Annotated in this window: 57 protein-coding genes and 1 pseudogene (1 of these 58 running past the window's edge); 28 read left to right on the forward strand and 30 right to left on the reverse strand. The window is 74.1% G+C overall.

The window, feature by feature from the left end; genetic code table 11:
* The coding region (locus ABT084_RS24410) for a GntR family transcriptional regulator (protein ID WP_502969097.1) at positions 1–383 on the reverse strand (383 nt) is incomplete at its 3' end.
* 28 nt (positions 384–411) lie between these two features.
* On the opposite strand from ABT084_RS24410, the gene ABT084_RS24415 reads away from it, so the two are divergent.
* The 6 genes from ABT084_RS24415 to ABT084_RS24440 all read left to right on the forward strand — a co-directional run bounded on the left by ABT084_RS24415 (position 412) and on the right by ABT084_RS24440 (position 6,972).
* Positions 412–1,431, forward strand: a complete 1,020-nt coding sequence (locus ABT084_RS24415; RefSeq protein ID WP_351047646.1) for an EamA family transporter — start codon at positions 412–414, stop codon at positions 1,429–1,431.
* 63 nt (positions 1,432–1,494) lie between these two features.
* A complete protein-coding gene (locus ABT084_RS24420) occupies positions 1,495–2,310 on the forward strand; it encodes a crotonase/enoyl-CoA hydratase family protein (protein WP_351047817.1) in 816 nt (271 codons plus the stop codon).
* A gap of 123 nt (positions 2,311–2,433) precedes the next feature.
* Positions 2,434–3,693: an LLM class flavin-dependent oxidoreductase gene (locus tag ABT084_RS24425; protein ID WP_351047649.1), complete on the forward strand. Its 1,260-nt coding sequence runs from the start codon at positions 2,434–2,436 to the stop codon at positions 3,691–3,693.
* Positions 3,694–3,797: 104 nt separating this feature from the next.
* Positions 3,798–5,195, forward strand: coding sequence for an NtaA/DmoA family FMN-dependent monooxygenase (locus tag ABT084_RS24430; protein ID WP_351047819.1), 1,398 nt, complete (start codon positions 3,798–3,800; stop codon positions 5,193–5,195).
* Positions 5,196–5,197: 2 nt separating this feature from the next.
* Entirely contained in the window at positions 5,198–6,364 is a 1,167-nt protein-coding gene (locus ABT084_RS24435) for an LLM class flavin-dependent oxidoreductase (protein ID WP_351047651.1), read from the forward strand.
* Complete coding sequence (locus ABT084_RS24440; RefSeq protein WP_351047654.1) at positions 6,361–6,972, forward strand: rhodanese-like domain-containing protein; 612 nt, start codon at positions 6,361–6,363, stop codon at positions 6,970–6,972. Before ABT084_RS24435 ends, ABT084_RS24440 begins: the two co-directional genes overlap by 4 nt.
* Positions 6,973–7,022: 50 nt before the next feature.
* Here the strand turns inward: ABT084_RS24440 and ABT084_RS24445 are convergent, their stop codons facing one another.
* The 7 genes from ABT084_RS24445 to ABT084_RS24475 form a co-directional block, all read right to left on the reverse strand.
* The gene (locus ABT084_RS24445; protein WP_351047656.1) at positions 7,023–7,628 is read right to left on the reverse strand and encodes a response regulator; all 606 of its coding nucleotides are present in this window, start codon (positions 7,626–7,628) and stop codon (positions 7,023–7,025) included.
* 10 nt (positions 7,629–7,638) lie between these two features.
* Positions 7,639–8,769 carry a sensor histidine kinase gene (locus ABT084_RS24450; protein ID WP_351047659.1) on the reverse strand — a complete coding sequence of 377 codons (1,131 nt, stop codon included), beginning with the start codon at positions 8,767–8,769 and terminating at the stop codon, positions 7,639–7,641.
* A 95-nt stretch (positions 8,770–8,864) separates the two neighbouring features.
* Positions 8,865–10,484 (reverse strand): peptide-N4-asparagine amidase, encoded by a 1,620-nt coding sequence (locus tag ABT084_RS24455; protein WP_502969100.1) that lies wholly within the window; start codon positions 10,482–10,484, stop codon positions 8,865–8,867.
* A gap of 72 nt (positions 10,485–10,556) precedes the next feature.
* Entirely contained in the window at positions 10,557–11,042 is a 486-nt protein-coding gene (rraA, locus tag ABT084_RS24460) for a ribonuclease E activity regulator RraA (RefSeq protein WP_351047662.1), read from the reverse strand.
* A 165-nt stretch (positions 11,043–11,207) separates the two neighbouring features.
* On the reverse strand, positions 11,208–12,080 hold the full coding sequence (locus ABT084_RS24465) for a DUF4097 family beta strand repeat-containing protein (RefSeq protein WP_351047665.1): 873 nt from the start codon (positions 12,078–12,080) through the stop codon (positions 11,208–11,210).
* Entirely contained in the window at positions 12,077–12,730 is a 654-nt protein-coding gene (locus tag ABT084_RS24470; RefSeq protein ID WP_351047668.1) for a response regulator, read from the reverse strand. Before ABT084_RS24470 ends, ABT084_RS24465 begins: the two co-directional genes overlap by 4 nt.
* On the reverse strand, positions 12,718–13,965 hold the full coding sequence (locus ABT084_RS24475; protein ID WP_351047671.1) for a sensor histidine kinase: 1,248 nt from the start codon (positions 13,963–13,965) through the stop codon (positions 12,718–12,720). Before ABT084_RS24475 ends, ABT084_RS24470 begins: the two co-directional genes overlap by 13 nt.
* Positions 13,966–14,142: 177 nt before the next feature.
* Here ABT084_RS24475 and ABT084_RS24480 point away from each other — a divergent pair, with 177 nt between their 5' ends.
* Positions 14,143–14,601: a hypothetical protein gene (locus ABT084_RS24480; RefSeq protein ID WP_351047674.1), complete on the forward strand. Its 459-nt coding sequence runs from the start codon at positions 14,143–14,145 to the stop codon at positions 14,599–14,601.
* Positions 14,602–14,648: 47 nt separating this feature from the next.
* Here ABT084_RS24480 and ABT084_RS24485 read toward each other — a convergent pair whose 3' ends face one another.
* On the reverse strand, positions 14,649–15,317 hold the full coding sequence (locus ABT084_RS24485; protein ID WP_351047677.1) for a DUF2278 family protein: 669 nt from the start codon (positions 15,315–15,317) through the stop codon (positions 14,649–14,651).
* A 143-nt stretch (positions 15,318–15,460) separates the two neighbouring features.
* Here ABT084_RS24485 and ABT084_RS24490 point away from each other — a divergent pair, with 143 nt between their 5' ends.
* Both ABT084_RS24490 and ABT084_RS24495 read left to right on the forward strand, forming a co-directional pair.
* Positions 15,461–15,817 carry a YciI family protein gene (locus tag ABT084_RS24490; RefSeq protein ID WP_351047680.1) on the forward strand — a complete coding sequence of 119 codons (357 nt, stop codon included), beginning with the start codon at positions 15,461–15,463 and terminating at the stop codon, positions 15,815–15,817.
* A 100-nt stretch (positions 15,818–15,917) separates the two neighbouring features.
* Positions 15,918–17,267 carry an RNA polymerase sigma factor gene (locus ABT084_RS24495; protein WP_351047682.1) on the forward strand — a complete coding sequence of 450 codons (1,350 nt, stop codon included), beginning with the start codon at positions 15,918–15,920 and terminating at the stop codon, positions 17,265–17,267.
* Here ABT084_RS24495 and ABT084_RS24500 read toward each other — a convergent pair.
* From ABT084_RS24500 to ABT084_RS24525, 6 genes are all read right to left on the reverse strand, one after another.
* Positions 17,239–17,577 carry a thioredoxin family protein gene (locus tag ABT084_RS24500; protein ID WP_351047684.1) on the reverse strand — a complete coding sequence of 113 codons (339 nt, stop codon included), beginning with the start codon at positions 17,575–17,577 and terminating at the stop codon, positions 17,239–17,241. The two genes, ABT084_RS24495 and ABT084_RS24500, sit on opposite strands and share 29 nt — an antisense overlap.
* 82 nt (positions 17,578–17,659) lie before the next feature.
* The gene (locus ABT084_RS24505) at positions 17,660–17,854 is read right to left on the reverse strand and encodes a ferredoxin (protein ID WP_351047824.1); all 195 of its coding nucleotides are present in this window, start codon (positions 17,852–17,854) and stop codon (positions 17,660–17,662) included.
* 14 nt (positions 17,855–17,868) lie between these two features.
* Positions 17,869–19,062, reverse strand: a complete 1,194-nt coding sequence (locus ABT084_RS24510; protein ID WP_351047687.1) for a cytochrome P450 — start codon at positions 19,060–19,062, stop codon at positions 17,869–17,871.
* 113 nt (positions 19,063–19,175) lie between these two features.
* Positions 19,176–20,159 (reverse strand): MASE1 domain-containing protein, encoded by a 984-nt coding sequence (locus ABT084_RS24515; RefSeq protein ID WP_351047689.1) that lies wholly within the window; start codon positions 20,157–20,159, stop codon positions 19,176–19,178.
* Positions 20,160–20,225: 66 nt separating this feature from the next.
* A complete protein-coding gene (locus ABT084_RS24520) occupies positions 20,226–21,119 on the reverse strand; it encodes a PP2C family protein-serine/threonine phosphatase (protein WP_351047691.1) in 894 nt (297 codons plus the stop codon).
* A gap of 101 nt (positions 21,120–21,220) precedes the next feature.
* Positions 21,221–22,186: a pirin family protein gene (locus tag ABT084_RS24525; protein WP_351047693.1), complete on the reverse strand. Its 966-nt coding sequence runs from the start codon at positions 22,184–22,186 to the stop codon at positions 21,221–21,223.
* A gap of 202 nt (positions 22,187–22,388) precedes the next feature.
* Between ABT084_RS24525 and ABT084_RS24530 the strand changes: the two genes are divergently transcribed.
* The 6 genes from ABT084_RS24530 (at position 22,389) to ABT084_RS24555 (ending at position 26,837) form a co-directional block, all read left to right on the forward strand.
* Complete coding sequence (locus ABT084_RS24530) at positions 22,389–22,781, forward strand: tetratricopeptide repeat protein (protein ID WP_351047696.1); 393 nt, start codon at positions 22,389–22,391, stop codon at positions 22,779–22,781.
* A gap of 103 nt (positions 22,782–22,884) precedes the next feature.
* Positions 22,885–24,090 carry a methyltransferase gene (locus ABT084_RS24535; RefSeq protein ID WP_351047698.1) on the forward strand — a complete coding sequence of 402 codons (1,206 nt, stop codon included), beginning with the start codon at positions 22,885–22,887 and terminating at the stop codon, positions 24,088–24,090.
* A 49-nt stretch (positions 24,091–24,139) separates the two neighbouring features.
* Entirely contained in the window at positions 24,140–24,931 is a 792-nt protein-coding gene (locus ABT084_RS24540) for a MerR family transcriptional regulator (RefSeq protein ID WP_351047701.1), read from the forward strand.
* Between the two features lie 198 nt (positions 24,932–25,129).
* Positions 25,130–25,687 carry a DUF6230 family protein gene (locus ABT084_RS24545; RefSeq protein ID WP_351047827.1) on the forward strand — a complete coding sequence of 186 codons (558 nt, stop codon included), beginning with the start codon at positions 25,130–25,132 and terminating at the stop codon, positions 25,685–25,687.
* Positions 25,678–26,178: a DUF6114 domain-containing protein gene (locus ABT084_RS24550; RefSeq protein WP_351047704.1), complete on the forward strand. Its 501-nt coding sequence runs from the start codon at positions 25,678–25,680 to the stop codon at positions 26,176–26,178. Before ABT084_RS24545 ends, ABT084_RS24550 begins: the two co-directional genes overlap by 10 nt.
* Positions 26,175–26,837: a hypothetical protein gene (locus ABT084_RS24555; protein WP_351047706.1), complete on the forward strand. Its 663-nt coding sequence runs from the start codon at positions 26,175–26,177 to the stop codon at positions 26,835–26,837. The genes ABT084_RS24550 and ABT084_RS24555 overlap by 4 nt, the downstream gene beginning before the upstream one ends.
* Before the next feature lie 77 nt (positions 26,838–26,914).
* On the opposite strand, the gene ABT084_RS24560 is transcribed toward ABT084_RS24555, so the two are convergent.
* Positions 26,915–29,671, reverse strand: coding sequence for a penicillin acylase family protein (locus ABT084_RS24560; RefSeq protein WP_351047709.1), 2,757 nt, complete (start codon positions 29,669–29,671; stop codon positions 26,915–26,917).
* Between the two features lie 188 nt (positions 29,672–29,859).
* Between ABT084_RS24560 and ABT084_RS24565 the strand changes: the two genes are divergently transcribed.
* Positions 29,860–30,174 (forward strand): DUF2087 domain-containing protein, encoded by a 315-nt coding sequence (locus ABT084_RS24565; protein WP_351047712.1) that lies wholly within the window; start codon positions 29,860–29,862, stop codon positions 30,172–30,174.
* Here ABT084_RS24565 and ABT084_RS24570 read toward each other — a convergent pair.
* Together ABT084_RS24570 and ABT084_RS24575 are read right to left on the reverse strand one after the other, a co-directional pair.
* Positions 30,147–30,596, reverse strand: a complete 450-nt coding sequence (locus tag ABT084_RS24570) for a nucleoside deaminase (protein ID WP_351047714.1) — start codon at positions 30,594–30,596, stop codon at positions 30,147–30,149. The genes ABT084_RS24565 and ABT084_RS24570 overlap by 28 nt on opposite strands.
* Complete coding sequence (locus ABT084_RS24575) at positions 30,593–31,459, reverse strand: LLM class flavin-dependent oxidoreductase (protein WP_351047716.1); 867 nt, start codon at positions 31,457–31,459, stop codon at positions 30,593–30,595. Before ABT084_RS24575 ends, ABT084_RS24570 begins: the two co-directional genes overlap by 4 nt.
* Positions 31,460–31,553: 94 nt before the next feature.
* On the opposite strand from ABT084_RS24575, the gene ABT084_RS24580 reads away from it, so the two are divergent.
* Entirely contained in the window at positions 31,554–32,012 is a 459-nt protein-coding gene (locus tag ABT084_RS24580; protein WP_351047719.1) for an Lrp/AsnC family transcriptional regulator, read from the forward strand.
* Between the two features lie 132 nt (positions 32,013–32,144).
* Here the strand turns inward: ABT084_RS24580 and ABT084_RS24585 are convergent, their stop codons facing one another.
* The 5 genes from ABT084_RS24585 to ABT084_RS24605 all read right to left on the reverse strand — a co-directional run bounded on the left by ABT084_RS24585 (position 32,145) and on the right by ABT084_RS24605 (position 38,193).
* The gene (locus ABT084_RS24585) at positions 32,145–33,578 is read right to left on the reverse strand and encodes a dihydrolipoyl dehydrogenase family protein (RefSeq protein ID WP_351047722.1); all 1,434 of its coding nucleotides are present in this window, start codon (positions 33,576–33,578) and stop codon (positions 32,145–32,147) included.
* A 105-nt stretch (positions 33,579–33,683) separates the two neighbouring features.
* Positions 33,684–34,091 (reverse strand): thioredoxin, encoded by a 408-nt coding sequence (gene trxA, locus ABT084_RS24590; RefSeq protein ID WP_351047724.1) that lies wholly within the window; start codon positions 34,089–34,091, stop codon positions 33,684–33,686.
* 94 nt (positions 34,092–34,185) lie between these two features.
* Positions 34,186–35,625, reverse strand: coding sequence for an aldehyde dehydrogenase family protein (locus ABT084_RS24595; RefSeq protein ID WP_351047726.1), 1,440 nt, complete (start codon positions 35,623–35,625; stop codon positions 34,186–34,188).
* A gap of 196 nt (positions 35,626–35,821) precedes the next feature.
* Entirely contained in the window at positions 35,822–37,012 is a 1,191-nt protein-coding gene (locus ABT084_RS24600) for a thiolase family protein (RefSeq protein ID WP_351047729.1), read from the reverse strand.
* A 137-nt stretch (positions 37,013–37,149) separates the two neighbouring features.
* Entirely contained in the window at positions 37,150–38,193 is a 1,044-nt protein-coding gene (locus tag ABT084_RS24605; protein WP_351047732.1) for a LacI family DNA-binding transcriptional regulator, read from the reverse strand.
* A gap of 123 nt (positions 38,194–38,316) precedes the next feature.
* Between ABT084_RS24605 and ABT084_RS24610 the strand changes: the two genes are divergently transcribed.
* The 3 genes from ABT084_RS24610 to ABT084_RS24620 all read left to right on the forward strand — a co-directional run bounded on the left by ABT084_RS24610 (position 38,317) and on the right by ABT084_RS24620 (position 41,947).
* On the forward strand, positions 38,317–39,714 hold the full coding sequence (locus tag ABT084_RS24610; RefSeq protein WP_351047736.1) for an MFS transporter: 1,398 nt from the start codon (positions 38,317–38,319) through the stop codon (positions 39,712–39,714).
* Between the two features lie 150 nt (positions 39,715–39,864).
* Positions 39,865–41,403, forward strand: coding sequence for an amidase (locus ABT084_RS24615; protein WP_502969110.1), 1,539 nt, complete (start codon positions 39,865–39,867; stop codon positions 41,401–41,403).
* 82 nt (positions 41,404–41,485) lie between these two features.
* Positions 41,486–41,947: a type II toxin-antitoxin system PemK/MazF family toxin gene (locus ABT084_RS24620; protein WP_351047739.1), complete on the forward strand. Its 462-nt coding sequence runs from the start codon at positions 41,486–41,488 to the stop codon at positions 41,945–41,947.
* 98 nt (positions 41,948–42,045) lie between these two features.
* Here the strand turns inward: ABT084_RS24620 and ABT084_RS24625 are convergent, their stop codons facing one another.
* Complete coding sequence (locus ABT084_RS24625) at positions 42,046–42,858, reverse strand: TIGR02452 family protein (protein WP_351047741.1); 813 nt, start codon at positions 42,856–42,858, stop codon at positions 42,046–42,048.
* A gap of 163 nt (positions 42,859–43,021) precedes the next feature.
* On the opposite strand from ABT084_RS24625, the gene egtA reads away from it, so the two are divergent.
* The 4 genes from egtA to egtD all read left to right on the forward strand — a co-directional run bounded on the left by egtA (position 43,022) and on the right by egtD (position 47,733).
* Positions 43,022–44,497, forward strand: a complete 1,476-nt coding sequence (egtA, locus tag ABT084_RS24630) for an ergothioneine biosynthesis glutamate--cysteine ligase EgtA (protein WP_351047744.1) — start codon at positions 43,022–43,024, stop codon at positions 44,495–44,497.
* A gap of 80 nt (positions 44,498–44,577) precedes the next feature.
* Positions 44,578–45,861 carry an ergothioneine biosynthesis protein EgtB gene (egtB, locus tag ABT084_RS24635; protein ID WP_351047833.1) on the forward strand — a complete coding sequence of 428 codons (1,284 nt, stop codon included), beginning with the start codon at positions 44,578–44,580 and terminating at the stop codon, positions 45,859–45,861.
* The gene (gene egtC / locus ABT084_RS24640; RefSeq protein WP_351047747.1) at positions 45,861–46,664 is read left to right on the forward strand and encodes an ergothioneine biosynthesis protein EgtC; all 804 of its coding nucleotides are present in this window, start codon (positions 45,861–45,863) and stop codon (positions 46,662–46,664) included. Before egtB ends, egtC begins: the two co-directional genes overlap by 1 nt.
* Positions 46,657–47,733 (forward strand): L-histidine N(alpha)-methyltransferase, encoded by a 1,077-nt coding sequence (egtD, locus tag ABT084_RS24645; protein ID WP_351047749.1) that lies wholly within the window; start codon positions 46,657–46,659, stop codon positions 47,731–47,733. Before egtC ends, egtD begins: the two co-directional genes overlap by 8 nt.
* Before the next feature lie 236 nt (positions 47,734–47,969).
* Here egtD and ABT084_RS24650 read toward each other — a convergent pair.
* From ABT084_RS24650 to ABT084_RS24660, 3 genes and pseudogenes are all read right to left on the reverse strand, one after another.
* Positions 47,970–48,500: pseudogene (locus ABT084_RS24650) on the reverse strand (lysophospholipid acyltransferase family protein); the annotation flags it as partial.
* On the reverse strand, positions 48,497–49,327 hold the full coding sequence (locus ABT084_RS24655) for a GNAT family N-acetyltransferase (RefSeq protein ID WP_351047752.1): 831 nt from the start codon (positions 49,325–49,327) through the stop codon (positions 48,497–48,499). The gene ABT084_RS24655 and the pseudogene ABT084_RS24650, both read right to left, overlap by 4 nt.
* A 165-nt stretch (positions 49,328–49,492) precedes the next feature.
* Entirely contained in the window at positions 49,493–50,755 is a 1,263-nt protein-coding gene (locus ABT084_RS24660) for an extracellular solute-binding protein (RefSeq protein WP_502969113.1), read from the reverse strand.
* A 258-nt stretch (positions 50,756–51,013) separates the two neighbouring features.
* Between ABT084_RS24660 and ABT084_RS24665 the strand changes: the two genes are divergently transcribed.
* Positions 51,014–51,229: a dodecin gene (locus ABT084_RS24665; protein WP_351047755.1), complete on the forward strand. Its 216-nt coding sequence runs from the start codon at positions 51,014–51,016 to the stop codon at positions 51,227–51,229.
* Between the two features lie 12 nt (positions 51,230–51,241).
* On the opposite strand, the gene ABT084_RS24670 is transcribed toward ABT084_RS24665, so the two are convergent.
* Positions 51,242–51,736 (reverse strand): phosphatase domain-containing protein, encoded by a 495-nt coding sequence (locus tag ABT084_RS24670; RefSeq protein WP_351047758.1) that lies wholly within the window; start codon positions 51,734–51,736, stop codon positions 51,242–51,244.
* Between the two features lie 481 nt (positions 51,737–52,217).
* Here ABT084_RS24670 and ABT084_RS24675 point away from each other — a divergent pair, with 481 nt between their 5' ends.
* Complete coding sequence (locus ABT084_RS24675) at positions 52,218–52,481, forward strand: hypothetical protein (RefSeq protein WP_351047761.1); 264 nt, start codon at positions 52,218–52,220, stop codon at positions 52,479–52,481.
* Between the two features lie 175 nt (positions 52,482–52,656).
* Entirely contained in the window at positions 52,657–53,442 is a 786-nt protein-coding gene (locus ABT084_RS24680; RefSeq protein ID WP_351047764.1) for an SAM-dependent methyltransferase, read from the forward strand.
* Position 53,443: 1 nt separating this feature from the next.
* Here ABT084_RS24680 and ABT084_RS24685 read toward each other — a convergent pair whose 3' ends face one another.
* Together ABT084_RS24685 and ABT084_RS24690 are read right to left on the reverse strand one after the other, a co-directional pair.
* Entirely contained in the window at positions 53,444–54,418 is a 975-nt protein-coding gene (locus ABT084_RS24685) for a DUF5753 domain-containing protein (RefSeq protein ID WP_351047765.1), read from the reverse strand.
* 89 nt (positions 54,419–54,507) lie between these two features.
* On the reverse strand, positions 54,508–54,750 hold the full coding sequence (locus ABT084_RS24690) for a DUF397 domain-containing protein (protein WP_502969116.1): 243 nt from the start codon (positions 54,748–54,750) through the stop codon (positions 54,508–54,510).
* Positions 54,751–54,917: 167 nt separating this feature from the next.
* Here ABT084_RS24690 and ABT084_RS24695 point away from each other — a divergent pair, with 167 nt between their 5' ends.
* On the forward strand, positions 54,918–55,523 hold the 5' portion of the coding sequence (locus ABT084_RS24695; protein ID WP_351047768.1) for an excinuclease ABC subunit UvrA. It continues 1,800 nt past the right edge of the window; 606 of the gene's 2,406 nt are visible here — the first part of the coding sequence; the start codon lies at positions 54,918–54,920; the stop codon falls past the right edge of the window.

Genomic DNA, 55,523 nt, shown 5'->3' on the forward strand with positions numbered 1-55,523 from the left:
CGCGCAGCGGCGCTACGAGGTGCCGATCGAGCCGCGACGACCGTGGTGCCGAGGCGGCCGCGGCCCGCCACCTGCCCGGCCTCGGCGAGGCGTTGGTAGGCCTCGGTGACCACCCCGCGCGCGACGCGCAGTTCCTCGGCGAGCACCCGGCTCGCGGGGAGGCGGCTGCCCACCGGCAGGCGGCCGTCCGCGATCGCCTCCCGCAGGCGGCCGGCCAGCCATGCGGTGCGGCCGCCCGGGGGTGCCTGGCCGATGTCGAGCTGGAGGAAGTCCGACCCGAGGGACCGGGCGGGAACGGGGGCGGGGGCGGTAACGGGGGCGGAGGCCGGGGTCGGGGCCATGGCTTTGGACCTCGGCACCCGGGCATCTTTGGACCTGCTCATGGGTCCATTCTCCGCACACAGTGGACGTATGGACACCACGCCCCGCTCGCCCGCGTTCCCCCCTCCTCCCCGGCCCCGCTCCACCGCCCGCGCCCTCGGCCCCGGCGTGCTGGGCATGGCGCTGGTCGGCACCAGCGTCACCGTCTCCCGCACCCTCACCGACGCCCCGCTGTTCACCGCCCAGGCCGTCCGGTACGCCGCCGCCGCCCTCCTTCTGCTGGCCCTGGCGCGGGCCGCCGGGGCGCGGCTGGTGTGGCCGCGCGGGCGGGAGTGGCTGTGGCTGGCCGGGCTCGCGGCCAGCGGGCTGGTCCTGTTCAACATCGCGGTCGTGCGGGGGGTCGCGCACGCCGAGCCCGCCGTCATCGCCGTCGCCGTGGCCTGCGTACCCGTACTCCTCGCGGCGATCGGTCCGGTACTCGAGCGACGGCGGCCCAGCCGTCAGGTCCTGCTGGCCGCGCCGGTCGTGGTGGCGGGAGCGGTGCTGGTGGAGGGGACCGGGCGGACCGACGCGACCGGGGTGGCCTGGGCGACGCTCGCGCTGGCCTGTGAGGCCGGGTTCACCCTGCTGGCGGTGCCGGTGCTGCGGCGGCACGGCGCGTGGGGCGTGTCCGTCCACTCGGTGTGGCTGGGCTCGCTGATGTTCCTCGGCCTCGCGGCGGTCACGGAACCGGCGTCCGCCCTGACGGCCCTGGAGCCCCGACAGTGGGCGGCGATCGGGTACTTGACGGTCCTCGTCACCGCCGCGGCCTTCGTGCTCTGGTACTCGACGGTGGCCGCCGTCGGCGCGGGCCGAGCCGGCCTGCTGACCGGTGTGGCCCCGATCTCGGCGGCGGCGGCCGGCGCGGCCGCGGGCGGCGGCGTGCCGGGAGCGGCCGTCTGGGCCGGGCTGGCCGTCGTGGTCGGCGGCCTGGCCCTCGGCCTGCGCCCGCGGCGCCGGCCCGGACACGACGGCCCGGAGCCCGCCCCCGAGCCCGCACCGCAGCCCACCCCCGAGCCCGCACCGGATCGCCCCGCGGACTCGGCACAATGGGCAGCCCACGGCAGCTGACCGGCAGGGGCACAGACGGTGGACGGGGCACACGCGGTGGACGGGGCGGACGGCGTGGACGGGATGGCCGACGTGGACCGGATCGACGGCGGGGACCGAGCCGACGGGAACACGACCGTACGGATCGAGCGCGCCGGGCCGGTCTTCACCGTGATCCTGGCCCGGCCCGGATCCCGCAACGCCGTGGACGGTCCCACGGCCGCCCGACTCGCCGACGCCTTCCGCGCGTTCGAGGCGGACGCGGACGCCTCGGTCGCGGTGCTGTGGGGCGAGGGCGGTACGTTCTGCGCGGGCGCCGACCTCAAGGCCGTCGGCACCGGGCGCGGCAACCGGGTCGAGGCCGAGGGGGACGGGCCGATGGGCCCGACCCGGATGCGGCTGACCAAGCCCGTGATCGCGGCGATCGCCGGGCACGCGGTCGCGGGCGGGCTGGAATTGGCCCTCTGGGCGGATCTGCGGGTCGCCGAGGAGGACGCCGTCTTCGGGGTCTTCTGCCGCCGCTGGGGCGTACCGCTGATCGACGGCGGTACAGTCCGGCTCCCCCGGCTGATCGGCGAGAGCCGGGCCATGGACCTGATCCTCACGGGACGCGCCGTACCAGCCGCCGAGGCGCACGCCATCGGGCTCGTCAACCGCCTGGTGCCGACCGGCCGTTCGCGCGAGGCGGCGGAGGAGCTGGCCCGGGAGATCGCCGCGTTCCCGCAGCTGTGCCTGCGCCACGACCGGCTGTCGGTCCTGGACCAGCACGGCCTGCCCGAACCGGAGGCCCTCGCCGCCGAGCACCGGCACGGCCTGGTCCCGCTGACCGCGGGGGAAACGGCCTCCGGAGCGGCCCGCTTCACCTCGGGCTCGGGCCGCCACGGCTCGTTCACCGACTGACACGCCGGACCATGCACGGGGCATGAAGAACGTGTGACAGGGCGCGGTCGGCTGTTCTCCCCGCACCCGGGCGGGGCGAGAGTGGGGTGGTCGGCAGGAACGCGATCAGGAAGGCGACCCGCCATGTCCGCATCCTCCGGAACACCCGGCCCCGACGGGCCACCCGCCGGTACGTTCCACCTCGCCCTCGCGCTCGACGGCGCCGGGGCCCATCCGGCGGCTTGGCGCGAACCCGGCTCCCGCGCACGGGAGTTGGTGACCGCGGGCTACTGGGCCGGCCTGGTCGCGGAGGCCGAGCGGGGGCTGCTGGACCTCGTCACCCTCGAGGACGGCCTGGGCCCGCGGTCCTCCTCGCCCACCGGCCCGGACGGGCGCACCGACCGGGTGCGCGGGCGGCTCGACGCGGTGCTGACGGCCGCCCGGGTGGCGCCGCTGACCCGGCACATCGGGCTGCTGCCGACCGTGGTCGCGACCCATACCGAGCCGTTCCACGTCTCGAAGGCGATCGCCACCCTGGACTACGTCAGCGGCGGCCGGGCCGGACTGCTGGTCGCCGTGTCGGGCCGCCCGGACGAGGCCCGCCACTTCGGCCGCCGCACCTTCCCGCAAGGGCCCGCCGACAGCCCGGACGGCCTGGGTCCGGTGCTGCGCGCCGAGCTGCTGGAGGAGGCCGCCGACCACGTCGAGGTGGTCCGGCGGCTGTGGGACAGCTGGGAGGACGACGCGGAGATCCGCGACGTCGCGAGCGGCCGCTTCATCGACCGCGACAAGCTGCACCACATCGGCTTCGAGGGGCGGCACTTCAGCGTCAAGGGGCCGTCGATCACCCCGCGTCCGCCGCAGGGGCAGCCGCTGGTCGCCGCCGCGGCCCCGGTGGGCCCGCCGTCCCGGCTGCCGGCCGAGGCCGTCGACCTCGTGTTCCTCACCCCGCGCGACGCGGACGAGGCCCGCGCGCTCACCGACGGCCTGCGCGCCGCGCGGTCGGCCGCCGGGCGAGCGGAGGGGACCGGCCGGGCCTTCGCCGACCTGGTGGTGTTCCTCGACGAGAGCGCCCCGGCCGCCAGGGCCCGGCTGGGGCGCCTCGACGCCCTCGCGGAGCGGCCGTTCGCTCCCGCCGCCCACGTCTTCGCGGGAACGCCGGACGGGCTCGCCGACCTGCTGGCCGTCTGGCACCGCCAGGGCCTCCACGGATTCCGGCTGCACCCCGGCGTGCTCTCCCACGACCTCCCGGCGATCACGCGCGGCCTGGTCCCCGCACTCCAGCGGCGCGACCTGTTCCGGCGCGCGTATCCGGCCCCGGGCGCGGATCCGGCCACCCTGCGCCGCCTGCTGGGGCTCGCCCGCCCGGTCAGCCGGTACGCCGCCCGGTACGCCACCACCTGACCCGGAAGGAGGACAGCACCGTGAACACCCCGCACACCCCGCACACACCGCACACGCCACTCACACCACGCGCACCGCACGCACCGCACCGGCCGCGCAAGCAGATCCACCTCGCGGCGCACTTCCCCGGCGTGAACAACACCACCGTCTGGAGCGATCCGGCCTCGGGAAGCCACATCGAGTTCAGCTCGTTCGCGCACTTCGCGCGCACCGCCGAACGCGCGAAGTTCGACTTCATCTTCCTCGCCGAGGGCCTGCGGCTGCGCGAACAGGGCGGCGAGATCTACGACTTGGACGTCGTCGGCCGACCCGACACCTTCACCGTGCTGGCCGCGCTGGCCGCCGTGACCGAGCGGATCGGTCTGACCGGGACCATCAACTCCACCTTCAACGAGCCCTACGAGGTGGCCCGCCAGTTCGCCTCCCTCGACCACCTCTCGGACGGCCGCGCCGCCTGGAACGTGGTCACCTCCTGGGACGCCTTCACCGGCGAGAACTTCCGGCGCGGCGGCTTCCTCGCCCGCGAGGACCGCTACTCCCGGGCCCGGGAATTCCTGGCGGCCGCGCACGCGCTCTTCGACTCCTGGTCCGGTGACGAGATCCTCGCCGACCGCGCGTCGGGGGCGTTCCTGCGGGACGCGGGGGCCGGGACCTTCGCGCACCGCGGGCGCCACTTCGACATCGCCGGGCAGTTCGACGTACCGCGCAGCCCGCAGGGCCGCCCGGTGATCTTCCAGGCGGGCGATTCGGAGGAGGGCCGGGAGTTCGCCGCCTCCGACGCGGACGTCATCTTCAGCCGGCACGGCACCCTGTCGGCGGGCCGGGAGTTCCACGCCGACGTCAAGGGCCGCCTCGCCCGGTACGGCCGGACCCCCGACCAGCTGCTGATCATGCCCGCCGCCACCTTCGTCCTCGGTGACACCGACGCCGAGGCCCGGGAGCTCGCGCACGAGGTGCGGCTCGGCCAGGTCAGCGGGCAGACCGCGATCAAGTACCTGGAGCACGTGTGGAACCGCGACCTGTCCGGCTACGACCCGGACGGCCCGCTGCCCGACATCGACCCGGAGCCCGGTGAGAACACCATCGCGCTCGGGCGGGCGAGCGTCCGCATGCACCGCGATCCGCTCGCCGTCGCCAAGGAATGGCGGGAGCGGGCGGCCGCGCGGAACCTGTCGATCCGGGAGCTGGTCATCGAGACCACCGGCCGCCAGACCTTCGTCGGCTCCGCCTCGACGGTCGCCGAGTCGATCGACTCGCTGGTGCAACAGGACGCCGCGGACGGGTTCGTCCTCGTCCCGCACATCACGCCGAGCGGTCTCGACGCCTTCGCCGACACCGTCGTGCCGCTGCTCCAGGAACGCGGCGCGTTCCGGACCGAATACACCGGCAGCACCCTGCGCGACCACCTCGGCCTGGCCGCCCCGGCGGCCGTTCCCGCGCCCGCCACCGTCGGTGCGGGCCGTGCGGGCCGCGTGAGCCGTGACCGACCCGAGGAGACGTGACCATGCCCGGTATTCCGCTCGGGGTCCTGGACCTCGTACCGATCCCGTCCGGCTCCACGGCCGCCGGGGCCCTGCGCGCGAGCATCGACCTGGCGCGGCAGGCCGAACGCCTCGGCTACGCCCGCTACTGGTTCGCCGAGCACCACCTCAATCCCGGGGTGGCCGGGACCTCGCCCGCCGTCGTGCTGGCCCTCACCGCGGCGGCCACCGCCACCATCCGGCTCGGCTCCGGCGCGGTGCAGCTGGGCCACCGGACGGCCCTGTCCACGGTGGAGGAGTTCGGCCTGATCGACGCGCTGCACCCCGGGCGCCTGGACCTGGGCCTCGGGCGCTCGGGCGGCCGCCCGCCGGGACCGCCGGCGGGCGACGGCGCCCCGCCCGCGCCGGGCCACCGCACCGGGAACGGCCTGCTCATCCCGCCGGGCTTCTCCTTCGCCTCCCTGGCCGGGCACCCGCGCGTGGCCCTGGCGCAGCGGCTGCTGCTCCTGCCCGGCGCGCGGTCCCAGGACTACGACGACCAGCTGGGCGACATCCTCGCCCTGCTCCGGGGCTCGTACAGGGCCCCCGACGGCACCGAGGCGCACGCCGTACCGGGCGAGGGAGCCGACGTACAGGTGTGGATCCTGGGCAGCAGCGCCGGGCAGAGCGCGCGGGCGGCGGGGCGCGAGGGGCTGCGCTTCACCGCGAACTACCACGTGGCTCCGGCCGGGGTGCTGGAGGCGGCCGAGGCGTACCGGGCCGCGTTCACGCCCTCGGACGAGCTGGAGCGCCCGTACCTGAGCGTCTCCGCGGACGTGGTCGTCGCCGAGGACGACGCGAGCGCCCGGGAGCTGGCGACCGGGTACGCACCCTGGGTCCACGGCATCCGCACCGGCGCCGGTGCCATCCCCTACCCCACGCCCGCCGAGGCCCGGGAGCTCACGTCCGGCTGGACCGAGGCCGATCACGCCCTGGTCGCCGACCGCATCGACACCCGGTTCGTCGGCTCGGCGCGGACCGTGGCCGACCACCTCGAACGGCTCCGGGAGGCCACCGACGCCGACGAGCTGCTGATCACCACGATCACCCACGGACACGCCGACCGGGTGCGCTCCTACCGGCTGCTCGCCGAGGAATGGCGCCGCCGGACACCCGCGCGGTCCACGACGAAGACGGGAACCACCGTATGACCACCACCCCGTCCACCCCGTCCGCCACCGTCACCGCCACCGCCGGTGCCATCGGTCCCGAGCAGGCCCTGGCGCGGCTCGACGAACTGACCGTCATCGACGTCCGCACACCCGGGGAGTACGCCGCCGGGCACCTGCCCGGCGCGCACAACATCCCCCTCGACCGGCTGTCCCGGGCGCTGCCCGCGCTGTCCGCCGCGGCGGGGCGGCGGGAGCTGCTGGTGGTGTGCGCCGGCGGCGTACGGTCGGCCGGGGCCGTCGGCACCCTCGCCGGACACGGGATCGCGGCCGCCACCCTCACGGGCGGCACGGCCGCGTGGCTGCGCCTCGGGCACCCTCTGGAACGGTCGGCGGGGGCCCGTACCGCCTGGGCGATGGAACGGCAGGTGCGGTGCGCGGCCGGAGCCCTGGTGCTGGCCGGGCTCGCGGCGGGGCGGCTGCGTCCGGCGGCCCGGCTGCTCTCCGCGGGGATCGCGGGCGGGCTGGTCTTCTCCGCGGTCACCGACACCTGCGGGATGGCGAGGGCGCTGTCGCTGCTCCCGCTCAACCGGACCCGGCCGGACACGCTGGACGCCACCTTGGACTCCCTGTCCCGGGGCGCGGGCTGATCCGCCGCGGGCGGCGCGGGCCAGGCACGTTCCGAAAGAGACGGCCTGGCCTAGAGCCAGCCCTGGCGGCGGGCGGAGCGCACCGCCTCCATCCGGTTGCGGGTGCCGGTCTTGCCGATGGCCGCGGACAGGTAGTTGCGTACGGTCGACTCCGACAGGCACAGCTTGGCCGCGATGTCGGAGACGGTCGCACCGTCGACGGCGGCGTTCAGCACGTCGCGCTCGCGGCCGGTCAGCGGGTTCGGGCCCGCGCTCAGGGCGGCCGCGGCGAGGGCGGGGTCGATGACCGTCTCCCCGGCCAGCACCCGCCGGATCGCGGCGGCCAGCTCCTCCACTGGGCCGTCCTTGACGAGGAATCCGGACGCCCCGGCCTCCATCGCCCGGCGCAGGTAGCCGGGGCGGCCGAAGGTGGTGAGGATCAGCACCCGGGTGTCGGGGCAGCGGGCGCGCAGCTCGGCGGCGGCGTCGAGGCCGCTGAGACCGGGCAGTTCGATGTCGAGGAGGGCCACGTCGGGGTGTGCGGCGAGGGCGGCGGGGAGGATCTCGTCCCCGGTGGCGACCTGGGCGACGACCTCGATGTCCGCCTCCAGCCCGAGCAGCAGGGCCAGGGCCCCGCGCATCATCCCCTGGTCCTCGGCCAGCAAGACCTTGATCATCGTTCGCTCCTCAGCCCGTGGTCTCGTCGACCGGGAGTTCGGCGACGACCCGGAAGCCCCCGCGCGGTGCCGGTCCGCTCCGCAGGGTTCCGCCCGCCGCCTCGAGGCGTTCGGCGAGTCCGGTCAGCCCGCTGCCCGGCGCCGTCGAGCCTACGCCGCCCCCGTCATCGGTGATCACCAGCCGGGCGCGTTCCGCGGTGCCGCCCACCTCGATCGCACAGTGCGCCGCGCCGCTGTGCCGGATCGCGTTGGTCACCGACTCCCGGACCACCCAGCCCAGTAGCGCCTCGGCCTGCGGGGTGAGCGGCGGACCCGACCGGCGTACGTCGGGCTCGATCCCGGCGGACGTGAGCGCCGCGCGGGCCCGGTCCAGCTCGTCCGCCAGGCTCGACTCGCGGTAGCCGGTGACCGCCTCCCTGATCTCGACGAGCGCCTGCCGCCCGATCGACTCGATGTCGGAGATCTGGCCCAGCGCCGCGTCCATGTCGCGCGGGGCGATCCGGCGGGCCGCCTCCGACTTCACGACGATCACCGACAGGGTGTGCCCGAGCAGGTCGTGCAGGTCGCGGGAGAAGCGCAGCCGCTCCTGTTCCACGGCGCTACGGGCCAGCTCCTGCCGGGTCTCGCGCAGTTCGGCCACCGTCTCGGACAGGGCGAGGATGGCCGCGGTCACCATCCCGGAGAGGAAGGTGCCGTACAGGATGCCGCTGACCCCGCCCCACCCCTCGTGCCGCCAGGCGACCGCGCCGGCCACCAGGCTGAGGCCGAGCATCACCGCTCCGAGGCGGCGCCCCCGGATCACCGCGCCGGTGGCCAGGCCCAGCAGCGGGAAGAAGAGCAGCCAGCTGTCGCCGTAGGCCAGCGCCAGGGCGAGGGTCACGGCGGCCAGCGCGGCCAGGCTGATCCGGGTGCTCAGGGCATCCCGCTTGGCCGGGACGAAGGCCCGGAAGACGACGCTGATGTAGAGCGAGTTGAACACCAGCAGTCCCAGGCCGCCGATCCACGGCTGGGGCGTCCGCCCCTGGAAGATGTTGGACGCCGCGCCCATGCCCAGGAGCAGCCAGGGCAGCAGGGTGAAGCCGTTGGGGGCGCCCATCGGGCCGCGCGGGCGGTCGGTGGCGAGTGCGGCTGTCTTCGTCATGCCCCTACGGTAGGGACCGGGTCCGCCCCGGCGGCAGGGCCGCCCGTACGGACCCGGCCCGTACGAATGTCACGGCCGGGGCGCGCCGTGGCGGGTCAGCAGCGGTGCAGGTCCTGCGTGAGGGTCCCTTGCGCGCTGGCCACCGTACGGTCGTAGCAGCCGTCGGAGCCGGTGAGCCGGTAGCGCTCGGTGCTGGTCCCGACCGCGTGTCGCTGCTCGCGCGGGACGCCCGTCGCGTAGGAGGCGTCGCCGGTGTAGCGGTCGTCCAGCCGGGACCAGGAGGGGCGGCTGCCGTCGTCGCGCACGGAGGCCGTGTCGGCCCGGTCGCCCAGCGAGATGACCGTGCGCAGCCGGTTGTCGGCGCCGAGGGTGGTCTCGCCGTTCATGCTGTACGCGCGCCGGGTGCTGGTGGTGGTCCGTCCGCTGGTGACGCTCTCGTCGTCCGACCAGTCCGCGACGAGGGCGTCCTGGTTCTCCCCGTCGGTCCACCGGTGCACGGAGGTGTTGGCGAGGGTCCGGGTCACGGTGGTCGCGACACGGCCGTGCGAGGTGTCCAGGTATCCGGCGACGGTGAGCCGGTGGCCGCCCTTGGCGTCCACGCGGTGCGGCGAACCGGCTGTGAAGACCGCGGAGTTGGCCGGTTCGCTCTGCTCGGTGCGGGTCAGCGCGCCGGTCACCACGGCGCGGCCCGGGTCCTGCCAGAGCAGGACGTTGGCGGGGGTGCTCCAGCCGCTCTGCCCGGCGGGCACGCCCGCGACGGAGACCTCGACGCGGTGCGCGCGGCCGTCGTTGAACAGCGCGGCGAAGGGCGTCAGGTCGTAGACGACGGGCCGCACGTCGAAGGCGCGGGGCGCGGGAGTGACGTACCAGAGGAAGGGGTTGGACCAGCCGCCGGTCCACACGGTGGGGAACGGGGCCGCGATCCCGGCGAGTTGGCCGTCCACGGCGATCCGCACCTCGCGGTAGGGGCCGTCGGCCGCCTTGCAGGAGTACGGGGCGGCGTCCGGGGTGGCCAGGTACCAGAACTCCTCGCAGCCGCCGCCCGAGCCGGTGGCGTACACCTCGGCGAGGATCCGCTCGGTGTTGCGCGGGGTGGTCAGCGTCGGGGCGGTGAGCGGGAGGACCCGGTCGGGGACCGCGGCCGGGCGGGTCCGGCCGCGCTCGGCGGCGTAGAAGGTCAGGGTCACCTTGACGTCGATGACCCCGGTGTAGGTGTCGTCGACGACGTTGCCGATGAGCATCTCGACCGGCTGCGGGGTGCGCAGGGTGGGGGTGTAGCGGGTGACGTCCTTCTCGACGGACCAGGTGATGCCGTCCGGCGAGGGTTCGGGGGTGGAGGTCCGCAGGATCTCGACGCCGCCGACGGAGAGGTGGCCGAGCCGGTCGTACTGGCGCCCCTTGACCTTGCCGTCCAGGCGGAGCACCACCTTGCTCCAGGAGTCGCCGCAGCCCGCGGGTGGCGCGTAGCTGCCCTGGTACGGGGTGAAGTCGCGGAACTGCGCTTCGGCGAGGGTGACGTCGCAGGAGCGGGTGGCGGGTTTCGCCACGGGCGGGGCGGCGGTGAGGGGGTCGTGCCAGTCGGTGCCGAACTCGGCGGGCGGCGCGGCGGCCGGGGAGGAGGGGGCCGGGGTGGCGGCGGCCGGGACCGCGCCGGTCAGGGCGGCCGCCGCGAGCACGAGGGCGCCGAGCGCTCCCATGATCTTGTGTCGTCTCATGGCCGGGAAGTCAAACGCGGGGCGCGGCCGCCGCGCCAGGGCTTCGCGGGCGCCCTGGCGCGTTTCCGCCGGTCAGCTCCCGGCCCGCACGACCACCACGCCGTCGTCGTCGCAGTGGACGGTGTCGCCGGGACGGAAGGTGGCGTCGCCGAAGGTGAGGGGCTCGTCCACGGAGCCCGCACCGGTCTTGCCGCTCTTGCGCGGGATCGTGCCCAGCGCCTTGACGCCGAGGTCGAGCCCGCCGAGGGCCACGCTGTCGCGGATCGCGCCGCGGATCACCAGACCGGCCCAGCCGTTGCGCGCGGCCGCGCCCGCGATCAGGTCCCCGACCAGGGCGGTGCGCAGCGAGCCCGCGCCGTCGACGACGAGGACGGCGCCGTCGCCGGGGCTGTTCACCAGCTCGCGCAGCAGGGCGTTGTCCTCGTGACAGGAGAGGGTCCGCACCGGTCCGGCGAAGGCCCGCCGGCCGCCGAACTGCCGGAAGGGGGTGCCGCAGATCTCCAGCCGCTCGCCGTGCTCGTCGTACAGGTCGGCGGTGGGAACGGGGGTGACGGTCATGGCGGTCAGCTGCTCCTCGGTGCTACGGATCGGTCCGGTCGTCCTCGCGGTCGTCCTCGCCGGTCAGCGTAGGCGGTACGGTCCCAGGCCCGCGGGGCTGGGGCCGCGGGGCTGGGGCCGCGGGGCTGGGGCCGCGGGGCCCGGGGCAGGGACCGCGGGGTTGGCCTAGGGGAAACCCGCCGTCGCGCGGCCCGACCCCGTCGCGATGTCCAGGTGGCCGGGCGCGGCCGGGTCCGCGAGGCCGCGGGCCACCTCCAGGCTCCCGGAGCCCGCGCGGCGGTCGACCCGCAAGCGGGTGGCGACGGGCACGGTGACCGCGACCTTGCCCGAGGCGGACCGGGCGGTGATCCGGTCCGGCGGGGTGAGGAAGGCGGCGACGGCCGAGCCCGATTCCGCGCGGAGGTCGGCCGACGGGGAGGTGAGCGCGGTGGCCTCGAGGGAGCCGGAGGCGACCTCGGCGCGCAGCGGGCCGCGCAGGGCGGTGAGCCGGAGCCGGCCCGAGTCCGTCGCCACGTCGACCGCGCCGCCGAGGCCGCTGATCTCGATCTTGCCGGAGGTGCCGGTCACCTTGACGGGTATGCCCGCGGGGACGCTCACGGCCAGGTCGACCGTGCAGCCGAGACCCGCGCCGAGCGCCCCGCCCGTGCCCGGGCAGCGCGGCGTGAGCCGCAGGGTGTCGCCGAGCCGGCTCTCCTCGATCTCGGGCCGCCGCAGCGACCAGCGGACCACGGCGCGGTACTCCACCCGCTGGTCCGCCCGCGGGGTGACGGTCACGGCCGCCTCCCCCGCGTCGATCTCCAGTGCGGTGACCGCCCGGTCGGCGCTCCCGCCGCTCAGGGTCCCGCTCACGGGGGCCCCGTGGTGGCTCCAGGCCCACCAGGCGCCCGGAGCCACGATGAGCAGGGCGCTCAGCACGGCGGCCACGGTCCACGCGGTCCGGCGGCGCGGGCGCTCCGACCCGCTCGCCGGGCCCACCGGGCTCGCCGGACCTGCCGGGCTCGCCGGACCCACCGCGCTCGCCGCGCTCGCCGGGCTCAAGAGGATCCGTCCAGGAAGCGGAGCACCGCGAGGACCCGCCGGTGGTCGCCGTCGGCCTGCGGGAGGTCCAGCTTGGCCAGGATGTTGTTGATGTGCTTGGCCACCGCGCTCTCGCTGACGACGAGTTCGGCCGCGATGCCCGCGTTGGAGCGGCCCTCCGCCATCAGCGCGAGCACGTCGCGCTCGCGCGGGGTCAGCCGGTCCAGCGGGTCCAGCCCGCCGCCGCGGCGCAGCAGCAGCTGGGCCACGACCTGCGGGTCGAGCGCGGTGCCGCCGTTCGCGACCCGTTTGAGGGCGTCGATGAACTCCTCGACATCGGCGACCCGTTGCTTGAGCAGGTAGCCGATGCCGCCGGTCTGGGAGGCCAGCAGATCGGCGGCGTAGCGCTCCTCGACGTACTGCGACAGCAGCAGCACCGAGGTCCCCGGCCACTGGCGGCGGATCATCAGGGCGGCCCGGACGCCCTCGTCGGTGAATCCGGGCGGCATGCGGACGTCGACCAGCGCGAGGTCCGGCTCGTGTTCCTCGACGGCGGCGAGCAGCCCTTCGGCGTCCCCGGTCTCGGCGATCACCTCGAACCCGGCCATCTCGAGGACCTTGACCAGCCCTATTCGCAGCAGCACCAGGTCCTCGGCGATCACAGCGCGCACGGCAGCTCCACAGTCACGGCGGTCGGGCCCCCGAGGGGGCTGTTGATCACGATGGTTCCGTCGACCGACCCTACGCGTTTGCGCAGGCCCACCAGCCCGGTGCCGCCCGCCGGGTCGGCGCCGCCGACCCCGTCGTCGGTGACGGTGATCCGCAGCCGGCCCCCGTGGCTCCGGGCGCCCACCTGGCAGCGGCTCGCGCGGGCGTGCTTGGCGACGTTGGCGAGGGCTTCGGAGACGACGAAGTAGGCGACGGCCTCGACGGTGGGGCCCGGACGCTCGGTCAGGTCCACGGTCAGCTCGACGGGCAGCGGGGCGCGGGCCGCGATCCCGGAGAGGGCGGCGTCCAGGCCGCGGTCCTCCAGTACGGCCGGATGCAGGCCGCGCACCAGGCTGTTGAGTTCCTCGATGGCCTCCTTCGCCTCGCGGTGGGCCTCGTCGATGACGGCCTTGGCCTCGGGCGGCAGGCCGGAGAGGGTGGCGCGGGCGATGCCGAGGTTCATGGCGAGGGAGACCAGCCGCTGCTGGGCGCCGTCGTGCAAGTCCCGCTCGATGCGGCGGCGTTCGAGGTCGGCGGCGTCGAGGACACCGGCGCGGCTCTCGGCGAGGTCCTCGACCCGGCGCTCCAGCTCCCGGGCCCGGTTGGGGCCCAGCAGCCGGCGGGCGAGGCCGCTGTCCAGCCGGGCGAGGCCCGCGGCCAACCAGGGCGTGACGAGCAGCAGCAGAACGCCCAGCACGGTGAGGAGGACCTCGTCGTCGGTCCAGCCCGGCGCGCGCTCGGTGACGGGCCGCGTCCACGACCAGGCGAACACGCTCGCCCCCGCCAGACCGCCCGCCCAGGCCAGCACGACGAGCGCTCCGCCCAGGCCGGCGAGCGGGCTGACCAGGAGGTGGTAGCCGTACTGCCGCCAGGTCGATTCGGCGCGCAGCCGCTCCAGCCGGCCGCGCGGCGACCACCAGGGCCGTGTGTAGGTGACCTGCGGCAGGTCCACGGCCAACAGGGCCCACAGACGGCTGCGTTGGAGCCCGGTGAGCAGGGGCCGCAGCAGCATCAGGAGGGCCAGCACGGCCGGGATCCGGCCCGGGGCCAGGAAGAAGGAGGTGATCGCCGCCACGGCGGGCAGGGCCGTCGGGACGGCGGCCACGGTGAAGACGGTGTTGCGCCGCGCCCAGGCCGACCACGGCGTGTGCCCGGCGATCCAGGTGTACGTACGCCGCAGCGCGCCGGAAGGTGCCATGCGCATACGGTAATCGCACTGGTCAGGGACCTGCCACCCTCCTGATGCCCGGTCGGGGGTGTAGCCAGTGCCACCCCCCTTTCGGACGGTGCCGCTACTGACCGGAGCCGTCGTGACCAGCAGAGTGGTGACCGTGCTCGGGGGAAGGACCGCCGGGCCGGAGGGAGTTGCGCCGTCATGACGCTCGTCGCACCGCAGATCCGGGTCCGCAGTGCCGTCCGGCCGCGGTGGTCCCACGGCGCCCCGTGGCCGGGCGGCCGCCGCGCCCCCCGGGCGGCCACGGTGCTCACGGTCGCCGGGATCGCGCTGGTGCCGTGGATCGCGGTGCTGTCGCAGACCCTGCCGCACACCGTGGAGGTGTCCCACTGGTCCACCGCGTGGATCGGTCTGGACGTCATGCTGGCCGCCGCTCTGGCCGGTACGGGGCTGCTTCTCAAGCGGGGCGACGCCCGCGCCGGGGCGCTCGCCGCCGCGACGGCCGCCGTGCTGGTGCTGGACGCCTGGCTCGACGTGACGACCTCGGGGGCCGGTGGCGCCCGGATGACGGCGCTGGCGCTGGCTGTCTGCGCGGAACTCCCGCTGGCCGCGCTGTGCGCCTCGGTCGCGGCCCGGCGCCCGGCGGCCGCCGCCGCCTAGTGCCGCGAGCCGGTGAACCTTTCCGGTCACGGCACCAGAGAGCGACGTCAGTGCGGCGGGAGCGGGTGGCCGTCCTGGTCGGTCGCGTCCGCCTGGGTGGAGAAGCGGGACAGGAACACGTCGTACCGTCCGTCCGGACGCCGCACGAGGGTGGCGCCGTCCTGCCAGATGCCGTTGTCGTCCCACCACTGGGTGCCGTACGGATCGCCCTGGTTCTGGTGGACGTTGTGCATGCCGAGCCCCTCGTCGAAGGGCTCGCCGAAGACCAGGACCTGCCGGCCGGGCACGAGGATCGGCTCCAGCGCCTGCGAGGCCTCCAGGTACGAGCCGGAGATCCACGGCCGCGGCGGGCTCAGCCGGTCGAGCAGCCCCTGGAGCCACCGGGGCGGGCGGCGCCGGAAGAGAAAGCCGGTCCGGTCCGCGAGCGCCGGGTGCCTGAGGTAGTCGAGCGCGCCCGACCCGGAGGCGCGGGCCAGGTCGTGGTAGCCGGGCGACGGCGCGTCCACCGGTTCGAGCACCGAGGGGTACAGGGTGAAGACCTTCCACTGCACCCCGATGCTGGAGTGCTTGCTGTCCACGTCGATGGCGCACGCGTAGCGGCCCGCCGGGGTGTCGACCTCCAGGTGGACGTGGAACCAGCGGCCCTGGTCGTCGGGATCGTCCCGGAAGTGACGGTGGAGGGTTCCGGCCAGTACTCCGTAGTTCTCGAACGGCATGGGCCCAGTCAACCACCGGCCCCCCGGAACCGGCGAAAAAGAATTCCCCGGCGTGTGTCGATCCCGCCGTCCGCCGTTCGACGTATGAGTGAGGAGCGGGGAAGGATCCCCGCTCCCGTACGGAACGGCACAAGGAGTACGTCATGCCCCGCTACCTTTCGATGATCCGCCTCGACGAGGCGAACGCCCCGGCCGAGGGCCCCAGCGACGCGCTGATGGAGCGGATGGGCCTGCTCATCGAGGAGATGACGAAGGCCGGAGTGCTGCTCGACACCGCGGGTCTCACGCCCACCTCGCAGGGCGCCCGCGTGACCTGGGAGGGCGGCCGGACCTCCGTCGTCGACGGCCCGTTCACCGAGGCCAAGGAGGTCGTCGGCGGTTACGCGATGCTGCAGGCCAAGGACCTGGCGGAGGCGGTCGAGTGGACGAAGCGGTTCCTGGCGGTCCACGAGGACTACTGGACGATCACCTGCGAGGTCCGCGAGGTCGCGGAAGGCTAGGGGGTGTCTGACCGGCTCCGCCCGGCCCGCCCGGCCCGGCTTCGTTGCCGGGCCGGGCCTCGGGGTGCTCTGATGGGTGGCCGTGAGGACAGACAGCACGGTGGAAACCGTCTTCCGGATCGAATCCGCGCGGATCATCGCCGCGGCCGCGCGGGTCGTGCGGGACGTCGGGCTCGCCGAGGAGATCGCCCAGGACGCCCTCGTCGAGGCCCTGGAGCAGTGGCCGCGCACGGGGATCCCGGACAACCCGGCGGCCTGGCTGACGACCACCGCCCGGCGCCGCGCCGTCGATCTGGTGCGCAGGCGGGAGACGTACGCCCGCAAGCTCGCGGAGCTGGGGCGCGACCTGGACGAGGCGGCGTACGATCCCGAACCGGCCGGGCCGGACGACATCGACGACGACCTCCTCCGGCTCATCTTCACCGCGTGCCACCCGGTGCTCCCGCCGGACGCCCGCATCGCGCTCACCCTGCGCCTGCTGGGCGGGCTGACCACAGACGAGATCGCCCGGGCCTTTCTAGCCCCGGAGGCCACGGTCGCCCAGCGCATCGTGCGGGCGAAGCGCTCCCTCGCCAAGGCGGGCGTGGCCTTCGAGGTGCCGTACGGGCCCGAGCGCTCCCAGCGGCTGGCGGCGGTGCTGGAGGTCATCTACCTGATCTTCAACGAGGGCTACTCGGCCACCGTCGGGGACGACCTGATCCGCCCCGCGCTCTGCGAGGACGCGCTGCGCCTCGCCCGGCAGCTGGCCGCCCTGATGCCCGCCGAGGCCGAGGCGCACGCGCTGGCGGCCCTGCTGGAGATCCAGGCCTCGCGGACGGCGGCCCGGACCGACCCCGAGGGCCGCCCGGTGCTCCTCGCCGACCAGCGGCGCGCCCGCTGGGACCGGCTCCTGATCCGGCGCGGCTTCGCGGCGCTGACCCGGGCGGGCGACCTGGGCGGGGCGCCGGGGCCGTACGCGCTGCAGGCCGCCATCGCGGCCTGCCACGCGCGGGCCCGTACCTACGAGGAGACCGACTGGGCCGCCATCGCCGCCCTGTACGCGCGGCTCGCGGAGCTCGCCCCCTCCCCCGTGGTCGAGCTGAACCGGGCGGTCGCCGTCTCGATGGCCGAGGGTCCGGAAGCGGGCCTGGCCGTGGTGGACGCCGTGGCGGGGGCGCCCGTACTCAAGTCCTACCACCTGCTGCCCAGCGTCCGGGGCGAACTGCTGGCCCGGCTCGGGCGGCCCGCCGAGGCGCGGGCGGAGTTCGCCCGCGCCGCGCGGCTGACCCGCAACGCGCGGGAGCGGACCCTGATGCTGCGCCGGGCGGACGCGGTCGGTCCGCCGGAGTCGGCCGACCCCGGCGGACCGGATGCTCCCGGTGCGCCCGGTGGACCAGGCACTCCCGGCGCTCCCGGCACTCCCGGCGCTCCCGGCGCTCCCGTCAGAGAGCCGCGTCCAGGAACTCCTTGAGCCCGGCCCGGTCCATCGGCCCCTCCCGGGTGGCCACCACCTCGCCCGCCGTGACGAGCACGAACCAGGGCGCGCTGGTGACCCCGTAGCGCGCGGTGGGCCCCGGGCAGCGGGTCATGTCCGCCTTGACGGCGGTCAGCCAGCCCTCGTACGCGTCGGCCGCCTCCCGCACCAGGGCGTCCATCTCCTTGCACACCGCGGCCGCTTTGGGCCACGTCCCGGTGAAGTACGCGAGGACCGGTCCGGGGACGTGTCCGAGGATGAAGTCGAACTCCTCGTTCTCCAGCGGTTGGTGGACCCGGCTCGCCATCGGTGCTCCTGGGGTGGTGATCAGTGCGGCAGCACCATCATGCGAGCACGGGCCCCTCCCCCGCCAACCGGGGGCTCCGGCGTCAGGCGGGCCGTACGGCGATGGCTCCCACCGGGCAGGCCCGGGCCGCCTCGCGGACGAGCGGGCTGCCGTTCCCGTCCTCCTTGCCGGGCAGCAGTTCGCTGAGCCCGTCGTCGTCCTGCGTGAACACTCCCGGTGCGGTCAGGGCGCACTGTCCGGCGCCGATGCAGACGTCCTTGTCGATGTCGATGCGCAGGGTCACGGCGGGGCTCACCAGGTCACGGGGAGTTCGAGCATCCCCTGGATGGTGTCCCCCGGTTTGAAGGGGATCTCCTCGGCGGGCACGGCGAGCCGGAGCCCCGGCAGGCGCTCGAAGAGCGCGCCCAGGGCGATCTCCATCTCGGCGCGGGCCAGGTTCTGCCCCAGGCACTGGTGGATGCCGAAGCCGAAGGCGACGTGGTGGCGGGCGGAGCGGTGCCAGTCCAGGGAGTCCGGTCCCGGGTAGGCGGCTTCGTCGCGGTTGATGACCGAGGTGGAGAAGACCACCCCGTCGTCCTTGCGGATGGTCACCCCCGCGATGTCGATGTCGACGGCGGCGACCCGGAGCATGCCGTCCGCGATGGAGAGGAACCTCAGCAGCTCCTCCACGGCCGCCGGCATCAGCTCGGGATCCGCCCTCAGTTCGGCCAGCTGCTCCGGATGGCGCAGCAGGGTGAAGGTGCCGAGCGAGATCATGTTGGCGGTCGTCTCGTGTCCGGCGATCAGCAGGATCGTGGCCAGGTCGACCAGTTCCGTACGGTCCACCTCGCCCGGGACCAGCCGCTGTTCGATCAGCTCGTCGAGCAGCCCGTCGCCGCCCGGTGCGGCGCGCTTGCGGTCGATCAGCTCGCCGAGATAGCGGTTGAGTTCGTCCCGGGCGTCCTCGACCTCGGCGGCGTTCGCTCCACGCAGCAGCCGGCGCGACTGGGCTTCGAAGAAGTCGTGGTCGGCGTAGGGCACCCCGAGCAGGGCGCAGATCACCATGGAGGGCACGGGGAGGGCGAAGGCACTGACGAGTTCCGCGGCCGGCCCGGCGGCGATCATGGCGTCGATCAGCCGGTCCACGGTCTCGCGGATCTGCGGCCGCAGGGCCGCCGTCCGCTTGAGGCTGAAGCTGGGGATCAGCATCCGGCGCTGGACGTTGTGTTCGGGGTCGTCGAGCCCGAGCAGCGCGACCCGGCGGTTCTGCAGGCCCTTCAGCCGGGCCACGGTATTGGGGAACGACTCGTTCTGGCGGTCGGAGGAGAGCCGGGAATCGGTCAGCAGGGTCCGCGCCTCGGCGTGGCCGGTGACCACCCATACGGAGCGGCCGTCGTAGAGGGTGACCCGGGAGAGGGGGCGCGCTTCGCGCAGCGGCTGATAGGCGGCGGGCGGGTGGTAGGGACAGGTACGGTCCTGCGGGAAGGCGACGGCGGGTTCTGTCACGAGTGGACCTCACAAACGATCGATCGGTCGTGCCGTTCCCCATTAGATGCCTCAGGCACCTATAGGTGCTATGTGAAGTTCGGCCAAATCACCCGGCCGGCCGCGGCGGCGGATCAGTCGCGCCCGTCCGGGTCCGGCGGGGGCCAGCCGTCCGGCGGTCTCCCGGGTACCAGGCTGTCCACCAGATCGGCCATGTCCAGGCACGCCTGCTCGATCTTCTCCCGGATGTTCTGCTGCTCGGTGACCAGCGCCGACAGCAGCAGCCCCGTCAGCGCCACGGAGCCGTTGAGGGCCTGGAGGTTGACCATGACCTGGAAGAGGCTCTGGTCGGCGAACGGCCCGACGCGGTCGTTCGCGGCCGAGATGGCCAGGACGGACACCAGGAGCACGCACGGGGCGGCGCCCGGGAGCCGGAACCGCAGGGCGGCCCAGATCAGCAGCGGGAAGACGAGGAAGAGCAGGGCGAACGAGCTGCGCGTCACGAACAGCGAGACGAGGACGATGCCGACCGCCAGCGCCACGGCCTCCGCCCACCGCAGCGGGTCCCGGGACAGGCCGTACGGGCGCCGCAGCACGAGCAGCAGCGGAGTGAGGACGAGCACCCCCATGGCGTCACCGGCCCACCACGCCGCCCAGAACGACCAGAATCCGCTCTGCGCCAGGCTGCCGTGGAACACCACCAGGGACCCGATGGTGGCGCTGATGAGCATCGGCAGCATGCCGCCGAGGAAGACCAGCGCCACCCCGTCGCCCAGCCGGTCCAGCTCGGTGCGGAACCCGACCCTGCGGAGCAGCAGGAAGGCGCACACGGGCGCGAGGGTGTTCCCCGCGAGGATGGCCAGGCCGGACGGCTGGAAGGAGTTGATCGTCTCGATCACGAGGAAACTGCCGAGGGCGATTCCCGGCCACACCGACAGCCCCATCCGCAGCAGGCAGCTCAGCGCGATCCCCGTCGGCAGGAACAGGGGCGTGACGATGGCGCCGTCGATCTCGACCCGCTGCAGCAGGCCGATCCGTCCCGTCACGTAGTACGCGACGGCCACGGCGAGGATCCGGAGGACCGCTCCGCCGGTACGTCGCCACCCCTCGTTGCGCACCGGACCATCAGAACACCGTCCCGGGCCCCGGCCGGGCGTGACACGCGCCCCGACGGCTCCCCGGGCTCAGCCGCAGGGCTCGGCGGCGATGTCGGCGATCCGTTCGGCGGCCGCCTCGGCAGCCCGTTCGGCGGCCCGCTCCCCGGCCGCGTCGTGGCACAGGACCAGCACCGCCGCGTCGTCCGCGTGACCGGTGGAGTCCGCCACCTCCATCACCGCGGCGGCCAGGTCACCCGGATCGGCGCCCGCGCCCTCCCGCACGACCCGGGCCACCCGCGACAGCCCCTCGTCGATGGGGAAGGTCGGCCCCTCGACCACCCCGTCGGTGAGCAGGACGAACGCTCCCGCCTTCGTCAGCGGGCGCCGGGTCACCGGGTACACGGCGCCCGCCAGCATCCCCAGGGGCACACCACCCGCGTCGAGGGAGATCCCGTACTCCCCGTCGACGGTCGCCCAGACGGCGGGCACATGCCCCGCGCGGGCGCTCTCCAGGGACCAGCTCGCCGGGTCGAAGCGCAGGAAGCTGCAGGTCGCGAAGAGATCGGTGTCCACCGAGAGCAGCAGGTCGTTGGCCCGGCTCAGCACCTCGCCCGGGTCGGCCGCGGACGCGGCCACCGCGCGCAGCCCGATCCGGACCTGTCCCATGAAGGCGGCGGCCTCGACGTCGTGGCCCTGGACGTCCCCGAGGGAGAAGCCGAGCGCGCCGCCGGGCAGCGTGAAGCCGTCGTACCAGTCGCCGCCTATGTCCAGGCCGTGCCGGGCGGGCGCGTACCGGGCGGCGGTCCGCAGCCCCGGCACGTTCGGCAGCGAGGCCGGGAGCATCCTGCGCTGCAGGGCCTCGGCCAGCTCGACCCTGGCCTGCTGGAGCTCGGCCCGTTCGCGCGCCTGGGCCGTGAGCAGCCCGAGGCGGTTCAGCAGGTCGTCGGCGCTCGTCTGCCGCGGGGCACGTGGCGGGGCCATGGACCGCTCCCAGGTATGGCTGATTCAGCGGCCATCATATTTCGGGGCGGCCCGCGGCGCCCGCCGAGGCCCGCGGGCCCGGCGGGCCCGCGGCCACGGATTCAGCGGACGCGCCCCCGGGGCTTGAGCGGGACGGGCGGGACCTCGGGCGCCGGGATCGGAGGGCCGTCGTAGCCCTTCACCTCGCCGTAGCGGGTGCCGCCCATCCACTGCGCCCGGGCCTCCCGGATCTCCTCGTCGCTGCGCGCCACGAAGTTCCACCACATGACGATCTCCTCCTCGAACGGCTCGCCGCCGAGCAGCATCAGGCTCGCGTCCGAGGCGGCCCGCACGGGGAGTTCGGTGCGCCCGCAGCCGAGGTAGAGCATCGATCCGGGCAGCACCGGTACGCCGTCCACCACCGCCTCGCCCGCCATCGACAGCACGGCGTACTCGAAGTCGCGGTCCAGCGGCAGCCGTGCCTCGGTGCCGGCGGCGAGGGTGATGTCGGCGCCCACGAGGGGGCTGTACGTCGTGCCGGGCGAGGTCGCGGTGTCGAGGGTGCCCATGATCACCGTGGCGGACAGCCCCGGGGCGGTGACCTGCGGCAGCTCGCCGTGGTGCTCGAAGTGCGGATCCACCCGGCGGTGCTCGTCCGGGAGGGCCACCCACAGCTGGGCGCCGTGCAGGAAGCGGGCGTGCGGGCGGGGGCTCTCCTCGGAGTGGCTGATGCCGTGCCCCGAGGTCATCAGACCCAGCTCGCGGACCCCGACGGTCTGCAGACTGCCCACGCTGTCGCGGTGCAGGACCTCGCCCTGGTGCAGCCAGCTGACCGTCTGCAGACCCTGGTGGGGGTGCGGGGCCACCTGCATGCCGGGCTCGTCGGCGATGTCGTCCGGACCGTAGTGATCGACGAAGCACCAGGCTCCGACCATCCGGCGGCCCAGGTTCGGCAGCAGCCTGCGCACTTCGGTGCCCGCGCCGAGGGTCACCCGGCGGGGGCTGAGGAGTTCACGGACCGGTTCGGCGACGACGAAGCCGCGCCCGCCGCAGACGGACAGCGCGGGCTGGCGCTCGAGATTGCTCATGGGCACAACCTAGCGCCGCGTCAGGCAACGTTCGCCCCGTCGCGACGTCCGGCTCCTTTCCGGGCAAACATTGCCCGACGCGGCGCCGGCGCCGCGTCGGCGGCCCTGTTCCACGGAATGTCCGGCGGTATACGCGTGTTGCAGCCACCGGAACGCCGCGATCCGATCACACCGAACGGACCGGCAGAGCCGGGAGGACCCGATGAGCACGCCGACGAACACCCCGCCGACCGACCCGACCGCCTCCGCGCCCGAGGCGTACTACGAGCACGGCACGGCGGCCGAGCGCTGGACGCGCGCCGGGCTGTTCTTCGACGCCAAGGAGTACGTCCCGGCCGCCCGCGTGCTGGAGACCCTGGCCGCCGAGGCCCCCGAGCAGCTGGCCCCCCGGCTGCTGCTGGCCCGCGCCTACTACCACTCCGCCCGGCTCTCCCACGCCGAGCGCGAGCTGCGCGCCGTCCTGGAGCGCTGGCCGGTGGAGGACTACGCCCGGCTGCTGCTCGGGCGCACCCTGGAGCGGCAGGGCCGGGCGGCCGAGGCGGCCCCGCACCTGCGCCTCGCCGCCGCGATGGCCGGTGATTTCCCGCAGGCATGAGCGGCGCGGCGGGGCCTTCGGCGATCCGCGGCGGGCCGTACGGGCGGCTCCGGCCCCGCCGCGTGCGGGAGCGGGCCGCGCACTCGGTTAGCCTGGGTCGTATATGAACCGTCTCACCACGCCTTTCGGCTCCCACGAGCTCACCCGCTTCCCCGAAGACTCCCGCGACATGCTCCGCGCATGGGACGCCGCCGACGAGTACCTGCTGCGGCACCTCGCCGCCGGTACCGGCGACCGCCCGCCGGTGGAGCTGGACGGGCAGATCACCGTGCTCGGGGACCGCTGGGGGGCGCTGGTGACGGCGCTGGCCGCGCACCGGCCCGTACAGATCACGGACTCCTCGCTCACCCGCGAGGCGACCCGCGCCAATCTGGCCCGCGCCGGGACGGACGGCGCCGCCGTCCACCTGCTGACCACCCAGGACGCCCCGCCGGAGCGGATCGACGTCCTGCTCGTACGGGTCCCCAAGAGCCTCGCGCTGCTGGAGGACCAGCTGCACCGGCTGGCCCCGCACCTGCACGCGGACACCGTGGTCGTCGGCACCGGCATGGTCAAGGACATCCACACCTCCACGCTGCGGCTCTTCGAGCGGATCATCGGCCCGACCCGGACCTCCCTCGCGGAGAAGAAGGCGCGGCTGATCTTCGCCACGCCCGGACCGCAGGTGGGCCGCGAGGCCGCCGCGCCGGGCCCCTGGCCGCTGACGTACACCCTGGACGAGGACTCGGGCGCGGGCTCCGGGCTCACCGCGGTCAACCACGCCGGGGTCTTCTGCGCGGACCGCCTCGACATCGGGACCCGGTTCCTGCTCCAGCACCTGCCCGCCCGCACCGGCGCCGCCCGGATCGTGGACCTGGGCTGCGGCAACGGCGTGGTGGGCACGGCGGCCGCGCTCGCCGACCCCGACGCCGAAGTGATCTTCACGGACGAGTCGTACCAGGCGGTGGCCTCGGCGGAGGCGACCTACCGGGCCAACGTCCCGGGCGACGACCGCAAGGCCGAGTTCCTGGTCGGCGACGGGCTGGCCGGGGTCCCCGACGGCACCGTGGACCTGGTCCTGAACAACCCGCCGTTCCACTCGCACCAGGCGACCACCGAGGCCACCGCGATGCGGATGTTCGCCCAGGCCCGCCAGGCGCTGCGGCCCGGCGGTGAGCTCTGGGTCGTCGGCAACCGCCACCTCGGCTACCACGTCCGGCTGCGCCGGCTCTTCGGGAACAGCCAACTCGTCGCGAGCGACCCGAAGTTCGTGGTCCTGCGCGCGGTCAAGCAGGCTCCGGCGGCCAAGGACCGGCCCGCCGGGGAGTGACCCGCCGGTACGCTCCGGGGACGTCGGCGCCGCGTCCTAGACTCGGCGGGTGAGCAGCAGCCGGGTCGGGACGACCCCATCGGCGGGTGAGGGCGCACCGCACCGCGAGAGCGGTCACCCGGTGCGCTACCGCCGGGAGGAAGTCGCCCTCGCGGCGGGCGTGAAGGTGCGCAACCTGCGCTACTACCAGGAACGCGGTCTGCTCCCGCCGCCGGTGCGCGAGGGCCGGATCGCCTGGTACTCCGACGACCACCTCGCGCGGCTGCGGCTGATCAGCGACCTGCTGGGTCGGGGCTACACGGTCAACGGCATCGCGGAGCTGCTGCGCGCCTGGGAAGAGGGCGGCGGGATCGGCCGACTCCTGGGCCTGGAGCGGGAGATGACCCGGGGCTGGGTGCGCGAGGACCCGGTCACGATGACGGTGGCCGAGCTGCGCGCGCTGTTCGGCCCGGCGGCCACCCCGCAGGACACCCGGCGCGCGGCGGCCCTGCGGTACGTCACGATCGACGGCGACACGGTGACCTTCCCGAGCCGCGGGCTGCTGGAGGCGACCGTCACGCTGGTGCGCCAGGGGGTGCCGCTGACGGCGATCCTGGACGCGGGGGACTTCGTACAGACTCAGGCCGCGGCGCTCGCGGACCGGTTCGTGGGCCTGTTCCGATTGCATGTGATCGGTCCCGACGGGTTGGAGCACCTTTCGGCCACCCAGGTCCAGCACATCACGGACGCGGTGGCGGCCCTGCGTCCGGTGGCGGGCGAGGTCGTGGCCGCAGAGTTCGCCCGCGCGATGGCCCGTCGCGTGAAGGCCGAGGTCGCCGAAATGCTCCGTACGCAGCGGTAGGAGTAGGCCGAAAGCGGGCGTTCCCGCAACCTTGCCAACCACCATTGGCACTCTTACATTCAACTCGTCGGTAACAACGGTGCACAGCCGATATACAGGGGACATCCGGTGGAAGCTTCCCAGAACGATTCCCAGCACTTACCTGACAACGCTGTCAACAGCGCTGACGGCCGGGTCAGATGGCGGCGCTTCGCCGTGCTGACCCTCCCGGCGGTGGCGGTCACGGCGGGCCTCGGGATCGCTCTCGCGCAGGGCGCGCTCGCCGCCTCCTTCGCCGTGTCGGGCCAGCAGTTCAAGGTCTCGGCCAAGAGCCTGGAGGGCGAGGGCTTCGCCCAGTACGGCAGCGTCGACGTCAATGCCCGTAACGAGCTCATCCCGGTGGCGGTCACCGCCATCAAGGAGGCCAAGCTCCACAGCCTCTGCCAGTCGGTGGTCACCACGCTCCCGCTGATCGGCGACATCTCGCTCAACCTCACCGCGGGCCAGAAGGATCCGGTCGAGGCCAGCAACCTCTTCGTGGACGCGACCCAGCTGTCCGGCGACGCGGTCTTCAGCAACATCGAGATCGGCCGGGACGCCTCCACCCTGGACAAGGGGCCGACGGAGGCGGTGGGCATGCAGGACCTCTTCGCCCAGCAGGCCGACTCCGTCGCCATCAGCGATCTGCACCAGACGGCGTGGGCGACCAACGCCGGCACCTTCAAGCTGTCCGGGCTGAACATGAGCATCAGCAAGGGCAAGAAAGAATGCTTCTGACCCGCGGCGGCGAGGCGCGGCGGACCGGGGAACCGTCCGGCGGCGGCCGGACACCCGGCAGGTTCCGCCGATGGAGGCGGAGCAGACCCTTCTGGGGCGGGTTCTTCGCCCTCCTCGCCGGAGCCGAGATCTGCGCGCTGCCGCTGGCACCGCTGAAGATCATGCTCCAGCAGGGCGTGGCGGGCATTCCGTCCGTCCTGATGGGAATCGTCATGATCGTGATGGGGCTCTCCGCCTGGTTCTCCCCTCAGCACCGCACCCTGGCGGGGATCCTCACGACGCTCATCGCCACCGCCGCGCTGGTCCTGTCGAACCTCGGCGGGTTCCTGATCGGCACCCTGCTCGGCATTCTCGGCGGCGGTCTGATGTTCGCCTGGCAGCCCTCCGCCGCGCCGCGCCGTACGTCCGCCACGCCCCCCACGCACACCCCTCCTCCCCCTTCTCCTGCGCCTCCCACGCAGGACACCGATCCCCAAGGAGCGCCGTCATGACCCGTACGCGCACCCGCACCGCCCTCGCCCTGGCCGCCGGTCTCGCGGCCGCCGGGGCCCTGACCCTGGGCTCCGTCCCCGCGACGGCGAGCCCCTTACCCCTGGCGGGCTCGACCACCGTCTCGCCCGCCGGTCACGCGTTCAAGGCCACCCTCAGCGGCAAGGCCACCCTCAAGGCCGGTTCGGTCACCGTGACCTGCTCGGTCTCCGTCTCCACAGGTACGGTCCCGGCCGCGCCCGGCAACCACAACGCGGCCGGGCCCGTCTCCTCGCCCATCTCGCCGCCGACGTACAGCTCCTGTACCTCCAGCATCCCGGGGGTGACGCCCACGGTCACCACCAGCGGGGCGTGGACCGTGTCGATGCAGAACGGCGCGCCGATCACGGCCACGATGACCGTGCCCACCGGCGGTCTGGTCGTGCACACCACCGGGCTCGCGACCTGCACCGTGGTCACCGCCCCGAGCGGCCCGGCCGCGGTCGCGGGCAGCTGGACGAACGGCGCCCCCTCCAGCCTGACCTTCACCAACGCGACCGTGCCGGTCACGGTCACCGGCGGTTTCGGCTGTCCGACCAGCGCGACCAGCTCCACCTTCAACGCCGTGTACAAGGTGACGGACACCACCGACGCGGCGCAGCAGATCACCGTCGGTCCGTGATCTCCTCGCGGTGAACACGGCCCCGCCGTACCCGGTGCGCACCGGGTACGGCGGGGCCTCGCGCGTGGCCGGACGGTTCAGCGGTGGGCCGGGAACTCCACCACCTGCTGGTAGGTCGGCCGGTTCTGCCAGGTGGTCATCGGGTGGGAGAGCCCGCCCACCGGACGCTGGACGATCCCGTCGGCGCACCACTGCTTGCCCGCGGCGCAGGTGCCGTCGGCCGGGTACACGGCGGCCGGGGTCGCGGCGGCCGCCTGCTTCAGGGTGGCGAGCAGGACGTCACGGCAGCCGCTCAGCGTGCCGCCGCCGCAGTAGACGCGGGACGGCGGATCGGCCACCGGCCGCCCGAGGACCATGCGCAGGTCCTCGTCCGCATAGCTCCACCAGCCGTACTGGAACGCGGACCCGGCGTGTGAACCGGTGGGCCCGTGGCCCGCGTTGGGCGCCTCGTCGATGGTCAGCGAGGCCCGCAGGGCGTCGTACAGCGGGGCCCCGAGGCCCGGCTTGAACTCGGCTTCGACCAGCAGCGGCCACCACGCGTCCATGATGCGGATCGCGTCGGCGTTCGCGTAGGTCTGCGAGCCGGGGCTGGTCTCCTTCCGTTCGCTGCCGCTGTCGCGCCACGCGGTCAGTTTCGCCACGGCCGCGGCCGCGGCCGGGTCGGTGACGGCCGCGCTGTTCAGGACGTCGATCAGCTCGGGCAGCAGGTTCTCGCCGCGCAGGTCGGTGACCGCCGCGTCCTCCATGGCCCGGGTGAGCGAGGCGCGGGTGACCCCGCCCGCGGCGACGAGCGGTTTGACCCGGTCGTCCAGGAGGCTGGCGCGGTGCACCGCGCCCATCCCGAAGCCGGCCGCGCCGTATCCCTTGGCCTGCTTGTTGTTCCAGCTGATGTAGTAGTCCTGGCCGATCGACTGCGGGTGCTGGGCGGGCGGGGTGTAGGCCGCCGTGTTCACGGCGGGGTCGAAGCCCTGCCACTCGTAGGCGGCGCGGCCGAAGACCGGGAGGGCGGGGTCGACCCCGGCGGCGCGGACCGGGTTCAGCCCGCTGTTGTAGTACGCGGCCTCGCGGGAGTCGGCGTAGAACCAGTTGAAGGCGTAGCCGATGTGCTGCGCCGCTGCCTGGAAGGCGTGCGCGTCCGTCACGTACGCCGGGTCGTTGAGCATCTGGAAGCCGATCATCGAGTCGGCCTCGTGGCGGTAGGTCGAGCGCAGCGCGGTGTAGGCGACGGGCTTGCCGCCGACGGTCGCGCGGTGCGTGACGATGCCGTAGCCGGTGCGCCACACCCGCATCCGGTAGGAGCCCGCCGCCGTGCCGTCGGCGACGGTCGGGGTCCAGGCGTTGCTGTGCTCCAGCTTCTCCATGGGTGTGCAGACGCCCCGGAAGAGGTAGGAGGTGGAGGCGGTGGTCGGCGTGGCGCCGCCCGGCTCGCACAGCTCGACGGCGAAGGTGTCGGTGATGTCCTGCCCGGCGGAGGTCGCGCTCCAGGCGTAGTCCTGGCCGCGTCCGAGCTGTACGTACATGCTCACGCCCGCGAAGGAGGCGCCGCGCGCGCTCAGCCCGGGGCCCTCCAGCTCCTGGAGCATGAGCAACTGGGGTGCCAGATAGCCGGTTTGGGGGCCGAAGACGGCGACGGGGTGGCCGCTCGCGGTCTTCGCCCCGGAGACGAGCAGTGCGTTGGACATGCTCTGCTTGACCGGCTTGGGCGGTGTGGCCGCGGCCGGAGCGGTCGCGGCGCCCGTGCGGTCGTACACCAGCGGTTCGGCCACGACCGAGCCGGCATCGGGCAGCGCGGTGCCCTGCGGGTTCGCGGGCTTCTGCGCGTACGGGAAGCTCGTCCCGTCATGGACCGTCAGAACGGCCTCGGGGTCCTCGCGTTCGCGGAACGACTCCCAGACCCGGGTGCCCTCCTCCAGCCCGAACTTCTGCTGGGCGGCCAGCAGCGAGACCGCGGCCTGCACCTCGCCGCCGCCCCCGCCGCCGAACAGGCCGCCGACGACGGAGGCGAGGGCGATCAGGTCGGTGAGGGTGAAGGGCCGGATCTCCCCGGCGTTGGTGATCGAGTCGATGTGGCCGGTCAGGACGTACTCGCCGGGGAAGTAGCGGCCGTCCTTGGACTGCTGCCGGTAGGCGTTGACGCCGTCCACATACGCCTGGGCGTCCTCCATCGCCTGGCGGCCGCGGTCTCCCTCGGTGGTGCGGATCCGGTCCACCTGGGCCTGGAGATCGGCCTCGGTGTAGGGGGCCTGGGGCCAGAACTCCTGCTCCAGCCCCTGGTTGGCGAGGGCGCCGCCCGCGAAGGGGGTCAGGTCCCCGCGGCCGACGTGCCGGAAGAGGTCCATCTGCCACAGCCGGTCCTGCGCGGCGGCGAAGCCCGCGCCGTACTCGGTGCCGTAGCGGGTGGTGCCCTTGATGTGGGGGACGCCGGTCTTCTTGTCCCGGGTGATGGTGACGTCGGAGCGCGGGCTGACGGTCGAGGCGACCTGGGCGGCGGGCACGCCGAAGGAGGCGTCGTTGAAGAAGTCGTTGATCTTGGCGTCGGTGAGTCCCTGGTACCCGCCCGCGAGCGAGGCGTAGCGCGCCAGTTGGTCCGAGGTGTGCTCGGGCAGGGTGCCGAAGGCCTTGTGGAGCAGGATCTGGGCCAGGGTGGCGTTGCCGCTCTGGCCGGGCGGAAGGATGTCGGAGCACTGGCCGCCGCAGTAGTCCGCGACGGGGAGCGGGACGGGGTCGGCGGCGGCCGCGGCGGAAGCCGCGGCGAGCGGGGAGAACAGGGCGGCGCCGAGGGCGATGAGTCCTGCGGCGACAGCGGTCCGGAGCCGTGCGGTGGGGTGTCTCATACGTGCTCCTCCATGGGGGGCAGGAACGCTTCCCGCGGAGGGTACTGGCGGGAACTACCGCGCAGTAAGATGAAGGAGCGTCACTTTTCGGCGTCGCGAGGCCGGTTCGAGGACGGCCACCGGCCGCGGACGCCGCGCGGCCCGGAAAACCGGTTGCCGGGCCCGGAGCGCTGGGCGAGGCTGCGTTCATGTCCGAGAACGCAGTGCAGCACCCTCCCGCCCCCCGCACCCGTACCGAGCGGGACCCGGTGGCGGACCTGTTCTTCCCCACGGGTCGCCTCAAGGCCGTCCCGCGCAAGCCCGCCCGCCGCGATCAGCTCCTGCGGCACCTCGCCGGGAGGCTGTTCACCCCGGACCGCGCGTACACCGAGTCCGAGGTGAACGAGGCGCTGCGCTCCGTGCACGACGACACCGCCGCGCTGCGGCGCTACCTGATCATCGCGGGCCTGCTGACCCGCACCCGCGACGGCGCCAGCTACCGGCTGGGAACGGCCGCCGGGTAGTACCCCGCGACCACGGCCCGCACCTCGTCGAGCAGCGCGGGCCCGTACTGCGGCACGGGCGGGCGGCCGCTTCCCGGCCTGATGTCCAGGAGCTGCTCGCCGGAGAGCGCGAACACCACCCGTCGCAGCCCGGCCTGCTGGATCACCGCCGCGCACATGCCGCACGGCTCGCAGCTCGTGTACAGCGTGGTGCCCGCCGCCGTGGCCGCGTCCAGTTCCCGCGCGGCCCACCGCGCCAGCTTCAGTTCCGGGTGCGCGGTGATGTCCCCGTCGGTGCGGGCCGTGTTGCGCTCCTCGGCGAACACCGCCCCGTCCGGTCCCGCCAGCAGGGACCCGAAGGGCGGGTCGCCGCGCTCACCCGCCTCCCCCGCGAGCGCGATGGCCCGCCGCAGGAAGGCGTGGTCCTCGGGTGTGGTGGTCATGACTGCTCCGTTCCGGTGCGGGGTGGGTGGAGGGCGTACGCGGCCACCTTCTCCAGTGCCCGCCAGGCCACTTCCGGGTGGCGCGTCTCGTGGGGGTCGCCGCCGTAGGGGTCGAGGACGACCGCTTCCGCGCCCAACCGCCGTATCTCCTCGAGGTCTTCGGCGATCTGGTCGAGGGTTCCCTCTCCGGCGAGCCGGTCCGGCCCGGTGACCGGGGCCGCCGTGAGTCTGAGGGCGATCCTGGGCGCGAGGGCGGGCGCGGGGAGCCCCTGTTGGCGCGCGTACGCCGCCAGCCGGACCGCGGCCTCGCGCAGCCAGGGCAGGGTGGGGCGCAGCGGATGCCAGGCGTCCCCGAGCCGTACGGCCCGGCGCAGCCCCGCGTCGCTGTTGCCGCCGACCCACACCGGGATCCGCCGGTCGCCGTAGGCGGCGGTGTCCGCCCAGGCCGCGCGGATGCCGCGCAGGTGCTCCTCGGTCAGCCGGCCCCGCTGTTCGAAGGGGATCCCGAGGGCGGCGAACTCCTGGCGCGCCCAGCCCACTCCGACCCCGAGGACCAGTCTGCCGCCGCTCAGTTCGTTCACGTTGGCCGCCATCCGGGCGGTGAGCAGCGGGTGACGGTAGGGAGCGATGAGGACCGTCGTGCCGAGCCGCACCCGGGTGGTGAGGGCGGCCAGCCAGGACAGGGTGGTGAAGGGCTCGTAGAAGGGTGCCGGATAGCGCACGGCGACATCGGGCGTGATGGCCACGTGGTCCGACACCATCAGCAGGTCGAAGCCCAGGCCTTCGACGGTCCGGGCCCAGCCGCGCAGGACCCCGGGGTCGGTGCCGGGGCCGAAATTGAGGACGTTGACTCCGATCTTCACACCGTCGAGCCTAACCAGGCACCACGGTCCGCCAGAAGTGACTTCCGCCTGCCCAGGGGGCGTTCGGCCGTTGATCCGCCGGTAATCTGACCCGATGACCGAGACTCTTGACGCGACGGACTGGGCGATCCTGCGGGAGCTCCAAGGAGAGGGCCGGATCCCCTTCGCGGAGCTGGCACGGCGGGTGAATCTGAGCGCGTCCGCGACGAAGGAGCGGGTGCGGCGGCTGGAGGAGGCCGGGGTGATCACGGGCTACCGGGCGGATGTGGACCTGGAGCGCACCGGGTACGGCGTGCTGGCGGTGGTCCGGCTCAAGTACCCGGGCCCCGGGACCCGGCACGAGCCGCTCCGCCGCCTGCTGGCGGAGCGGCCGGAGATCCTGGAGTGCCTGCGCACCACCGGCGACGACTGCTACGTCCTGAAGGTGGCGACCTCCTCCATGGGCCATCTGGAGGCGGTGGTGGACGAGCTGGCCGGCTTCGGGAGCACGACCACCAACCTCGTCCTCAGCCGGCCGCTCCCACTCCGCGGGCCGCGGGCGCCTGAGCGATGACGTGGAGTCACCGCCCGTCTCCTCCGCCGCGTGGGGGAAGGACTCCCCCGGCGGGGGACGGGGCCGCGAAGTCCTGCTGGGTGCCACCTTCGTGGCCGCCCCCGCGCGGACCCCGCGCCGCACCGTCCGCCCTCAGCCCCGGTACGTCTCCAGCAGCCGCAGCCAGATCTCGCTGATCGTCGGGAACGCGGGAACCGCGTGCCACAACCGCGCGATCGGCACCTCCCCGGCCACCGCGATGGTCGCCGCGTGCAGCAGCTCCGCGGTGCCCGGGCCCACGAAGGTGGCACCCAGCAGGACTTCGCGGTCGAGGTCCACGACCATCCGCGCCCGGCCCCGGTACCCGTCGGCGTACAGCCCCGCCCCCGACACCTGCCCCAGGTCGTAGTCGACGGCCCGCACCCGGTGCCCCGCGCGTTCGGCCTCCTCGGCGGTCAGCCCGACCGCCGCCGCCTCCGGGTCGGTGAAGACCACCTGCGGCAGCGCGGCGCTGTCCGCGGTGGCCGCGTACGGGCCCCAGCGCCCCTCGTCGGACTCGCTGACCGGGCCCGCCGCGCGGGCCGCGATGGCCGCTCCAGCGATCCGGGCCTGGTACTTGCCCTGATGGGTGAGCAGCGCCCGGTGGTTGACGTCCCCGACCGCGTACAGCCAGTCGGTTCCGGGCACCCGGCAGCTCTCGTCGACCCGGATCCACCCGCCGGGCTCCAGCCCGGCCGTGTCGAGTCCGATGTCCTCGGTGTGCGGGACCCGGCCCGTCGCCATCAGCAGTTCGTCGCCCTCCAGGGTCTCCCCGCCGCTGAGCACGACCGTGACCGGACCGGTCGAGCCGTCCCGTACGACGGCCTCCACGTCCACTCCCGTACGGACGACCGCGCCCGCCTCCCGCAGCGCCTCCGCGACCATCTCCCCCGCGAACGGCTCCATCCGGGGCAGCAGCCGCGCACCGCGCACGAGCACGGTGACCCGGGAGCCGAGCGCCTGCCACGCGGTCGCCATCTCGGCGGCCACCACCGACCCGCCGACGATCAGCAGCCGCTCCGGCACCCGCCGGGCCGAGGTCGCCTCGCGGCTGGTCCACGGCCGCGCCCCGGCCAGCCCCGGCAGATCGGGCAGCAACGCCCGGGTCCCGGTGGCCACGACCACGGCGTGGCGGGCCGCGAGCACCGTGTGCTCCCCCTCGGGACTGCTGACCGCGACCTTCCGGATGCCGTACAGGCGGCCGTGCCCCCGGTAGAGCTCGGCGCCGATGGACCGCAGCCAGTCGGCCCCGCCGTCGTCCTTCCAGTCACTCGTCCAGTAGTCCCGGTGCGCGAACACGGCCGCCGTGTCCAACGGCCCCCGCACGGCGGCGGCCAGCCCCGGCACCTTGCGCGCGTCCGCGCGCGCGAGGGCCGGCCGCAGCAGCGCCTTGCTGGGCACGCAGGCCCAGTACGAGCACTCCCCGCCGACGAGTTCTCTCTCCACCACCGCCACGCTCAACCCGGCCGCCCGCACCCGGTCGACGACGTTCTCGCCCGCCGGTCCACCGCCCAGCACCACGACGTCGTATTCCACCGATTCAGTCATACGGGCCAGTCTCGCGGCAGCACGGGGCCCGCGTGGCGCAATCGCGCCGTCGCGGCGTGCCGGGACCGGGCCGGGCCCGCGCGCCCGCGGCCCGGCCCCCTGCCGTCACACCTCTTCGGTGGGGCCCCCGGCCGGACCCGAGCCCTCCGTCTTGGCCTTCTCCTCGGCGATCTTCGCGCGGACCTCGTCCATGTCCAGGGCGCGGGCCTGCCCGATGACGTCCTCCAGCATGACCTCGGGCAGGGCGCCGGGCTGGGCGAAGATGGCCACCTGGTCCCGGATGATCATCAGGGTCGGGATCGAGCGGATGTCGAAGGCCGCGGCCAGTTCCTGCTGCGCCTCCGTGTCCACCTTCGCGAAGACCAGGTCGGAGTGGGTCTGCGACGCCCTCTCGTAGACCGGGGCGAACTGACGGCAGGGACCGCACCACGAGGCCCAGAAGTCGATCAGCACGAACTCGTTCTCGCTGACCGTCCGGTCGAAGTTCTCCTTGGTGAGTTCGACTGTAGCCACGGTTTCCAGACCTCCGTATATCGCGCTTCCTGTCCCTGGAACGAACGGAGCGCGCCCGGCATTCCGCGACCGCACCACCGGCTCGGCGGGAAGGTCAGAACGGGTGACCGGCCGGGGTGCGGCGGACCGTGGTCCAGCGGAGTTCCGTGAAGGCGTCGAGGTTCGCCTCGCCGCCGAACCGGGCCCCGTTGCCGGAGGCCCCCACCCCGCCGAACGGGGCGACCGCCTCGTCGTTCACCGTCTGGTCGTTGACGTGCACGATCCCGGTCGGTATCCGGTCCGCCAGCTCCAGCCCGCGCGCCGCGTCACGGGTGACGATGCCGAGCGAGAGGCCGTACGGGCCCGCCGAGGCCAGGGCGACCGCCTCCTCCTCCGAGGCGAAGGACCGTACGGGCGCCACCGGGCCGAAGACCTCCTCCGCGTAGGCGGGGGTGTCGTCGGCGACGCCCGCGAGCACCGTCGGCCGGTAGAAGAGGTCCCGGTGGGTGCCGCCCGCGATCAGCTTGGCGCCCCGCGCGGTGCTGGCCTCCACCAGCGCGTGCACCCGCTCCAGCTGGGCGCGGTCGATGAGCGGGCCCAGGTGCACCTGTTCGCGGTACGGGTCCCCCACCGCCAGCGCCTCGGCCCTGACCGCGAGCCGCTCGACGTACTCGTCGTACAGGGAAGCGTGCACCAGGTGGCGGCCCGCCGTCATGCAGATCTGCCCCTGGTGGAAGAAGGACCCCCAGGACGCCTGGGCCACGGCGGCCTCGACATCGGCGTCGGCGAGCACGACCAGCGCGGAGTTGCCGCCCAGCTCCAGGTGCGCGCGCTTGAGGTGCCGGCCCGCCAGTTCGCCGACGACCCGGCCGCTGGCGGTCGATCCGGTGAACGAGACGACGCTCACCAGGGGTTCGGTCACCACCGCCGCCCCGGTGTCCGCGTCTCCGGGCAGCACGTGCAGCAGCCCGGCCGGCAGCCCGGCGGCGGCGAGGACGGCGGCGAGCACGAGGCCCCCGCACACGGCGGTGCGCCGGTCCGGCTTGAGCAGCACGGCGTTGCCGAGCGCGAGCGCGGGCGCGACCGAGCGGATCGCGAGGATCAGCGGGGCGTTGAAGGGGGCGATCACGCCGACGACCCCGGCCGGGGAGCGCCGGGTGTACGAGAGCCGGGGCGCCTCGGTCGCCAGCACCTGCCCGGTCGGGCGGGAGGCCAGCGCGGCGGCCTCGTAGCACTCCTGGGCCGCGACGTGCAGCTCGAAGTCCGCCTTGCCGGGGATCGAACCGGATTCGCGGATCAGCCAGCCGCGCAGCTCCTCGGAGTGGGCCGCGAACAGGTCCCCGGCGCGGCGGAGCACCGCGGCGCGCTCCAGGTGGGTGGAGCGCGCCCAGTCCCGCTGCGCGGCCCGGGCCCGTACGGCGGCCTCGGCGACGTCGGGGGCCGAGGCCAGGTCGAGGGTGGCGAGGGTGCGGCCGGTCGCCGGTTCGACGACGGGCGCCGTACCCCCCGTCAGAGTCGGTCCGTCCTGCCAGAACTGCGGGTCGAGGAGCGGCATGGCGCGAGGCCTCCGGGGTGAGGACGGAGCGAGTGGGGTGGGGGGCGGCACGCGTCATCGTGCCAGAACGGACTCACCAATTCTGTTCACTTATTGGGCAGTTGCCAGGGTCACCTGTCCGGAATCCATCGACCGCGCCCGGCCGCGGCGGCGCCCGGCGGCCCGGCGGCGCCGGCCGGGGCCCCGCGCCGGCCCGTCAGCGCTCCAGCACGAGGGCGATGCCCTGGCCCACCCCGATGCAGAGCGCGGCCATTCCCGTCCCGGAACCGGCCGCCGCCAGCTGGTGGGCGACCGAGCCCGCGAGCCGGGCCCCGGACGCGCCGAGCGGGTGGCCGAGGGCGATGGCGCCGCCGCGCGGGTTGACCACGGCGCGGTCCAGTTCGGGCCAGGCCTCCAGACAGCCCAACGCCTGGGCGGCGAACGCCTCGTTCAGCTCCAGGGTGGTGAGGTCGGCGAAGCCGCGGGCCGCCTTCTCCAGGGCCCGGCGGACCGCCTCGACCGGTCCCAGCCCGAAGAGCTGCGGCTCGATCCCGGTGACCGCCGAGGCCCGGATCCGGGCGAGCGGCTCGCGCCCCGTGACCGCGAGTCCCGCCTCGTCGGTGAGCAGCAGGGCGGCGGCCCCGTCGTTGAGCGGGGAGGCGTTGCCCGCCGTGACCGTGCCCCGGCCGTCGGTGCGGAAGGCGGGCTTCAGCCGGGCGAGCGCCTCGATGGTGGAGCCCTCCCGGATGCACTCGTCGCGCAGCAGGTCGACACCGGGGTACGGGACGACCTCGGCGTCGTACTCCCCCGCGGCCCAGGCGGCCGCGGCCTTGCGGTGGCTCTCCAGGGCGAAGGCGTCCTGGTCCTCGCGGGTGAGCGCGTACTTGTCCGCGACCAGTTCCGCGCCTTCGCCGAGCGAGCCGGTCCACTCCTCGGGCATCGCGGGGTTGGTCATCCGCCAGCCCAGGGTGGTGGACCAGAGCTGCTGGTGGGCGGCGGGGAAGGCCCGCTCGGGCTTCTGCACCACCCAGGGGGCGCGGGTCATGGATTCGACGCCGCCCGCGATCGCCACGGAGGCGTCGCCGAGGGCGATGGCCCGGGCGGCCTGGATGACGGCCTCCAGGCCGGATCCGCAGAGCCTGTTGACGGTGACGCCGGGGACCGTGACCGGCAGCCCGGCGAGCAGCACCGCCATGCGGGCCACGTCACGGTTGTCCTCACCGGCACCGTTCGCGTCGCCGAAGACCACGTCGTCGATCCGCGCGGGGTCGAGCGCGGGCGTACGGTCCACCAGGGCGCGGACCACGTGCGCGGCCAGGTCGTCCGGGCGGACCCCGGCGTAGGCACCGCCGAACTTGCCGATCGGGGTACGGACGGCGTCGACGATGTAGACGTCGCGGATGCGCATGCGGGGTCTCCTGGGCAGATCCGTGCGGGCGCGCCGGTGGGCGCGCCCGCAGTCTCCGTCCCGGGCTCGCGGCCTGTCAACGCCTCCCCGGCACCGCGGGCGGACCCGGCCGCCGGTAGGCCGCCGGGGCGCCGCCCTCAGGTGGACTCGCGGGGGACGGCCAGCGCGGCCATGAGGTCGTGGCGGGCCGGGGCCTCGGAGGGTTCCCGGACCACCCGGTCCACCAGGGAGGCCAGATGATCTCCGGTGGGCATCTCGATCCGCACCGTGCTCAGGCGCGGCCGCAGCAGGCGGCCGATCAGCAGGTCGTCGGCGCCGATGACGGCCACGTCCGCGGGGACGCGCAGCCCGGCGTCCTGCAGGGCGCGCATGAGGAGCATCGCGTACTCGTCGTTGTAGGCGAAGACCGCGTCGAGCCCGAGCCCCGGCCACCGGTCCGCGAGAACGCGGGCCGACTCCTCGGTGTAGGCCATCGGCAGTGCCTCGATCCCGGCCGCCCCGCCGGCCGCCGCCCGGGCGCCCGCGAGGCGCGGGGCGGAGAACAGCTCCATGCCCGCCTCCTCGGGGACGATCACGCCGATCCGGCGGTGGCCGCGCTCGACGAGGTGGGCGACGGCCCGGGAACCGACCTCGGCCTGGTCCATGACGAACGCGTGGGCCCCGGCGACGCCGACCGGCCCGAGGGTGATCACCGCGCGGGCGCCGGCCCGCTTGAGGGTCTCGACGTTGTGGGCGCTCAGCGTGATCTCGCCGAGGGAGATCACCGCGACGGGCCGCAGCTCGGCCCAGGCGCGGGCGGCCTGGTCCCCGGTGAGGCCGAGGCTGCCGTACTGGACCACCGTGTAGTCCAGGCGGCGCAGCGCCCACTGGAGTTCGTTGAGGAACGCGCTGTACAGCGGCCCGGCCGGCACGTGCGAGGTGGGGAGCAGCACGATGCGGGTGTGCCCGGCGCGCAGGCTGCGGGCGGCCGCGTGCGGGACGTACCCCAGCTCCTCGGCGGCCTCGCGGACCTTGCGGCGGGTCGGCTCGCTGATGCGCACGGCTTCGGCGTTGTTCAGGACGTACGAGACCGTGGCGCGCGAGACGCCCGCGAGACGGGCCACGTCGGCACTGGTGGGCACGGGCGGCGCGGGCGCCGGGGACGGCGTCGGTCGTCTGGGCGATTTCGGTGACTGAGACATTGCCGTGGCATCTTTCCAGAACGGTTGTGCCCGGGGTCTGGCGGATGGCCGGAATCGAATGCTACACAGTGGTTACACGATTTATTGACACGTGTAACCACGGCTTCCGCATCCTCGTCGGACGTGCCGCGCCACGTGTCGCTCCGTGCCGTCGCGCTGTCGTGTTCCGACGTACCCCCGCCGTCACGACGGGGCGGCGCGCACCCCCCTCATCCGCTCGACATCCCCTGCCCAGGACGGCACCGTGGCCCCTTCCTCCGTCGGCACCCCCGCCGCCGACGCCACCCCGCCGCCTCCACCGCCGCGCCGGGCTCCGCATCGCCGCCGACGGCGCCGGCGCGCGGTCTGCTGCCCCTGCTCCTCGTCGGCAACACCGCGATGTACGCGCTCTACATCGGGGTGGCGGGCCTCCTGCTCGCGCTCCAGGTCGAGCACGTCGATCCCGCGCACAAGGTCGCCGACTTCGGCCTGATCGCGGGGGTGTCCGCGGTCTTCGCCACGGTCTTCAACCCGGTGGCGGGCGCCCTCTCCGACCGCAGCGGCCGCCGCGACCCCTGGATCCTGGGCGGCGGCCTGGCCGCGGTGCCCGCGATGTTCCTGCTCGGCCTCGCCGACACGATCCTGCTGATCACCCTCGCCTGGTGCCTCGGCCAGGCCGTGATGAACGTCTACCAGGCCGCGATCACCTCGGTCGTGCCCGACCGGGTCCCGGTGAGCGCCCGCGGCAAGGCCTCGGCCGCCGTCGGCCTCGGCCTCCCCCTGGGCTCGGCCGTGGGCGCCCTGCTCGGCGCGTCCTTCTCCGACGACTACCGCAGGGGCTACCTGCTCTTCGGCGCGATCGTGGCGGGCGCGGCCGTGCTCTTCACCGCCCGCGGCCGCGAACAGCGCCTTCCGGTGCGCCCCCCGCTGCCCGTCCGCGCGCAGCTGGCCGCCTTCACGGGCGCGCTCAAGGACCACGACTTCCGGTGGGCGTTCATCGGGCGCGCCCTGCTGGTGCTCGGCTACTTCGCCGTGAGCGGCTATCAGTTGTACATCCTGCAGGACCACACCCGGCTGCCCGAGGGCCTGGAGCCGGAGGAGGCGGTGGCCCTCCTGATGCCGCTGACCAGCGTGGCGATGGTGCTCTCGACGGTCGTGGCCGGTTACCTGTCCGACCGCTTCGACCGCCGGAAGCTGTTCGTCGGCGCCTCCGCGCTGCTGTCCGCCGTCGCGCTGCTCATACCGGCCCTGTCGGCGAGCTGGCCGGCGATGCTCGCCTTCGCCGTGGTCAACGGCCTCGCCTTCGGCAGCTACATGGCCGTGGACACGGCGCTGGTGACGATGGTGCTCCCGAAGGCCGAGGACGCGGCCCGGGACATGGGCGTGCTCAACATCGCCAACGCCGGTCCGCAGATCGTCGCGCCGTTCGTCGCGTCGGTGATCGTGTCCGTCAGCGGCGGGTACACCGCCCTGTTCGTCATCGCGGCGGTGCTGTCGGTCGCGGGCGCGCTGGCCGTGAAGCCGATCCGCGGCGTCCGCTGACCCGCTCACGCCACGGGCGCGTCGAGCCTTCGGGGCCGTCGAGACGGTGTCGAGGGCTTCATGACCTCGTGTGAAGGAGGGATGTAGCAAGCTTCGAGAGCTCCCCGTTACGTTCTGTGTACCGATGAGTAACGGGGAGGTCCGGTTTCGATGACCACAGTTCCTGGCACGGCTCCTGGCACGACGAGCGTCTTGGCCCCCGGCTCGCCACCGGGCCCGCCCTCCGCCCCGGCCCTCCACGCGGTGCCAGGTCTGGGGGACATGGCCCGGGCGCTCGCCGAGGGCAGCGTCTCCTCGCGCTGGCTGACCGAACAGTGCCTGGAGCGCATCGAGGCCTCGCAGCCGGAGCTGAACGCGTTCCGCGTCGTGCACGCCGAGGCCGCCCTCGCGGAGGCGGACGCGGCCGACCGGCGGCTCGCGGCCGGTGAGCGGCTGCCGCTGCTCGGCGTTCCGCTCGCGGTCAAGGACGACATGGACGTGGCCGGGCTGCCGACGGCCTTCGGCTGCGCCGGGGACTTCCCGCCGAAGGCCGAGGACAGCGAGGCGGTACGCCGCCTGCGCGCGGCGGGCGCGGTCGTCGTCGGCAAGACCCAGACCCCGGAGCTGGGCCAGTGGCCGCTCACCGAGGGGCCCGCCTTCGGCGAGACCCGCAATCCGTGGAACCCGGCCTTCACTCCCGGCGGCTCCTCGGGCGGCTCGGCGGCCGCCGTGGCGGCGGGTCTGATCCCCGCGGCGCTGGGCTCGGACGGCGCGGGATCCATCCGCATCCCGGCGGCCTGGACGCATCTGGTCGGCATCAAACCGCAGCGCGGCCGCATCTCCACCTGGCCGGAGCCGGAGGCCTTCCGCGGGCTGACCGTCAATGGCGTGCTGGCGCGTACGGTCGCGGACGCGGCCCTGCTGCTGGACGCGGCCAGCGGCTCCCACCGCGGCGACCTGCACCGGCCCGCGCCGATCTCGGCCGTCCGGGCGGCCCGCACGGCTCCGGGGCGGCTGCGGATCGCGCTCTCCTTCGGGATGCCCTTCACGGGCACCTCCAAGTCCCTGGATCCGTCGATCCGTTCCGCCGTCGAGCGGCTCGCGGGGCGGCTGGAGGCGCTGGGCCACGAGGTGGCCCTGGAGGATCCGCGGTACGGGAAGATCGGGCTCAGCTTCATACCCCGCGCGACCGGGGGCGTACACGAGTGGGCCGCCCGGGTGCCGGACCCCTCGCTGCTGGACCCGCGGACCAGCGAGGCCACCCTCATGGGGCGGATCCTGAGCGGCCTGCCCCTGCGGGCCGCCCGCCGCGCGGAGGCGCTGCACCAGCACCGGATCGGGGAGATCTTCAACCGCTTCGACGTGGTCCTCACGCCGACGACGGCCACCGCGCCCCTGCGCGTCGGCGCCCTGCGGGACCGGGGCTCACTGGACACGGAGCGGGCGATCATCGCGGCCTGCCCGTACGCGTGGCCCTGGAACGTCCTCGGCTGGCCGGGCGTGAGCGTCCCGGCGGGCTTCACCCCCCAGGGCCTGCCCGTGGGCGCCCAACTCCTGGGCCCCGAGGCCTCGGAGCCCCTTCTGATCTCCCTGGCGGCCCAGCTGGAGGCGGCGGAGAACTGGCAGTCGCACTGGCCGCGCTGGTCGGCCCCGCTGAGGGCGGCGTCGGACGCCTCCCGACGGCAACCGGTGGGCGCCGGGGCGCGGTAGGTCCGGTCCGGGGCGGTGGGGGCCGGGGTGCGGACGCGCGGCATCCCGCACCCCCCGCCCGCGTACCGCTAACCTCACCCGGATGACGGCACTTTCACACCACACCGACCACCCCCACCAGCCCGGCCGCGACGGAGCCGGGGCCACGGCCGAGGTCGATCCGCACGCCATCGGGCCCGTGGAGACCTCCTACGCCCCCGACCACGACGGGGATCCCGATCCGGGCGAGATCGTGTGGACCTTCGTTCCGTACGAGGAGAACGACGGCCGGGGCAAGGACCGGCCGGTGCTGGTCGTGGCCCGCGAGCCGGGCCGCGGGACGGTGCTCGCCGTACAGCTCTCCAGCAAGCGGCACGACCACGACCGGGAGTGGGTCCCGATCGGCACCGGACCCTGGGACGGCGCCGGGCGGGAATCCTGGGTGGCCGTGGACCGGGTGCTGCGGGTGCATGACGACGGGATGCGGCGCGAGGCCTGCGCGCTGGACCGGGGCCGCTTCCAGCTGGTCGTGGAGCGGCTGCGCGAGCGGTACGGCTGGCGGTAGGCGGTAGGCGGTAGGCCCCGGCGGCCCGACGCGTCCCTTCCGGATCACGCCGACCCGGGGCCCGCCGTCGCCCGGCCCGTGGCCTTTCCCGGGCCTCCTCAGCCCGGGAAGGCCGCCTCGAAGGCCCGGCGCGGCCCCGGGTCGCGGTCCAGGATCCCGAAGGCCACCCGCTCGAAGACCCCGGCGAACCGGCCCGTCAGCAGGGCCCGGAACGCCTGCGCGACCTCGGCCGGGTCGTTCATGAAGACCCCGCACCCCCAGGCCCCGAGCACCAGGCGCGGGTACGCGTGCAGGGCGGCCACCTCCAGCACCCGCTCCGCCCGGCGGGCCAGCGCGGCCGGGATCTCGCTCGCCCGCTCGGGCTCCTGGCGCCGGATGGTGCCCGCGTTCGGCGCCGGGGAGGTGAGGAACCCCGCCCGGAAGGGCGCGTCCAGCAGTTCGCCCCGGTCGTCGCGGAAGACCGGGACCCCGGGCGAGTGAATCACCCGGTCGGTGTAGAAGGTGCTGCGCTCCGCGCGGTGGACCTCGTAGTACTCGCGCGCCTCGAGCAGGGTCTCGTACAGGGCCGACGCACGGCACAGGGCCTCCTCCTGCGCCTTGGCCCCGCGGACGTAACCGCCGCCCGGATTCCGGGCCGAGGCGAAGTTCAGGACCGCGACCGGGCCGTCGGCGGCGAGCCTGCGCGCGGCGACCGTACTGCTCTCGCCGGTCACCTCGAACGCGGTGGCCCGCGCGCCCGCCCCTTCCGGTTCGCCTGGAAGTACCGGATTCGGGCCATATATCCTGGTTCCTGCCTTGGCTTCCGCCACGGCGGCGGCGAGCGAGACCTCCCGCCCCGACCGCGACCGGTATCCCCCGGCCGTCACGATCTGTGCGTTTTCCACTGCGATGGCCCGCAATCTGCTGCTCATTCCCTGATCTTGGGGAACCGGAACCGCGGGTGGCAACGCAATTACTTGCATGATGCGGACCGCGTTTGCGAGATCTTGATGCGATCCGCACGATTCACGGCCCGACGGCGGCGGGTAGGCAACGGTGATGTCACGGTTCACGACAGGAGATGAGGATCCGGTCATGCCCCAGGAGTCACCCGCGGCACGCGCCCGCGAGCATCCCGCCGCGCACTCCCCGACGCGTTCTCCCGCGCCGTCCCCCGAGCGGTCCGCCGCGCGGTCCGCCACGCAACCCCCCGAACGGCGCTCCCCCGGGCGCCGGCCGGAGCACCGCCCGAGCCCGCTCGGCGAGACCGCCGCCGAGGATCTCGTACGCGGCATCTGTTTCAAGACGGGTCCGCCCCGGCTGCTCGGCGCCGAGCTGGAGTGGCTGCTGCTGGACGCCGAGGACGCGGGCCGTCCCCTGCCGCCCGCCCGGCTCACCGCCGCCCACGACGCGGCGGCCGCCCTGCCCCTGCGCTCCCGGTTCACCGTCGAGCCCGGGGGCCAGCTCGAACTCAGCTCGCCGCCCGCCACCTCCCTGATGGGGTGCGTCGGCGATCTGCGGGCCGATCTGACGGCCGTACGCACCGCGCTGCGCGCCCAGGGCGTCGTACTCGAAGGGCGCGGGCACGATCTGCGCCGACCGCTGCGGCGGCTGCTGGACAGCCCGCGCTACGACGCCATGGAGAGCTATTTCGACCGCACCGGACCGGCCGGGCGCGCCATGATGCGCGCGTCCGCCTCCGTGCAGGTCTGCGTCGACGCGGGCCACGAGGAACCGGGGCCGCTCGGTCACGGCAGGCGCTGGCGGCTCGCGCACCTGCTGGGGGCGGTGCTCGTGTCGGCCTTCGCGAACTCCCCCGCGCCCAGCGGCCCGTACGCGGGCTGGCGGTGCTCGCGCCAGGGCATCTGGAGCGATCTCGACACCGCGCGCGCCCTCGCCCCGCCGCTGGACGACGAACCGCGCGAGGCCTGGACCCGGCACGCGCTCGACAGCGCGGTGATGTGCGTGCGGTCCGGGGATCCGCACCGGCCGGCCGACGGCCCGGACGGCGCGGGCGGGGCCTGGGCGGTCCCCCGGGACCTGAGCTTCCGCGCCTGGCTGCGCGGCGCCGAACCCCGGCCGCCGACCGCCGCGGATCTCGACTACCACCTCACCACGCTGTTCCCGCCGATCAGGCCCCGCGGACACCTGGAGCTGCGGATGATCGACGCGCAGCCGGGTGAGGACGGCTGGCTGGTCCCGGTGGCCGTGGTGCACGCCCTGTTCGACGACCCGGAGGCCGCGGAGACGGCGTACCGCGTGGCCAAGGGTCTCGCCGACAGCTACGGGCCCGGTCCCGCCCCGCGCAATCCGCTCTGGCGCTCGGCCGCCCGGCACGGGCCGCGGGACCCGGAGCTGCGCGCGGCCGCCCGCGCCTGTTTCCGGGCCGCGGCCGAGGCGCTGCCGCGGCTGGGCGCGGACACCGCGGTGCGGGACGCCGTCGGCGCGTTCACCGAGCGGTTCGTGGCGCGCGGCCGATGTCCGGCCGACGAGGCCGAGGAAGCCTGGGGGTCGAGCGCCGCCTCGGCGCCGCCTGTTTCCGCCGCCGAGCGAGAGGGGCCGCGCCCGTGAGCGCCGAAGCCGACCCGACCCCCGCCCACCCCGGGGGCGCTCCCACGGCGCCTCCCGCCCCCGCTCCCCCGCCCGGGGACCTGCGCGAGCGGGCGGCGGCCGCGCTGACCGCCGCGCGGGCCCGCACCGCGGCGCTCACCGGCGCGGTGACCGAGGAGGACCTGACCGCGCAGCACTCGCCGCTGATGTCCCCGCTGGTGTGGGACCTCGCGCACATCGGCAACCAGGAGGAGCTCTGGCTGCTGCGCCGTGTCGGCGGCCGCGCTCCGCTGCGGCCCGAGATCGACCCGCTGTACGACGCGTTCGCGCATCCCCGCGCGGAGCGGCCCTCCCTGCCGCTGCTGGGGCCCGCCGAGGCGCGCGGCTACAGCGCGGAGGTGCGGGGGCGGGTCTTCGACCTGCTGGAGCGCACGCCGTTCGAGGGATCGGAGCTGCTCGACGACGGCTTCGCCTTCGGGATGATCGCGCAGCACGAACAGCAGCACGACGAGACGATGCTGATCACCCATCAACTGCGGACGGGCGCGCCGGTGCTCACCGCCCCGGATCCGGCGCCGCCGACCGGTCCCCCGCCGACGGCCGCCGAAGTCCTGGTTCCCGCGGGGCCGTTCACGATGGGGACCTCCGCCGAGCCGTGGTCCCTGGACAACGAGCGGCCCGCGCACACCCGGGACACCGGCCCCTTCTGGATCGACACGGTTCCCGTCACCAACGCCGACTTCCGCGTCTTCATGGAGGACGGCGGCTACGACGAACCCCGCTGGTGGGCGGCGGCGGGCTGGGAACAGATCCGCCGGCACGGGATCGAGGCCCCGCTGTTCTGGCGCCGGGAGGCGGGCCAGTGGCTGCGCCGCCGCTTCGGCGTCGTCGAGCCGGTGCCCGGGGACGAGCCGGTGCTGCACGTCAGCTGGTACGAGGCCGACGCGTACGCCCGCTGGGCCGGGCGGCGGCTGCCGACCGAGGCCGAGTGGGAGAAGGCGGCCCGCCACGACCCGGCGACCGGCCGCTCCACCCGCTATCCGTGGGGCGACGCCGATCCCACGCCCGCGCACGCCAACCTCGGCCAGCGCCATCTGCGCCCGGCCCCCGCGGGCAGCTACCCGGCCGGGGCCTCCGCGCTCGGGGTGCGCCAGCTGATCGGCGACGTGTGGGAGTGGACGGCGAGCGATTTCCTGCCCTATCCGGGCTTCCGGGCCTTCCCCTACCGCGAGTACTCGCAGGTGTTCTTCGGCCCGGAGCACAAGGTGCTGCGCGGCGGTTCGTTCGCGGTGGATCCGGTGGCCTGCCGGGGCACCTTCCGCAACTGGGACCTGCCCGTGCGCCGCCAGATCTTCGCCGGTTTCCGGACCGCGAGGGATGCCTGATGTGCCGTCATCTCGCGTATCTGGGACCGGTGGTCCCCCTCGGCAGGCTGCTGTCCGAGCCGGAACACTCCCTGGTGCGCCAGTCCTGGGAGCCGCGCCGCCAGCGGCACGGCACGGTCAACGCCGACGGTTTCGGTGTCGGCTGGTACGCGGAGGGGGATCCGATACCGGCCCGCTACCGGCGGGCGGGCCCGGTGTGGGGCGACGCCACCTTCGGCGATCTCGCCCGGGTCGTGCGCAGCGGGGCCGCGCTGGCCGCCGTCCGCGACGCGACCGCGGCGGGGGCGGACGGCGAGGCGGCCGCCGCCCCTTTCGCGGCCGGGCCCTGGCTGTTCAGCCACAACGGCGTGGTGCGGGACTGGCCCGACTCGGCCGCCGGCCCCGCCGCCTCGCTGCCGCCCCTGGAGCTGCTCCAGCTGGCCGCCCGCTCCGATTCGGCGCTGGTGTGGGCGCTCGTCCTGCGCGAGCTGCGGGCGGGGCGCGGCCTGGGCGAGGCCCTCGCCGGGCCGGTGTCCGAGCTGGCGGCGGCCGCGCCGGGGTCCCGGCTGAATCTGCTGCTCACCGACGGCCACGCGATCGCGGCGACGGCCTGGGGCGATTCGCTGTGGTACCTGGCGGACGCCCGGGCCGGGCGCACGGTCGTGGCGTCCGAGCCCCATGACGACGATCCCCGCTGGTGCGAGGTCCCCGACCGGACCCTGCTGACCGCCTCCCGTACGCATGTCGACCTGAGCCCGCTCAAGGAGATCCCGCTCGGGGAGATCGCGCCGAACGCGAACAAGGAGAACCAGTACAGTGAGTGAATTCCCCACGGGTGACTTCCGGTTGACCCGGACCCTGGACGACGACGCGGCGGACGCGGCGCTGCGCGCCGATGTGCGCGAAGGCCTGACCGGGTCCCCCAAGTCGCTGCCGCCGAAATGGTTCTACGACAGCCGCGGCAGTGAACTGTTCGAAGAGATCACCCGGTTGCCCGAGTACTACCCGACGCGCGCGGAGCGGGAGATCCTGCAGGAGCGGGCGGGGGAGATCGCGGCGGTCAGCGGCGCCCGCACGCTGGTCGAGCTGGGTTCCGGCTCCTCGGAGAAGACCCGGCACCTGATCGAGGCGCTGCCCGCGCTGGACACGTACGTCCCCGTGGACGTGAGCGAGAGCGCGCTGCGGGGCGCGGCCGAGGTCCTGCTGGCGGACCGGCCGGGGCTGCGCGTGCACGCGCTGGTCGCGGACTTCACCCGGCCGCTGGCGCTGCCGCCCTCGCCGGGGCCCCGGCTGGTGGTGTTCCTGGGCGGGACGGTCGGGAACCTGCTGCCCCCGGAGCGGGCCGCCTTCCTGAGGTCCGTACGGGCGATGCTCTCGCCCGGGGACGCGCTGCTGATGGGGACCGACCTGGTGAAGGACGAGGCGGTGCTGGTCGCGGCGTACGACGACGCGCAGGGGGTGACGGCCGAGTTCAACCGGAACGTACTGGCCGTGATCGACCGGGAGCTGGGCGCGGACTTCCACACCGCCGACTTCGCGCACGTGGCGGTGTGGAACCGGGAGCACGAGTGGATGGAGATGCGGCTCCGGGCCCGGGTGGATGCCCTGGTCAAGATCCGCGCGCTGGATCTGGTGGTGCCGTTCACGGCGGGCGAGGAGATCCTGACCGAGATCTCCGCGAAGTTCCGTCAGGAGGGTGTGCGCGGCGAACTGGCGTCCGCAGGGCTTGAGTTGAGTCAGTGGTGGACGGACCGGGAAGGGCGCTTCGCGCTGTCCCTGTCCATCGCCGCGGCCACGGCGGAGGAGGAGGTGCGGGACTCCGGCGAGGTACGGGGCGCCGGAACGCCGGGCAGGGCGAACAGGGAGGCGCAGGCGTCGGCGACGGCCGACTGAGCCGCCGCGGCGAGGTCCCGCCGGTCCGCGTGACGGCCCGGCGGGATCCGCGGCAGCAGGGTGATCTCGGCCCGCACTCCGCGGGCCCGGGCGATCCGCCACAGCGAGGCGGTCAGCGGATCGTCCCCGACGAAGGCGGGCGCCCCCGCGAGCCGTCCGTCGTCCAGCCGGTAGGCGATGTGCACGGGCTGTACGGGGACCCGCGCGTCCAGGGCCGCCTGGAAGGCCGCGCGGCGGAACGGCCCCCGGCCGCGCCCGCACCAGGTGCTGCCCTCGGGGAACACGGTCACCCGGTCCCCCGACAGCAGCGCGGCGGTGAGCGCCCCCACGGTGGCGGGCAGGGCCCTGATCCGCTCGCGCTCGATGAACAGGGTGCCCGCCCCGGTGGCGAGCCGCCCCAGGACCGGCCAGTCGCGGATCTCGCTCTTGGCCAGCATCCGGGAGGGCAGCGCGGCCGCGACGAGCGGGATGTCGAGCCAGGAGATGTGGTTGGGGACGACGAGCCGGCCGCCGTCCGGGCCGGGGCTGCCGTGGACGGTGATCCGGATGCCGAAGGACCGGACGAACCCGGCCGCCCAGGCCCGTACCAGCGCGCCGCGGAACCCGGCGGGCAGCAGCCGCAGGGCGGGGGCGGCCACGATGCCGAGGAGCAGCACCGACGCCGCGGTGAGCAGGCGCAGCGCCGCGCGCACGGCGCCCGCCGCCGGGCCGCGGTGCGCGGCGCAGGCTTCGGGCGTGCAGGGCGCGGTGGGCAGCCAGGTGCTCATGCGCCGGGGGCGAGCGAGAGGAAGTGCCGGAGGTAGCGCGGGTTGGTGCGGCGCAGCGAGAGCAGGACGTAGAGGTCGGCGACGCCGAACTCGGCGTCGAGCGCGGGCTCGCCGCACACCCAGGCCCCCAGCCGCAGGTAGCCGCGCAGCAGCGGCGGCAGCTCGACGCGGTCGGGGAAGGTGATGCCGTCGGGGCTCCAGGGGCGGTGCGGGGTGACCCGGTACTCCTCCGGCGCGAGGCTGCGGGTGAGGACGTTCTCCCGGGTGGCGGCGGCGAGCACCCCGCCGTCGGCGAGCGGGACGGAGCAGCAGCCGGCCAGCCAGTTGTGCCCGGAGCGGTCCATGTAGCGGGCCAGACCGGCCCAGATCAGGGCGATGACGGCGCCGTTGCGGTGGGCGGGGTGGACGCAGGAGCGGCCGACCTCGACGAGGTCGGGCCGGATGGGCGCGAGCGCGGAGAGGTCGAACTCGCCCTCGGAGTAGAGCCGCCCGGCGATCGCGGCGCGCTCCGGGGGCAGCAGCCGGTAGGTGCCGACGACCTCTTCGGTCTGCTCCTCGACGACGAGGAGGTGGTCGCAGTAGGCGTCGAAGGAGTCGGCGTCGAGTCCCGGCTCGGGGCCGTCGAGGCGGGCGCCGAGTTCGCCCGCGAAGACCTGGTGGCGCAGCCGCTGGGCGGCGCGGACCTCGTCCTCGTCGCGGGCCAGGCGGACGGCGTAGCGGGGCGCCGGGAGGGCGGGGGCGGCGGGGACGGCCCGCAGGGGCGCGGTGCGCGGGGCCGCGGGGAGGGAGGTGGTGACGTCGACGGGGGAAAGGGGGGCGATGGTCATGACGGCTCCTGATCCGGAAGCGGGAGCCAGGCCGGCGGCGTATCGGCCTGACTCCTTTACTTCTTCCGTGACCGGCTGGATTCGACATGACCGCGCAGCGGCACCTGGATGTGCGAACGCTGAACTCAGCGGTGGGGCGGCGGGGCGGGCGGGGCCCCGGCCGGTTCAGCGGTCCGAGCTGAGGACCTTGCTGATGGCCTCGGAGGCCGTCCTGGCGGCTTCCTTGGGGTCCTGGCCCGTCAGGACGGCCGTCATGAACGGCTTGATGGGGTTCTTGGCCTCGACCTCGGCCCAGCGCGCGGACTTCGGGGTGGCGCGGCCCTGGGCGGCTCCGGGGGCCATCGCAGTGGCGCCGTCATTGCCCTCGACGACATGGGCGAGCGTGGTCTTGTTCGGTACGTAGCTCATCTCGCGGGCCAGTTCGGTCTGCCACCGCTCGCTGACCAGGGCCGTGATCACGTCCACGGCGGCGGCCCGGTCGGCGGTGCGGTTCGGGATGATCAGGTCGGAGCCGCCGGTGAAGACGGCGCCGGGCTTCTCGCTGGTCTTCCCGGGTATGGAGAAGAAGCCGAGCTTGCCCTTGAGGGCGGGGTTCAGCTCCTCGATCCGCGCGGCCTGGCCGGGCGGGCCGATGATCTGGGCGATCTGGCCGCGCGCGAAGACGTCGGCCTGGGAGGGCGTCTCCTCATCGGCGCCCTTGGGGCCGTCGCCGAGCGCCTGGAGCTGCTTGTAGAACTCCATGCCGGCCAGCGCCTCGCCGGTGTCGAGGGTGCCGATCCACTGGCCGCCGGTCTCCAGGGCGAGGTCGCCGCCCTCGTCCCAGATGAACCCGGACAGGACGTACCAGTTCTGGCCGGGCAGGTAGATGCCTTGCTGAGCGCCCTTGTCGAGGCGCTGGGTGGCGGCGATCCAGTCCGCGCGGTTCTTCGGCGGCGTCTTGATCCCGGCGCTCGCGAACATGTCCTTGTTGTAGATCACCACCCGGTTGGCCGCGTACCAGGGGACGCCGTACTGGGCGCCGTTCACGCTGCCGGGATCGGCGAGGCCCTTGAGCCAGTCCTTGCTGCCCCATTCGCGCAGGCCCTCGAGGGTGAGTTCGGACAGGCCGCCGGTCTCGATGTACTGCGAGACCTGGGTGTTGCCGACCTCGATGACGTCGGCCTTGTCCTTGCCCTTGCCCTCCAGGACGGCGTTGACCTTGTCGCCGATGCCCGTCCATTCCTGGATCTTGACGTCCAGGTCGATCCCGGGGTGGTCCTTCTCGTAGGAGTCGGTGAACTTCTGGATGAAGCCGTCGGACGCGCTGCCCTTCATGAGCCACAGCGTGACCTTCCGGGGCCCGCCGTCCGAGCCGCCCAGCACACTGCAGCCGGTCAGAGCGGTCGCGGCCACGACGGCCGTGCACACGGCGAGGAAGCGCATTTTCACGAAGGTCACCTTCTGGGGGGTCGATCTCAGATGGCTTGAAATTGGCATGGACCAATGGGCGGGTCAAGGGGCACGGGCTCCGGATTCTCTGCGCAAACGCGACGAACCGGTACGTCTCCTCCACCTGGTACACACACGGAGTTCACAGAAACGCCGCACGGGGTACCCGCGGGCCCCGCGGGCCGCCCCGCCTCGCGGACCCGGACGTCCTGGGGCACCGTGGAACGAGGCACCAGCCCCCACCCTCGGGAGAGCCATATGTCCAACCACACCTACCGCGTGACCGAGATCGTCGGCACCTCCACCGAGAGCATCGACCAGGCCATCCGCAACGGCATCGCCCGCGCGGGCCAGACCGTGCGGAACCTGGACTGGTTCGAGGTCTCCCAGGTACGCGGCCACATCGAGAACAACGAGGTCGCGCACTTCCAGGTCGGACTCAAGGTCGGCTTCCGCCTCGACGGCGAGGACTGAGCCCCGGGCGGCTCAGGTGCGCCCTTCGCCCTCCTGAGCCTCCCGCAGCTCCGGCGCGTCCGCCGCCCAGTCGGCCCGTACGACACGGAACCCCGCGGCGCGCACCGCCTGGCACACCAGCTCGTCGTCGTCCACGAGCATCCGCACCTCCCGGCCCCGGGCGATCCGGCGGAGCACCTCCAGCTTGGTCGTCCGGGCCGGGCGCCGGTCCTGATCCCCGCGCATCCACAGCCGTCCCTCGGGCAGCCCGTGCCGGGCCAGCCAGTCCAGGGTGTCCGCCCGGCAGCGCTCCGGCCGGCCGGTCAGGTAGGCCACCTCGCAGTCGGCGGCGCTCCCGACCGCCAGCGCCACGCCCCGCGCGAGCGGCGGATCGTCCTGGGCCGCGCCGAAGAAGCCGTCCCAGTCCCGGGGCCGCCGCTCCAGGAAGCGCTGCCGGTGCGCGGTGTCGGAGAGGGTCCCGTCGATGTCGAAGACGGCCAGGGGGCGGCCGTTGGCGTGTTCACTCATGCGGGTCAGCCTAGGGGCGCCCGCCGACAGCGACGAAGGAAGCCTTCGCTTCAGCGAATTCTCGCCTCACCGTACGTTGCATACGCACGGGCGATTCGACCGCTGCGCAATGCCACGGGCGTGCCGTCGATATTCGATCTTCACACCTGCGGGTGAATCGCCGACGTATTTCCAGGCCCCCCGCGGCACCCGAAGCTCCGCTGGGCAAGGCCCCTTTCGCCGCCCGCGGGACCCGGGCCAGGACCTATGCGCCGCATTGACATCGGCAGGCCGATCATAGGGGGATTCGATTTCCCACGAGGGCCCCGCATTCACGATCTGCCGGGACGTCACTTCTGTTGAGGAGGGGGTAGATTCGCCTTCCGCTCCACCAGAGCAGGACGGCCCCGAGCGCGCCAACGCCCAGGGCCGTCCGTCAAGCGAAGGGAAACGAATCACCTTGCTCAACCCGCTACGCCGGGGGGTCCTCGCATGGAGCCCGGTGCACCGTAAGCGCAGTATCCCGCAGCCGTCCGGCGGACAAACCCTCCTGCGCATCATCCTGGCCGTCAGTCTCGTCCTCCTCTGCCTGCTCATCGCCGTACTCCTGTACCGGGAGGGCGGTTCCGCGGCCCTCGACGTCCTGGGGTTCGCGCTGACCCTGGCGGGGCTCCTGTTCACGATCGGCCTGTGGGCCGCGCGGGAACGCCGCGTCCGCCGTGTCCGCCGACTGCGCCGGGAGCGCGCCCGGCACCGGCCGCTCTGACGGCCGCCGCTCCGGCGGTCCCACCGGACCGCCGGACGCGCCCCGCGCGCCGACTGCTTCCACGCCTCCGTTTCCACGCCTTTCCACACCTTCAGGTGACGGCGCGGACCCCGCATCCTCTCTAACATGGTCGGTGGGGACCGGCACCGCTCCTGGCCGGGGTTGAGGGGGACGGATGCACCACGGTGTGCGCACGCCGAGCGTCGCGCGGATCTACGACCGGTTGCTCGGTGGGGTCGACAACCATCCGGTGGATCAGAAGGTCTGTGACGACCTGCTCGGCATCGCCCCCGGCTCCCGCGCCCTCGCCCTCACCAGCCGGGCCTTCCTGCGCCGCGCGGTCCGGGTCCTGGCCCGCGACTACGGCGTCCGCCAGTTCCTGGAGCACGGCTGCGGCCTGCCCGCCCGGGACAACGTGCACGAGGTGGCGCAGTCCGTCGCCCCCGAGGCGCGCGTGGTCTACATCGACAACGACCCGCTGGTCCTCGCGCACGCCCGGGCCCGGCTGGTGGAGAACCCGTGGACCGCGGTGGTCCCGGCCGACATCCGGGAAACCGACGCCATCTTCGACCACCCGGAGGTCCGTGGGCTCGTCCGCTCCGACGAGCCCACGGCCGCCCTGTTCGTGGCCGTCTCCCAGTGCCTGCCCGACGAGGACGTCCTCCCGATGCTCGAGCGGGTCAAGGAGCGGCTGGCGCCCGGGAGTTTCCTCGTGCTGTGCCAGTACACGAGCCCCTGCCCCGACCTCCGGGACCAGGTGACCACGCTGATCAGAGGGGCCACGCACGGACGATGGGGCCGGGTGCGCGAGGAGCACGAGGTCCGCGGCTTCCTGCACGGGCTGGAGATCGTCGAACCGGGCCTCGGGGACGTCGCCGACTGGCGCCCCGAGTCCGGCCGGACACCGCTGCCGCGCGCCCGCGACCTGATCGCGTGGGGCGGCGTGGGACGGATGGGGTGAGTCAGCCTCCGGCCGGAGCCGCCCCCACCGCGTCCGGCTCCCCGGCCCTGCGCGCGTAGTCCCGGATCCGCTCGTCCAGGAAGTCGACGCTCTCCCGCCACGGCAGGGCGCGCTCCATCAGGTGGTCCATGACCTCGCGGTAGCGCCTGACCCGAGCCGGGGCCGTGACGTAGTCCGCGCTCTCCAGGGCTTCGACGTACACCAGCTCGGCCGGGCCGCCGTCCACGAACTGCAGGTGGGTGACCGGGAATCCGGGTGCCGTGCCGACCTGGTCGTGCTCGAAGCGCAGGATCCGGATGTGGGCGTCGGTGGAACCGTCGGAGGCGAAGTTCCTCAGGTGCCGGATCTGCTCGCACATCACCCGGGGTCCGCCGACGGGCCGGTACAGGACGCTCTCGTCCAGGATCATGATGATCTCGGGGCGGTGCGGGCGGCGCAGCAGCCGCTGGCGTTCCTCGCGCACGCGGACGTGCCGGCTGATCTCCACCGGGTCCGCCGCCGTGGCCGCGCCCACCAGGACGGCGGCGTACTCCTTGGTCTGCAACAGGCCGGGGACCACGTGGGTCTCGTACGCGCAGATCCGTTTCGCCTGCGCTTCCAGGGAGATGAGCCTGCGCAGGAAGTCGGGGGTCAGGTCCTCGTACTTGCGCGCGCGGCCCTCCAGCCGTACCTGGCCGAGGAGTTCGTGGATCTCGTCGTACTCGGACGCGGGCAGCCCGTAGTGGCGCACCAGGTCCCAGACGTCGTTGGTCTTGGCCGGGCTCTCGCCCCGCTCCAGTCTGCTGAGCTTCGAGGCGGATCCGCGGATGAGGGCCGCCGCGTCCACGAGGGACATCTTCTGGTCCTCCCGCAGCCTCCGCAGCCGCTCACCCAGCAACCGTGACGCGGGGCCGCGTTCGGCCGGGGCGGCGGTGGGATGCGGGCCGGGGGGCGCCGGGGCGGCGGCCCCGCGCGGTGGTCGCGGACGACCGGACATGCGAGCTCCTTGCTGACTGAAAAGCGCCATCAGCGGCCCAGTCTGGTTCTCGCATGCCCGTTTCATCAAGCGTTGGCCATGAATTGACCCTAGGCACCCGCTCCGTGCAGGTGATCGAATTCCCCGGCACCCGCGCCCGCCACGAACGCGGTCATCTCGTCCCGGGTGAAGACCAGGGCCGGACCGCCCGGGAACCTCGAATTGCGCACCGCGAACTCACCTCCGGGCAGCGCCGCCACCTCCACGCAGTTCCCGATTCCGCTGCTCGCGCTGCTCTTCACCCAGCGCACCGATGTGATGCCGTCCGCCGCCATACCGTTCTCGAACCCCACGGGCCACCTCTTCCCGAATCCCATATCCGACACTCCCTCCATCCCATATGCAATTGCATGCGGGTGGATTCAGGGACGAGCGTAGCCACAGACCCCGGCGAAGTAAGTCCCCCTAACGGGTGCCCCGGCGCCGGGCGCGCTGACCGCGACGCCGTAAAATGTGATGAATGCGCCAGCCGACCGATCCCCCCGCCCGTGATTCCCTCGTCCGCGTACGGGGCGCCCGGGAACACAATCTGCGCGGGGTCGACGTCGACATCCCCCGTGACGCCCTGACCGTGTTCACCGGGGTGTCCGGATCCGGCAAGAGCTCCCTCGCCTTCGGCACCCTGTACGCCGAGGCGCAGCGCCGGTACTTCGAGTCCGTGGCGCCGTACGCCCGCCGGCTCATCCACCAGATCGGCGCCCCCAAGGTGGACTCGGTGACCGGGCTGCCGCCCGCCGTCTCCCTGGAACAGCGGCGCTCCACACCCGGTTCCCGCTCCTCCGTCGGGACGGTGACACTGCTCTCCAACTCCCTGCGGATGCTGTTCTCGCGGGCGGGCACCTACCCGCCGGGCGCGCCGCCGCTCGACTCCGACGCCTTCTCCCCCAACACGGCCGCCGGGGCCTGCCCCTCCTGCCAGGGGCTCGGGCGCGTCCACCGCACCAGCGAGGAACTCCTGGTGCCCGAGCCCTCCTTGTCGATCCGTCAGGGCGCGATCGCCGCCTGGCCGGGCGCCTGGCAGGGGAAGAACCTGCGGGACATCCTGGAGGCGCTGGGCCACGACGTG

The sequence above is a fragment of the Streptomyces sp. NPDC002138 genome, from assembly GCF_040296485.1.
GTDB lineage: Bacteria > Actinomycetota > Actinomycetes > Streptomycetales > Streptomycetaceae > Streptomyces.

Coding starts and splice junctions, on each gene's coding strand:
- ABT084_RS24500 (WP_351047684.1), bottom strand. CDS start 17,577: ATGGCGAGCCGGGTCCACCAACCGCTGGAGAACGAGGAGTTCGACTTC.
- ABT084_RS24550 (WP_351047704.1), top strand. CDS start 25,678: ATGCTTCTGACCCGCGGCGGCGAGGCGCGGCGGACCGGGGAACCGTCC.
- ABT084_RS24605 (WP_351047732.1), bottom strand. CDS start 38,193: ATGTCTCAGTCACCGAAATCGCCCAGACGACCGACGCCGTCCCCGGCG.
- ABT084_RS24570 (WP_351047714.1), bottom strand. CDS start 30,596: ATGACCACCACACCCGAGGACCACGCCTTCCTGCGGCGGGCCATCGCG.
- ABT084_RS24625 (WP_351047741.1), bottom strand. CDS start 42,858: ATGAGCAGCAGATTGCGGGCCATCGCAGTGGAAAACGCACAGATCGTG.
- ABT084_RS24420 (WP_351047817.1), top strand. CDS start 1,495: ATGGCCGACGTGGACCGGATCGACGGCGGGGACCGAGCCGACGGGAAC.
- ABT084_RS24615 (WP_502969110.1), top strand. CDS start 39,865: ATGACCACAGTTCCTGGCACGGCTCCTGGCACGACGAGCGTCTTGGCC.
- ABT084_RS24665 (WP_351047755.1), top strand. CDS start 51,014: ATGTCCAACCACACCTACCGCGTGACCGAGATCGTCGGCACCTCCACC.
- ABT084_RS24620 (WP_351047739.1), top strand. CDS start 41,486: ATGACGGCACTTTCACACCACACCGACCACCCCCACCAGCCCGGCCGC.
- ABT084_RS24565 (WP_351047712.1), top strand. CDS start 29,860: ATGTCCGAGAACGCAGTGCAGCACCCTCCCGCCCCCCGCACCCGTACC.
- egtC (WP_351047747.1), top strand. CDS start 45,861: ATGTGCCGTCATCTCGCGTATCTGGGACCGGTGGTCCCCCTCGGCAGG.
- ABT084_RS24475 (WP_351047671.1), bottom strand. CDS start 13,965: ATGGCACCTTCCGGCGCGCTGCGGCGTACGTACACCTGGATCGCCGGG.
- ABT084_RS24445 (WP_351047656.1), bottom strand. CDS start 7,628: ATGATCAAGGTCTTGCTGGCCGAGGACCAGGGGATGATGCGCGGGGCC.
- ABT084_RS24530 (WP_351047696.1), top strand. CDS start 22,389: ATGAGCACGCCGACGAACACCCCGCCGACCGACCCGACCGCCTCCGCG.
- ABT084_RS24520 (WP_351047691.1), bottom strand. CDS start 21,119: ATGGCCCCGCCACGTGCCCCGCGGCAGACGAGCGCCGACGACCTGCTG.
- ABT084_RS24440 (WP_351047654.1), top strand. CDS start 6,361: ATGACCACCACCCCGTCCACCCCGTCCGCCACCGTCACCGCCACCGCC.
- ABT084_RS24670 (WP_351047758.1), bottom strand. CDS start 51,736: ATGAGTGAACACGCCAACGGCCGCCCCCTGGCCGTCTTCGACATCGAC.
- ABT084_RS24455 (WP_502969100.1), bottom strand. CDS start 10,484: ATGAGACGACACAAGATCATGGGAGCGCTCGGCGCCCTCGTGCTCGCG.
- ABT084_RS24435 (WP_351047651.1), top strand. CDS start 5,198: ATGCCCGGTATTCCGCTCGGGGTCCTGGACCTCGTACCGATCCCGTCC.
- ABT084_RS24580 (WP_351047719.1), top strand. CDS start 31,554: ATGACCGAGACTCTTGACGCGACGGACTGGGCGATCCTGCGGGAGCTC.
- ABT084_RS24600 (WP_351047729.1), bottom strand. CDS start 37,012: ATGCGCATCCGCGACGTCTACATCGTCGACGCCGTCCGTACCCCGATC.
- ABT084_RS24450 (WP_351047659.1), bottom strand. CDS start 8,769: ATGACGAAGACAGCCGCACTCGCCACCGACCGCCCGCGCGGCCCGATG.
- ABT084_RS24485 (WP_351047677.1), bottom strand. CDS start 15,317: ATGCCGTTCGAGAACTACGGAGTACTGGCCGGAACCCTCCACCGTCAC.
- ABT084_RS24680 (WP_351047764.1), top strand. CDS start 52,657: ATGCACCACGGTGTGCGCACGCCGAGCGTCGCGCGGATCTACGACCGG.
- ABT084_RS24490 (WP_351047680.1), top strand. CDS start 15,461: ATGCCCCGCTACCTTTCGATGATCCGCCTCGACGAGGCGAACGCCCCG.
- ABT084_RS24525 (WP_351047693.1), bottom strand. CDS start 22,186: ATGAGCAATCTCGAGCGCCAGCCCGCGCTGTCCGTCTGCGGCGGGCGC.
- ABT084_RS24685 (WP_351047765.1), bottom strand. CDS start 54,418: ATGTCCGGTCGTCCGCGACCACCGCGCGGGGCCGCCGCCCCGGCGCCC.
- ABT084_RS24555 (WP_351047706.1), top strand. CDS start 26,175: ATGACCCGTACGCGCACCCGCACCGCCCTCGCCCTGGCCGCCGGTCTC.
- ABT084_RS24595 (WP_351047726.1), bottom strand. CDS start 35,625: ATGCCGCTCCTCGACCCGCAGTTCTGGCAGGACGGACCGACTCTGACG.
- rraA (WP_351047662.1), bottom strand. CDS start 11,042: ATGACCGTCACCCCCGTTCCCACCGCCGACCTGTACGACGAGCACGGC.
- ABT084_RS24480 (WP_351047674.1), top strand. CDS start 14,143: ATGACGCTCGTCGCACCGCAGATCCGGGTCCGCAGTGCCGTCCGGCCG.
- egtA (WP_351047744.1), top strand. CDS start 43,022: ATGCCCCAGGAGTCACCCGCGGCACGCGCCCGCGAGCATCCCGCCGCG.
- ABT084_RS24585 (WP_351047722.1), bottom strand. CDS start 33,578: ATGACTGAATCGGTGGAATACGACGTCGTGGTGCTGGGCGGTGGACCG.
- ABT084_RS24560 (WP_351047709.1), bottom strand. CDS start 29,671: ATGAGACACCCCACCGCACGGCTCCGGACCGCTGTCGCCGCAGGACTC.
- ABT084_RS24655 (WP_351047752.1), bottom strand. CDS start 49,327: ATGACCATCGCCCCCCTTTCCCCCGTCGACGTCACCACCTCCCTCCCC.
- ABT084_RS24535 (WP_351047698.1), top strand. CDS start 22,885: ATGAACCGTCTCACCACGCCTTTCGGCTCCCACGAGCTCACCCGCTTC.
- ABT084_RS24415 (WP_351047646.1), top strand. CDS start 412: ATGGACACCACGCCCCGCTCGCCCGCGTTCCCCCCTCCTCCCCGGCCC.
- ABT084_RS24425 (WP_351047649.1), top strand. CDS start 2,434: ATGTCCGCATCCTCCGGAACACCCGGCCCCGACGGGCCACCCGCCGGT.